The following is a 57,413-nucleotide window of genomic DNA, read 5'->3' as shown; positions in this document are numbered from 1 at the left end:
CGTACTGGTTTATCGTCGGCCGCTTCATTGAAACGACCGACGATGCCTATGTTGGCGGCGACGTCACGGTGATGGCGCCGAAGGTGAACGGCTTTGTCACCGACGTGCTCGTGAAGGACAACCAGTACGTGCACGCGAACCAGGTGCTGATTCGGCTCGATTCGCGCGATTACGATGCGCGCCTTGCCCAGGCTGATGCAGAAGTGGCGAGTGCCCAGGCGGCGGTGACGGAACTGCAGGCCCGCAAATCGTTGCAGCTCGCGACGATCAACGAGCAGTCGGCGGAAGTGAAGGCATCGGGTGCGGAACTGACGCGCAGCGCGGCCGACCAGACGCGTTATCGCGAACTGGTGAAGGACGATGCGGTGTCGAACCAGGTGGTTGAACGCGCCGATGCCGATCTCACGAAAGCGCATGCCGCAGTGGACCGCAGCAACGCAGCGCTACTCGCCGCCCAGCGGCAACTGACGGTACTCGACGCCCAGGTTGGCGACGCGCAGGCACGGGTTGCGACCGCACAGGCCGCACAGCGTGTCGCTGCACTGAACGTCGAATACACGACGATCCGCTCGCCGATCGACGGTTATATCGGCAATCGCACCGCGCGCGTCGGCCTGTTGGCCGACGTTGGCGTATCGCTGCTGACGGTCGTGCCGGCTAGCGGCTTGTGGATCGACGCGAATTTCAAGGAAGACCAGTTGAAGAAGATGCGCGCGGGCGACACAGTCGACGTATCGCTCGATGCATCGAACCGGGAGATCCACGGCACGGTCGAGAGCCTGGCGCCGGCGACGGGCGCGACCTTCAGCGTGCTACCCGCGGAAAACGCCACCGGCAACTTCACGAAGATCGTGCAGCGCGTGCCGGTGCGCATTCACCTCGATGTGCCGCACGACATGCAAGGCGTGCTGCGCCCGGGTCTGTCGGCGACAGTCGAGGTGCACGTCGACAACGCGTCGAACCGTTCGTAACCCATCGGCCCGACGCATCATGAATGCCACCCCCTTTACCGCGCGCGCCCAGAACCACGCTCCCGTTCCTGCGAATCCCGCCGACCAGCCCACCCGCACGAAAGTCTTCGCATTCGCGTTGATGTGCCTGGGCTTCTTCATGGCGACGCTCGATATCCAGATCGTCGCCTCATCGCTGAAGGACATCGGCGGCGGTTTGTCCGCGAGTCAGGACGAACTCTCGTGGGTGCAGACCTCGTATCTGATCGCGGAAATTCTCGTGATCCCGATGTCCGGCTGGCTCACGCGCGTGTTCTCGACCCGCTGGGTGTTCGCGGCGTCCGCACTGGGCTTCACGCTGACCAGCATGCTGTGCGGGATGGCATGGGACATCAATTCGATGATTTTGTTTCGCGGCCTGCAAGGTGCGCTCGGCGCGGCGATGATCCCCACCGTGTTCACCACTGCTTTCGTGCTGTTTCCCGGCAAGCAGCGGCTGATCGCTTCGACGACGATCGGTGCGCTCGCGTCGCTGGCGCCGACCATCGGCCCCGTAATTGGCGGCTGGATCACTTCGCAATGGTCGTGGCAATGGCTGTTCTATCTGAACGTCGTGCCGGGTGTGTTCGTCACATTACTGGTGCCGCGCTTCGTGCACATCGACGAGGTAGACCTGTCGTTGCTGAAGAAAGGCGACTACCTGGGCATCGTGCTGATGTCGGGTTTTCTCGGCTGCCTCGAATACGTGCTCGAAGAAGGCCCGCGCAAAAACTGGTTCGGCGATCACGTCATCCTTTTCTGCACCTGGATTTCGGCAATCTGCTGCTTTCTCTTTCTCGTGCATGCGTTCACCGCGAAAGAACCGATCGTCGATCTACGGGCGCTCGCGGTCCGCAATTTCGGCATCGGCAGCCTGTTGTCGTTTATCACCGGCATTGGTCTGTTCTGCGCGGTGTTTCTCACACCGGTGTTCCTGTCACGCGTGCGCGGCTTCGATTCGCTGCAGATCGGTATCGCGCTGCTATCGGTGGGCTGCTTTCAGTTGATCGCGCTGGTGGCGTATTCGCAGCTGGCGCGCTTCTTCGATATGCGCTGGCTGATGGTGTTCGGCCTCGTGTGCTTCGGTCTCGGCTGCTATCTCTACGTGCCGCTGACGAGCCAATGGGGCTGGCAGCAACTGCTGATTCCCCAGGCGCTGCGCGGTATCGGCCAGCAGTTCGCGGTGCCGCCGATCGTCACGATGGCGCTCGGCTCACTGCCGCCATCGCGGCTCAAATCGGCGAGCGGCCTGTTTAACCTGATGCGTAACCTTGGCGGTGCGATCGGTATTGCGGTGAGCAGCACGATGCTCAACGACAGGTTGAACCTGCACTATCTGCGGCTCGACGAACATGTCACCGCGGGGCGTCCGGTGATCGAGTCGCTATTGCACTCGCAAACCGCGCATTTCGCTGCGGTGGGCGGCGGCGCATTGAATGCCGCGAACGCAGGGCTCGGCACGTTGCATGCGTTGCTGCTGCGCGAGGCGCTGGTGCTGACGTTCTCCGATGCGTTTTTCGCGGTCGCGCTGTGCTTCGTGGTCGGTCTGCTGAGCGTTGTGTTCTCGAAGCCGTTCGGCAACCGGGCACCGCCTCCCGATGCGCATTGAACCTGATGTACCGACACTGAGACGACAGACATGAACCCAATGATGAAGCGCGCGCTGGCCGCCATGATGATCGCGAATCTCGCGGCCTGTGCGGTGCAGCCCGAAAGCCATGCCAATCTGCCGCAGACGGTGCAGACCGTTGCGCCCACAACATGGAGCGTCGATGCGCCGCACGATATGAAGGACGCAGCCGCATGGTGGGCGCAGTTTGGCGACCCGGTCATGCATCGTCTGGTGCAGACGGTGCTCGATAACAACCTCGATGTGAAGGCCGCAGTCGAGCGCGTCAAGCAGGCGCAGGCCGTCGCGACACAGCGCGGCGCGGTTCTTTTGCCGCAACTCGACGCCAACGCGCAAGCGGCCGACGAACGCCAGAACGCACCGCCGCCGCTCGGTTATGTGCGGCAGGCAGGCTTCGGCCTCGCGGCGAGCTGGACCCCGGATGTGTTCGGCGGCGAGCGTCTTGCGCTGCTCGCGGCACAGGCACAGACAAGCGGCCGCGAAGCTGCGCTGAACGAACTGAGGCTCGCGCTCGCAGCGAACGCGGCGTCTGCATATATCGATCTGCGCTGGGCGCAGGCCGATCTGCAGATCCTGCAAGACAACGAGCAGATTCGCAGCCGCGCGCTGAAGTTGACGCAGGAACGCCTGCACTACGGCTTGTCGACGCAGCTCGACGTCGCGCGTGCGCGCAATCAACTCGAAGACGTGCAGGCGCGGATTCCCCGCACGCAATCGACGATCCAGCATCAGTTGAGCCTGATTGCGGTGTATTCGGGCCGTGCGCCGGAAAGCGTCGATGGTCTGCTGGGCGGCGACACACTTGCTGGAGCAGTAGCGATTCCAGTTCCACCCACCGACGTTCCGCAAACTCTGCCTTCCGATGCACTGTTGCGCCGTCCCGATGTGCGTACCGCGTATGCCGGCGTCGAACAACGCGCAGCGGAAGTCGGAGCGGCGAAAGCGCAGCGCTATCCGCAATTCCGGTTGAGTCTGACTGACGGCCTGCTTGCTTCGTCATACCTCGGCTTGCCGACGCTGACGGACAACCTGTTCAGCGCCGCATTGAGCGCAACGAGCCCGATCTTCAACGCTGGGCGTATCACCGCGAACATCGACGAGAACGAAAGCCGCATGCGCGAATCGCAGCTCGGTTTGCAGCAGACCATGCTGCAGGCGCTCAAGGAAATCGAGGATACGCGCAGCGATCTCGTCAGCGGAGCGGTGCAGGTCGAGCGTCTGGGCGGTGCGCTCGATGCGTCGGACCAGGCGCTGCATCTGTCGAGCGCGTTGTACAAGAACGGGGCGTCGAGTTTTCTCGACGTGCTCGACGCACAGGAGGTGTATCTGCGCGACGAACAATCGCTGAACCAGGCGCGCCGCGAACATGCGCTTGCTGCTGTGGCGTTGTACCGGTCGCTCGGTGGCGGTTGGGACCCGGACGCAGCGTCTGCCGATGTGGCGTCGGCGGCGCGCTGACCGGCGAAGGCGCGCAGCACCGTTTCAGTACATTGACGTTTTCGGCATATTGCATTTGTAAATATAAAAATGCAATATGCCGGGAATGCAAACTACCCGTATTCCCACTACAGCGAAGCTGAGCGTCGGCGATGCCTCGTTTCGATTCGTCGATCTCAAGGCATCGTTCGGCGCTGAGCTGTTGCGCCTGCCGGTGGTACTACGGCTGCTGCTGGAAAACGTAGTGCGCAATGTGCAAGGAAGCGAACAGCACGACGCGATCGAAGCAATCTTCGACTGGCTCATAGACGGCACGAGCCAAGCGGAGATCGCGTTTTACCCAGGCCGCGTGCTGATGCACGACACGACCAGCACACCCGCACTGGTCGACATTGCCGCGATGCGCGATGTGCTCGCGGAAGCCGGCGTCGATCCCACCGTGCTGAACCCGGTGCTGCCCGTCGACGTTTCAGTCGATCACTCGCTGGCCGTCGAATACTTCGCGCAACCCGACGCCGCGTCGCTGAACCTGCAACTCGAACTCCACCGCAATGCGGAGCGTTATCGCTTCCTGCGCTGGGCATCCCGCGCGCTCGAAGGCGTGCGCATTCATCCGCCGGGCACGGGGATCATGCACACGATCAACCTGGAGCAGCTTGCGACGGTCGTGTCGATCGAAAGCCGCGAGGGCGAGGACTGGGCCGTGCCCGATACCCTGATCGGAACGGACAGCCATACGCCGATGATCAACGGCATCGGTGTGCTCGGCTGGGGTGTGGGCGGGCTGGAAGCCCAGACGGTGATGTTCGGCATGCCGGTCATGCAGAGGGTGCCCGATGTCGTGGGCGTACGGCTGAGCGGCGCGTTGCGCGCCGGCGTACTCGCTACCGATCTGGCGTTGACCGTCACGCAACGCTTGCGCGAGATCGACGTAACGGGTGCGTTCGTCGAGTTCTTCGGACGAGGCGTGAGCACGCTGAGCGCGGGCGAACGTTGCGTAGTGGCGAACATGGCACCCGAATACGGCGCAACGACGGGCTTTTTCCCGGTCGATCAGCGGACCCTCGATTATCTTCGAGCGACCGGCCGGCCAGCAGACGTCATCGCTCGCGTCGAGGCGTTGATGAAAAGAACCGGCTTGTGGTTCGATCCAGATGCGGTACCGCGCTACACCCGCGTCGTCGACATCGATCTGGCCGCGATCGGCATGCATGTAGCGGGGCCGCGCCGCCCGCAGGATCTGCTCGGCTATGCGGATACAGCACAAGCACTGGCGAAGCTCGCCTTGGCACCCGGCAACGCCCCAGCAAGCCTGCCCGAATACCCGGTCGCGATCGCAGCGATCACCAGTTGCACGAATACCTCGGACCCTGCCTTGCTCATCGCTGCCGGCCTCGTCGCCCGCAACGCGCGCCGCCTCGGGTTGCGCGTACCGGCCTGGGTGAAGACTTCGCTTGCACCGGGTTCGCCGGCGGCGGCGAGCTATCTGCAGCGCGCCGGCTTGATCGACGATCTGTCGGCGCTCGGCTTCGATATCGTCGGTTACGGTTGCACGACCTGCATCGGTAATGCTGGCCCATTAACCGAGCCCGTGCGGGCCGCGCTTGCCGATGGCACGATCCATCCGGTCGCGGTGTTGTCTGGTAACCGCAATTTCCCAGGTCGCATTCATCCCGAGCTGGATCTCGGCTTCATCATGTCGCCGCCGCTCGTGATCGCATTCGCGCTAGCAGGCGATGCGCAGGCGAATCTCGAACGCGATCCGTTGCAAATCGGGGCCGACGGTACAGCGGTTTTTCTCAAGCAGATCTGGCCGACGCGCGAAGAGATTGCCACGCTGGTCGAACGCGCTGCCTCGCCGGACGACTATCCACGTGCATTCGCCGAAGCGTCGCGGAACCCGGTCTGGCATCGGCTCGACGCACCCGATAGCCCACGCTTCCCATGGAACCCGACTTCGACCACGCTGCGCCGTCCTCCTTTTGCGACGCTCGATGAAGGCAGCGTGTTAGGACATTACCGCGCGTACCCGTTGCTCGTGGTCGGCGACGACGTGACGACGGATCACATCTCGCCGGCCAGCGCGATTCCGCAAGACAGTTTCGTCGCCGATTTCCTGGTGGAGCGCGGCGACGATCGTAACGATCTGAACGTGTTTGCATCGCGGCGCGGCAACTGGGAGGTGATGGTACGTGCCGCGTTTTACAACAAGACGCTGATCAACCTGTTGCAACCCAATGCGCCGGTCGCGCACACGCTGCATGTGCCTGACGGTGCAGTGCTACCGATCTTCGAAGCCGCGCGCCGCTACCGTGCAAACGGCGACTCAGTCGTGCTCGTTGCGGGCGAGCGTTACGGGACCGGTTCGTCGCGCGACTGGGCCGCCAAGGGGCAACGTCTGCTCGGTATCCGCGCCGTACTGGCGGTCAGCTTCGAACGGATTCACCGCTCCAACCTGATCGGTATGGGCATCCTGCCGCTGTGCCTGCCACCGGGCGTCAATCCCGCGACGCTGAATCTCCAGCCGCGCGATCAACTGGAGATCGACGCGAACGCCGATGCGTTGGCACCGCGCGGCCCGATCTCCGTGCGAATCCATCGGGCGAACGGCAGTACCGAGGCGTTCGAAGCGCACGCGGCCGTGGAAACGCGGCTCGAAATCGAGCTACTGCGCGTGGGCGGTGTGATTCCGCTGATCCTGCAGAAAACGCTGACAGCTCACCGCACAACGACCGGCCTACCCACCGACACGAGATGACCCCCGACCAATCCATCGCGAGCCAGATTATCGAACTGATCCAGACCGAAGGGATCGAGGTCGGCAGCCATTTGCCCGCGCAGAAGCTGGCCGACCGGCTGCGCGTTTCGCGCTCGCCGGTCAACGAAGCACTCGTGCTGCTGCACGAAAAAGGCCTCCTGACCCGCGAACCGAACCGCGGTTTCTTCCTCGCGAAACCTGTCATCGCGCCGCTTGCGGAAGTCGTCGACGGACTTGGTCTGGCCGCACAGGACGTCGTCACTCGCGTCTACTTCCAGATTGCCGACGACCTGCTGAAAGGCGAGTTACCCGAAACCTCATCCGAACTGATGCTGCGCGAGCGCTACGGGCTCACGCATACCCAGTTGAATGCGGTACTTGGACGGATTGCAGGAGAGGGCTGGGCCGAGCGCAAGCCCGGCTACGGCTGGATCTTCTCGACGATGCTGACCACGCCGGACAGCCTGTTGCAGTCGTATCGTCTGCGGCTCGCGCTGGAACCGGCCGCGTTGCTGGAACCGGGCTTTCGTCTCGAACGCAAGGTACTGGAACGATGCCGTGCCGCGGAGCAGCATCTGCTCGACGGCGGAATCGAAACCGATACCGCGGACCAGTTGCACGATCGCGGCGTGCGGTTTCACGAAGCGCTGGTCGAAGCGTCCGGAAACCCCTTCTTCATCGATACGATCAAGCGCGTGAACCGCGTGCGCAGGCTGCTCTCATACCGCTCGATGCGCGATCGCAAGCGTTACGTCAAACATTGCCGGCAGCATCTGCAGATCCTTGCGTTGCTGGAACAGGAGCGCAACGACGAGGCGTCCGAGGCGCTGCGCGAACATCTGCGTCATACGCTCGACGCGCTATCGAAGATCGCCGGCATCCTGCAACCGTAGCGGGCCGAGCCTCATGTGCTCCCGGAGAGCCGGGCGTGACGATCTAAAAAACAGATCACGATATTTTGGACTGGCTTCCTTGCTGGCAAGGGCGTGCTTACGATCGTCACACATCTCGATGAGTGACTGACACAAGCCTGCATAGCTAAAGTTTTCGTTTATCGTAAGTAAGAAGAAATCGTAACTTTCTTTGTTTTTGCGAATCCACACTACGCATATGACGATTTCCAATAACCCTTCAAGTCTGTCTATGCCCCCTCAAGACCTTCCCGTCGGTGCCGTCTCCCAGGGCGATGCGATGTATGACTACGGCTCGACCACCGTGTTCACGCATCGCAACGATCCGCGCTTCGCTTACACGTTGTACGTGCCGCCCGCTATCCGGCAACCGTCGAACAACGTCGAACTCGTCGTTGCGGTACACGGCACCGACCGCGGCTTCATCAAATACCGCGACGCTTTCGCAGGCTTTGCCCGCTGGAACAACTGCGCGGTGCTGTGCCCGCTGTTTCCGGTCGGCGTGCTCGGCGACAACAACCGCGACGGCTACAAGCATCTGCTGGAAGGCGACATTCGCTACGACCGCGTGCTGCTCGATATGGTCGATGAAGTCGGCGGCCGTTACGGCAAGACCTTCGACACGTTCGCGTTGTTCGGTTTCTCCGGCGGCGGCCAGTTCGTCAACCGCTTTGCCTACCTGCACCCGGAGCGGCTGTGGGCGGCATCGATCGGTGCACCGGGCTCCGTGACGCTGCTCGACGTGAACCGCGACTGGTGGGTCGGGTTGCGTGGGATCGAACAGCGCTTCGGAAAACCGTTCGATCTCGAAGCGTTGCAACGCGTGCCTGTCCAGATGGTGGTCGGCAAGGCCGATCTGGAGACGTGGGAGATCACGCATCGCGAAGGCCGCGGCAGCTACATGCCGGGTGCCAACGACGCCGGTGCTACGCGCCCCGAGCGCCTGCGCACGCTGCGACAAACCTTCGAAACCGCAGGTGTCAAGGTGCAGTTCGACGAGTTGCCGAACATCGCCCATAACTCGTTGCAAACCATCGAGGCCGCGGTGCTCGATTTCTTCGCCACAGTACTGAGTACGCGGCGTTCGCAATAGCGACGGCGCGAGAACAATATCTGGAGACCGCATTTGTGATGCCCCGCTGCCTGCGTGCCTGGCAACATCGGTTGTGCGTGCTTGTCGCGTTGACGGGATGCGTCGTGTGGGCGGCACCGCGTGACGTTGCGGCCGCAACGACAGCGCCGGGAACGACGCACGAAATCCGCCTTGCCGAAAGCATCGATACGCAAACGTCGATGCCCGGCAACGTCGCGCGCAACGTGACCACCGACAACATCATGGCGAACGTCGTCGAGTCGCTGGTGGCGCTGCGCGCGGACCTGAGCGTTGCGCCGATGCTCGCCGACAGCTGGGACATCTCGCCAGACGAGAGAACCTATACGTTCCACCTGCGGCACGGCGTGCTGTTTCACGACGGCAAGCCGGTGACCTCCGCCGAGGTCAAATGGAGCTTCGAGTTTCTGATGAAACCAGGCTCGCAGTTTCAATGCCGGTTTCTCTATAACGGCGATCGCGGAGCGCGCGTGCTTGCGGTCCACACGCCTGATCCATCCACAGTTGTCTTCGAGCTCGACCGGCCCGATACCTTGTTCCTCAAACGCATGGTCGATCCGAGTTGTCCGCTCGCGGTGCTGAGCCCGTCGAGTGTGGACAGCACTGGTGCATGGATCAAGCCGGTTGCCACCGGCCCGTATGTGTTCTCGGAATGGAAGCGCGGCCAGTACGTGCTGCTCAAACCGTTCGCGCAATACCGGCCGCGCAGCGAACCGCCGAGCGGTATGGCGGGTGCCAAGATCGCGCACGACGACGTCCGCTTTGTCGTGATTCCCGATGCGGCTGCACAGAAGTCCGCGCTGGTCGCCGGGCAGATCGACTTGATGGGGATCGACGGCGACGACCTGTTGCCACCCGATCCGCGCTGGCATGTCATCGATGGTCCGAGCGCCGATCCGTCCGCGCTGCTGATGCAGACACGCGACCCACTGCTCGCCGACGTGCGCATGCGCCGCGCGATTGCACTCGCGCTCGATCTGCCTGGCATCGTCAATGCGGTGAGCGACGGACGCGCGCGCTACAACCCGTCGTTCGTCCCCGATGCCAGCGAGCTGTTTTCTTCTGTCGATGCGACCGGCTACACGAAGAACCTGCCCGAAATGAAGCGTCTGCTCGCGCAGGTGGGTTACCACGGCCAGACACTGAAGCTCGAAACCAACCGGCGCTACACGGACATGTACAAGCAGGCGGTGTACATGCAGGCGCTGTTGTCGAAGGCGGGTATCCATACTGAACTAAGCATTGTCGAGTGGGGTACGCAGCTCAGCGATTTTCGCTCGGGTCATTTCCAGATGATGTCGTTCGGCTATTCGGCGCGTATCGATCCCGCGTTGATGTACGGCGAGGTGCTCGGCGACAAGTCGAAGGCGCCGCTATACCAATGGGAGAACCCCACTGCGCGCGCGTTGCTGCGCAGCCTGCAGGGCGTCGCCGACGACAACGTGCGCAAGCGGACCTTCGAGCAACTGCACCGCATGATGATCGCCGACACACCGATGCTGGTGACTTACTACACGCGTGACCTGCTGCTCGTCAGCAGCCGTCTGCAGGGCGTGACCTCCTGGCCGATGCGCCGGATCCGGTTGTTCAACGTGACCAAAGAGTAGCGAACACGATGCTTGCCTACATGATCAAACGGATCGCGATGGCGGTGCCCACGGTCGTCATCGTGACGCTGCTGGTCTTCGGCATGATGCGCGCGATTCCCGGCGACCCCGCAACGTTGATGCTCGGCGATATCAACGACCCGGTGCTGCTCGCGCAATTGCGCCATCAGTTCGGACTCGACCGCTCCGTGCCCGAGCAGTTCGTGGTGTGGGTCACGCACCTGCTGCACGGCGATCTGGGCATGTCGATCGCACGTCATCAACCGGTGGCCGAACTGATCCGCACGACGTTCCCGGTCACTGCGCAGATCGTGCTGGCGGCGACGCTGCTGGCCAGCGTGATTGCGATTCCGGCAGGTCTCTTCGCGGCGTGGTCGCAGAACCGTCGCGCCGATCCCGCGATCGTGTTCGGCAGCATCCTGCTGGTTTCACTGCCGAGTTTCTGGGTCGGCATCCTGCTGATGTGGGTATTCGGTGTGAAGCTGCAATGGCTGCCGACGTTCGGCTACGAGAGCTTCAGCGAGGCGGGGTGGGGCAGTGTGCGATACCTGGTGTTGCCGGTGCTGGCGGTTGCGTTCGGTGAAATAGCGGTACTGACGCGGATGATGCGCGCAAGCAGCCTCGAAGTGCTGCGCCTCGAATACATCTCGCACGCGCGTGCCAAGGGGCTATCCGAACCACGCGTACTGCTGCGTCACGCGTTGCCGAATGCGTTCGGGCCGGCGCTGACCGTGGTCGGTCTGATCCTCGGCCATTTGCTCGCGGGCGGAGCCGTAATCGAAACCGTGTTCACGCTACCGGGCATGGGACGTTTGCTGGTCGACAGTATTTACGCGCGCGACTATCCGGTCGTGCAGGGCTGTCTGCTGCTGATCGCGTTGCTCTATGTCCTCGTCAATCTGCTCGTCGACCTGCTGTACCCGGTCTTCGATCCGCGCATGAAGCTCTAGATGAAACTGTCCTCCTTCAAGCGGTTGAATCTCGCGATCGGTGTCGTGCTGGTCGGATGGCTGCTGCTGATCGCACTGGTCGGCCTTTTCTACACACCCTACGATCCCAGCGACGTCGATCTCGTCACACGCTATGCGGCGCCGAGTTTGCAGCACTGGCTCGGCACCGATGAATTCGGCCGGGACGTGCTGTCGCGCATTATGGCGGGTGCTGGGGTGAGCGTGACCGTTAGCGTCGGCTCGGTGCTGTTTGCGCTCGCGCTGGGGACGACGCTCGGCACTGTGTGCGGCTATGTCGGCGGCTGGCTCGACCGGTTGGCGTTGGTGCTGATCGATGCGTTGATGGCGTTCCCGGGCTTGTTGCTCGCGCTCGGCATCATGACGGTGCTGGGGCCGTCGAAATGGGCGGTGGTCCTTGCGCTCGGACTTGCTTACACGCCCTCGGTGATGCGGCTCGCGCGCGGCGGCACATTGTCGCTGCGTAGCCGCGATTTCGTCGTTGCGTCGCGTGCAATGGGCAATAGCGGCTGGTGGACGCTATGCCGGCACGTGCTGCCGAACTGCGTTGCACCGCTGCTGATCTTCTCGACTTCGCTGTTCGGTTCTGCGCTGCTTGCAGAAAGCGCACTGAGCTTTCTCGGTCTCGGCGTACCGCCGCCTGCGCCGACCTGGGGCGGCATGCTCGCCGATAGCCGTGGCGCAATCGATCGCGCGATCTGGCTGGCGATCTTCCCGGGCATGTCGATCTCGCTCGCGCTGCTTGGCATCAATATGCTCGGCGACGCGGTACGCGATCTGCTCGATCCGCGCATGAAGGGAGTGGCCCGATGATGGTTCAGCAATCCGCACAGGCACCGCTGCTCAGCGTGCGCGATCTCACGCTCGCGTTTCGCGGCGCCGACGGTAGCCCGAAGCCCGTGGTTCAGCAGGTGAGTTTCGATCTCGATGCCGGAAGGTCGCTGGCGGTGGTCGGAGAGTCGGGCAGCGGCAAGACGATGATCGGTAAAGCGCTGCTTGGTTTGCTGCCGGACTCCGCGCAGATACTCGGTGGCAATGCGACCTTCGCGGGCCGCGAGTTGCTCGACCAGACGCCGGCACAATGGCGCGCGCTGCGTGGTGTCGGGGTCGGCATGGTGTTTCAGGAACCGATGGTGTCGCTGAATCCGGCGTTTCGTATCGGCACGCAGTTGACCGAAGCGCTAACGCGGCGACGCGGAATACCGAATGCGCAGGCGTGGGCCCAGGCCGTCGCAATGCTAGAGCGCGTACGGGTGCGCGATCCACAAGGTTGCATGAAACGCTATCCGCACGAGTTCTCCGGCGGTATGCGGCAGCGGATCATGCTCGCCGCGGTGATGCTGCTGCGTCCCAAACTGCTGATCGCCGACGAGCCGACCACCGCGCTCGACTGCGTCGTGCAGAAGGAAGTACTCGACCTGATGACGGCTTTGACGCGCGAAGAGGGCACCGCGTTGATCTTTATCAGCCACAATCTCGCGCTCGTTGCCGCATATACGGAGCAGGTGCTGGTGATGCGTGCCGGGGTTGCCGTTGAAAACGGCGCGGCAGCGCAGGTGTTATCGCGGCCTTCGCATCCGTACACGCTTGCGTTGCTCGACGCGTTACCGCGGCGTGCAGAAACACCATTGGACGCGGTTCCGCCGGCACAGGCCGAGGTGCCTCGCGGCGCTGCAGTTGTGCCGCCGGTCCTCGAAGTGCGCGACGTCGCGATCGATTATCCCGCCGCACGCGGTGGCATCGGCACCTGGCTGCGCGGTGCTGGCAAGGTACGGGCGGTGCACAGCACGTCGTTCAGCGTGCGGGCAGGCGAAACGCTCGCTATTGTCGGAGAGTCGGGTAGCGGCAAGACGAGCTTGACCAAGGCCGTGCTCGGCCTCGTCACGCCCGCGGAAGGAGAGGTTCTGCTGAACGGCCAACTGTTTCTGGACGGCAGCGCGAAGCGTCTACAGCTCGCGCGCCGTGCGATTCAGATTGTCTTTCAGGACCCGTACTCGTCGCTCGATCCGCGCATGCGGGTCGGTGCGCTGGTAGCCGAAGGTTTGCGTGCAGACCACACACTCGATGCCGCACAGCGTGCAGCGCGCGTCAGCGAATCGCTGGCGGATGTCGGTCTTGCCGATCACGCACAACGCTTTGTACACGAGCTGTCGGGTGGCCAACGTCAGCGGGTGGCGATAGCACGTGCGCTTGCGAGTCGTCCGGCTGTGATCATCGCCGACGAGCCGGTATCCGCGCTCGATGTGACCGTGCAGAAGCAGGTGCTCGACATGCTCGTAGCGCTGCAGGCGCGCTACGGCTTTGCCTGTCTGCTGATTTCGCACGACCTGGGCGTGGTCGAGCAGATCGCGCAGCGCGTGCTGGTGATGCTGCGCGGACATATCGTCGAAGAAGGCACACGCGATGCGGTATTCGACGACCCCTGTCATCCGTACACGCGCCGCTTGTTGCAGGCGGTGCCCGAGTTGCGCGGCAACCGGCAGGACGGTTTCAAGGTCGTATCGCGTGAGGTGCCGATGCAGCGTCGTGCTACCGAGACCTATTTCGATCCGGACGACGCAAAACGCGGCACACCGCAGATGATCGATGTGATGCAGGCAGACGCAGGGCATCGCGTTGCGGTATTCGCGAACGCGTAAGCAGCAGACAAAGAAAAGGTGCCGCGAGGCACCCTCTTCAGGCTAGTACGGCGGCGCTAGACGTTAGAACTTGTGCCGGATACCGACCACCACAGCAGTCTGCGAGTTGCTCGACGAACTCGACAGATTGGCGATCGCGGCGACCGCTTTCTTGCCGGTCGAGTCCTCGCCGCTAGCGTGTTCGTAGATGCCGACGAGATAGAGATCGGTGCGTGTGGAGAGCAGATAGTTCGCGCCCAGGTTGATCTGGTTATAAGTCGCGCCGGAGATGCTGCCAACCGAACTGCCGCGCGTATAGGTATAAGCCGCGCCGAGTTGCAGTGCTGGTGTGACGAGGTAGGTGAAGTTCAGCTCGCCGAGATTGAAACTGGCGGTACCGTGCAGATGGCTGGGGTTCAGTCCGGCGCCCGCTTCGCTGCCGAGATTCTGGAACGCGACGTTGCTGTACACCCCGCCGATCGTCGCATTGCCGATCTTGTAGGCGGCGCCCGCGCTGATCACCTGCCATGCGCCTGCCGACGCGAAGCCGCTGTACACCGGGCTCGACATGTTCAGTGCGCTGGTCGATGCCGAGGTATTCGCGTTCGGATTCGTGCCGAACACCGAGTAGTTCGGGTCTTTGGCTTTTTCGTAGGCGACACCGAGTGCGAGCGGGCCGTTGCGGTAACCGGCACCGAAGCCGTACAACTGGTTTTGCGTAACCTCGCCGGCTTTACCGCCAAAGCTGTAGAGGCCGCCGAACGTGAAGCCACCATAGTTCTGGCTCGCGTACTTGACTGCATTGTTGATGCGATAGGAGTTGTCGAGATTGTCCATGTCGCCAGGGTGGGCGCCATAGATGCTGCCCCATTCGGTAGCGGTGACGAGTGTTTCGTCGTTTGCCGATTCGAAGCCGCCGACATAGTCGCCAAGCGGATCGTACTGACGGCCCAGGGTTACCGTGCCGTACGGGCCTGCGAGGCCGACATACGCTTTGCGTCCGAACAGGGCGCCGCCCTGGCCGAGTGTGCCGTTGTCGACGTTGAAGCCGCCTTCGAGACGAAAGATGGCTGTGAGTCCGCCACCGAGATCTTCGGAACCGCGCATGCCCCAGCGGTCGCCTTGCAGGTTGCCGGACGCAGCGGAGTATTGATGCGCGCCTTTCGAGTTCGAGTTGTACTCGAGGCCGGTGTCGATGAGTCCGTAGAGGGTGACGCTACTCTGGGCATGCGCGATGCCTGACAAGGTGGAGAGTGCGGCGAATGCAGTGAGCGTTGGAATGGTCTTTTTCATCATATTATCCTCGGCAAAGCCGGATGCGACTGCGGTATGAAACCTGCGCGAAAGGCGCAAGCTGAATCGAAGGCTAAGCGGTCATTTTTGGTCCAGGAAGTTCGATCCATGGCATCGCGATCGAATGGAAAGATCACAATAGAGACCCGTATTTGCAGCGTGTAGAAGACCTGTTACGCGTGGCGGGGGTCGTTACGGGTCGTCAAGGAAACCTCATGACATTGAGTCAGCTCAGAGCGTTTTGCTCAGTCGTCGAACAGGGCAGTTTTCGCGCGGCCGCGCGTTCACTCGATATCGCGCAGAGTGCGTTGACCCATGCGATCCAGAGTCTCGAAGCGGAACTCGCCGTGACGCTGCTGACGCGTTCGCATCTCGGCATCAGCCTCACGCCGTTCGGCGAGAAGCTGCTCGTCAGGGCCTCGGCGATTCTCAAGGATTGCGAGCGCATCGATCTCGACATGCGTGAACTGGAGGGCGAACCGGTTGGGCGGATTTCGCTCGGCGTGACTTCCGAGCCGCTCGCCGAATTGCTCGTACCGGTGCTGAAAAACTTCATGGCGGCGTTTCCGCGTGTGCTCGTGCATGTATCGAGCGGCTCGGCGCAGATGCTGATGGAACGGATTCGCAACGGCCGGCTCGATTTCGCGCTGTGTCCGCTGTCGCCGCAGGTGGTCGATGCGGATCTGCATATCGACCGGTTGTACCCTTCGGCGCCCGCGGTGCTTGCGCGTGCGGGGCATCCAAAGGCGCACGCGACGTCGATTGCCGAGCTGGCCGATTGCGAATGGGTTGGCTTCAGGCGCGAAGGTATTGTCGGGATTGCAGCGAATCGCCTGGTGGGTATGTTCGCTGCACACGGCATCGAAGGACCCAAGATCGTGATTACCGCTGAGACCCTGCTGGAGTCGCTGTTTCTCGTGTGCGAGACCGACTATCTGACGATGGACCCGGGTGTGCTTGCGAGTTACAAGCTGTTTTCGGGTTCGCTGATCAGGATTCCAATCCGCGAGACTTTCAGTCGGCGCGATGTCAGCTTGATACGACGCAGTACGTCGCCGTTGACTCTGGTCGCGCACGAACTGTCGAGCATGCTGATTTCGTATGCGCGTCTGCAGCACGGTGTGGCGCGAAGTAGCGATGCGTGAGCGGCTATGCGCCGTAGTGATCTGATTCTCCGATCACGATAGCCGCGAGCGCGCTTCCGGCCGTCCAGGCGAGCACCTAACATAGCGGGCATTCATTGCGTTTGCGAGCCCCAGGAAAATGACCCGATATATCGATGTAAGCGATGTCCGCAAGCTGGTCACGTCGATTGGCGCCGAGGCGTTCATCACGACGATGGCCGACTATATTCGCGCGGATTATCTGCGCTGGAACGAGTTCGAGAAGTCGGCGCGAGTCGCCAACCATGTGCCCGGTGGTGTGATCGAACTGATGCCGACGTCCGACCGCACGCTATACGGCTTCAAGTATGTGAACGGGCACCCGAAGAACACCCACGTCAATATGCTGACCGTGATGGCGTTCGGCGTGCTCGCGGAAGTCGATTCGGGGTTTCCGGTGCTGCTCAGCGAATTCACGATCATGACCGCGTTGCGCACAGCCGCGACGTCCGCGCTCGTGGCGAAGGTGCTGGCACGACCGGATGCACGATCGATGGCGTTAATCGGCAACGGCGCGCAAAGCGAGTTCCAGGTGCTCGCGTTTCGCGCGATGCTCGGTATCGACGAGGTTCGCGTGTTCGATATCGATCCCGCCGCCACCGACAAACTGATCCGCAATCTGTCCGGTTTCAAGGGGCTGCGGATCGTCAGGTCGGCAAATGCGGCAGAAGCGGTGCGCGGCGCCGACATCGTGACGACTGTCACCGCCGACAAGGCCAACGCGACGATCCTGACGCCGCAGATGATCGAACCAGGCATGCATATCAACGCCGTTGGCGGCGACTGTCCCGGCAAGACCGAACTGCATGCGGACGTGCTGAAAGGCGCGCGCGTGATCGTGGAGTTCGAACCGCAGACCCGGATCGAAGGCGATATTCAGCAACTGCCGGCGGATTTTCCGGTGGTTGAGTTATGGCGTGTGCTGTCCGGCGAGCTGGCTGGTCGTGAACATGCGGCGCAGGTCACCGTGTTCGATTCGGTTGGCTTCGCGCTCGAAGATTTTTCGGCGCTGCGCTATTTGCGCGATGTCGCCGATGCGCGCGATATCGGTCGACAGATCGATCTGATACCTGAGCCTGCGGACCCGAAAGACCTCTTTCAGTTTGTCGTCGACGATGTCGCCGAAGTTGTCGCTGAGCCGCGATTCGTTCGATTGACGGCATAACGCGCGCTTTATTTTTCCACTCACACCAGGTTTAGAGACCATGTCAGACCCCTCCGCCGATCGCGACTTCAATTCCGATGGCTTGACGCGTGCCCAGCCGTCGGAGGCGGGGGTGGATGCCGACGCGGTGATTGCGTTTCTGAACGACGTCGAGGCTGCGCAGCTCGATCTGCATTCGCTGATGCTGTATCGCAACGGTCATGTTGTGGCCGAGGCCTGGCGCTGGCCGTATCGGGCAGACCGGTTGCGCAACCTGCATTCGGTCGCGAAGAGTTTTACTGCATGTGCAATCGGTCTGGCGCTCGATGAAGGACGATTCCGGCTCGACGACAAGGTCGTATCGTTCTTCCCCGAGATGTTGCCCGACGTGGTGAGCGACGGTCTGGCCGCGATGACGGTCGAAGATCTTCTGACGATGCGCGTCGGCCACGCGAGCGAAACCTCGGGTGCCGCATGGCGCACGCTCGAAACGAGCTGGATTGCGGAGTTTCTGAAGATCCCGGTCGTCGAGCGCCCGGGTGAAGTGTTTCTGTACACGAGCGCGGCCAGCTACATGTTGTCGGCGATCCTGAGCCGCAAGACTGGCGAAACGTTGCACAATTACCTGAAGCCGAGGCTCTTCGAACCGCTCGGGATCGACGGCGAAGCTTGGGATATCGGCACGGACAATATCAATCCCGGTGGCAATGGGCTCAGCACCAAAACGGTCGACCTGCTCAAGCTCGGCATTCTCCATCTGCAGAACGGCATGTGGGAAGGTAGACGTGTGTTGCCGGAAGCGTGGGTGAGCGCGGCCACTCGCGCGCATGACGTGTCGGGGCGATACGGTTACCACTGGTGGATGCACGAGAACCGCATATATAGCGCGATCGGTGTGTTCGTTCAGATGGTGACCGTGTTTCCCGAACAGAATGCGGTACTGGCGGTGACGGGTGCTATCAAGGGAAGCTCGAAGCTGCTGCCGCATATCTGGCGGCACTTTCCTGCAGCATTCGGTGCTGCGTTGCCCGTCGATGCGGCAGGCAGCGCCGCCACTGCCGCCGATGCAAGACTCTCTGCGAAGCTCGCCGAGTGGCAAAGGGAAGACGCTCCGGTGGCATGGAAGCTGCCTTATTTGCATGCGCGCGGCGCGGCGGACGATCACACTGACGAACCATCGAAGGTTGGTACGAGACGGTTCACGATGCAACCGAACGCACAGGGCATTCGCGAGCTGCAACTCGACCTCGGCGCGACGGAGTGCAGATTTAGCCTGACCGATGCGGACGGCGAGCATGTCATCGTGGCGGGCATGGACCGGTGGATCGAGAGCGGCAACCAGATGCCCGGGCAGGATTTACATCACAGCTACCGCCTTGTCGGCAGCCCGGTCGTTGCGCGCGCATGCTGGCTCGACCGCTCGCGCCTGCAGATGACATGGATTTTCGCCGAGACCGCCTTCCGCGATACGGTGATCTGCGAATTTCACGAACGGCAGATCGTGTATCGGCGCGAGGTGAATATCAATAGCGGGGTGTTGCGTCATGACGATGTGATCGGGATGCTTGCATAACCGTAAGCCGACATCGTTGTGCGTCCGGCGCAGCCGTGCGCATCCGCCGATGCAAAACTCCAATCCTTGCTACAGTCACCGTACTCGCGACACACGCAAGGGGCGTCGTGCCGTTGACCGGTCAGATTGGAGGGTAGGGCAATGCGGATTCTCGTAGTGGGAGCGGGGGCAGTCGGCGGTTATTTCGGCGGACGTCTTGTGCAGGCGGGGCGCGATGTGACGTTTCTCGTGCGGCCCGCGCGCGCCGCGCAACTGAAGGATGCGGGTCTTGTGATCCGCAGTCCGCACGGCGATGCGACACTGCGCGACGTGAAGACGGTTCTTGCCGACGGCATTACCGGGCCGTTCGACGTCGTATTGCTTAGCTGCAAGGCGTACCACCTCGATGACGCAATTGCATCGTTTGCACCGGCTGTCGGACCGAACACGGCCATCTTGCCGCTGCTAAACGGCATGCGCCACATCGATGTACTCACGCAAAAATTCGGTGCGGAGCGTGTGCTCGGCGGTCAGTGCGTGATTGCCGCGACGCTGAACGCCGCACGCGAAATCGTGCATCTGAACGACATGCACGCAATGTCATTCGGCGAACTCGCAGGCGGTTCGAGCGAACGCGTGCGCGCGATCGCAGTGCAACTGGAAGGCGCGGGCTTCGATGCGAGGCCCGCAGATAACGTCCTGCAGCAGATGTGGGAAAAGTGGGTATTCCTCGCTTCGCTGGCAGCGAGCACGTGTCTGTATCGAGCGGCGGTGGGCGATATTCTCGCGACACCGGACGGACGCAAGTTGATCGAAGGAATTCTGGCCGAGGCGCGCGCCGTGTCTGCGCACAACGGTCATCCGGTGGGCGACGCGTTCGAAGGCCGGGCCAACACCGTGCTGTTCACCGAAGGTTCGCCGATGACGGCCTCGATGATGCGCGATGTCGAGAATCACGCGCCGACGGAAGCGGATCACATTCTCGGCGATCTGATTGCGCGCGGCGGCGATGCGCAGCACGGCGATGCGTTGTCGCTACTGCGTATTGCATACAGCCATCTGAAAGCCTACGCGGCCCGCGAAGCGCGCGGCGCATAGCAGGCGAATAGGCAGGCGTATAAGCAGTACGCGGCGACAACACCATGCGTGCAGGCCCAACCCTGCACGCACGCCAACCTCACCGTTCGATCTCGCGATTCCAGCGCGTATCCCACTGCGCGCGATGCGCGTTGATCGTGTCCCAGTCCACCACCGTCACCTTGCGCACCAGATCGTCGAGATTGCCGAGACTCTGCTGCATCGGCGCGGGCATCTTCGCGAGGCGGTTGGTCGGGATCTGCTTGCCAGCTTCGGCAGCTTTGGTTTGCGCGGGCGCGGACAGCAGGAACTGCGCGAGCTTCTGTGCGAGCTGCGGGTCCGGGTTGTGGTTGACGACGCACACATCCACCAGCAGCAACACCGGGCCTTCCTTCGGATTCACGTAAGCCACCGGAATGCCTTTGTCCTGCAGGTCGCTGACTGCCGTCGGCGTGAGCGGGAAAAGTCCTGCTTCGCCGGTCTGCACCATCTCCGAAATTTTCGCCGAGTTCGGAATGTACTCGACGACGTTCGGCCCAACCGTCGTCGCCCACTTCGTGAAACCGGGCTCGACATTCTGCTCACTACCGCCGAGCAGACGGTTGATCGCAAGAAAGCCGTGCAAGCCGAACGTGCTACTCGACGCCGATTGAAACACCACCTTGCCCTTGTACTTCGGATCGGCGAAGTCCATCCATGACGTGGGCGGCGCCCAGCCTTTTTCGGCGAACAGTTTCTTGTTGTACGCGATGCCGGTCATGCCGAGCTGAACGCCCGCGCCGACATCGCCCTTCATGCGCGCGAACGGATACAGTTCCTTGAGCACCGGCGCGTCATCGAGCTTCTGGCACACGCCCATGCTGACCGCGCGCGACATCACGCCGTCGTCGAGGAACGCAACGTGGATCTGCGGGCTGTTGCGGTTCGCGAGTAGCTTGGCGAGTACATCGGACGAGGTACCCGGCACCACCACGACCTTCACATTGTTTGCCTTTTCGAAGTCGGGTAAGACCTGACTCGTATAGGCTTTTTCCATCGGGCCGCCGTTCATGCCGATGTAAAGCGTCTTGCTTTGCGACCACGCGGGCGCGGTCACCGTGCACAGACATAACGCGGCAGCGGCCGCGATCGTTGCAGACAGTTTCATGGATGGTCTCCTCTTTAACGATGGACAGACGGGACAGGCTGCGCTGCGATATTCACTACGTCGGGTGATATAGCGGGCGACGCAAAGCGGCCGATCGCAAACGCATCGAGCGGCGTTGCAGTCGTACCGTCGACGATCAGGTCCGCGAGCACTTCACCGACACCCGGCGCAAGCAGAAAGCCGCCGCCGGAAAAACCGAACGCATGCAGCAGACGCGGCACAGTGCGACTTGCACCGATCACCGGGTTGTGATCGGGCGTGCAACCTTCGACACCGCTCCACGTGCGGATCAACAACGCATCGCGAAGCGCGGGCAGCAGCGCGCACGCGTCGCGCATCGCGGCACGCGTCGTTTCGGTGGAAGGCTGACCGTATTCACCATCGCCATGTCCGCGACCACCGCCGATCACGCAGTTGCCGCGCGCAACCTGGCGCGCGTAGATACCGCCGCCGTACACGCCGAGGTTGTGCGTGATGAACGGCGGTAGCGGCTCGGTGACCCACATGTTTGGGTAGATCGGTTGCATCGGCACTGTTTCGCCGAAGCGGTCGGCAATTGTATTCGCCCACGCACCCGCCGAATTGATCAGCCAGTCAGCGCTTGCATGAAGGTTACCGGCACGCAACTGGAAGCGCGTGCCGTCGTGCTCGATGTCGTCTAGCGCAGTGTGTTCGCGTACGTCCGCGCCTGCCGCGCGAGCCGCGCGCGCAAACGCGGGCGATACGAGCCGCGGATTCGCGTGACCGTCGGTGGGGCACAGCGAGCCGCCCAGCGCCGCACGGCCGAGCCATGGGTAGCGCTGGCGAAAGGTATCGCCGGCAATCAGTTGCAGATCGAGACCGTGTTCGCGTGCGAGCGTCGCATACGCTTCGAGCGCGGCGAAATCGGCTTCGCTGCGCGCAAGCCGCAGATGCCCCGACACGACAAATTCTCCATCGATACCGAGCAGCTCCGGCAACCGGTCCCACACGCGCCGTGCGCGCAGCGCGAGCGGCAACTGTTCGGCGGGCCGTCCCTGGCAGCGCACGCCGCCGTAGTTGACGCCGCTTGCCTGCGCACCGCAAAAGCGCCGTTCGAACAACCCGACACGCAGTCCGCGTTGCGCCAATGCCAACGCCGCGGATGCGCCAACCAGTCCACCGCCCGCAATCGCGACGTCGTAGTGCAGCGGTTCATTCATCGCGGGCCTCTTCGGGAATTGCCGTTACGCCTTCCGTGTACAGTGCGGGCGACATCGGAATCGGCTTGATCGGCGCCTGACCGCGCACGCGGCCGATGGCTTCGAGCGGTAACCCGGTTTCCTCGCTGAGCAGCGCGGCGGCAGCTTCACCGCACATGCGTCCCTGGCAGCGGCCCATGCCGACGCGCGTCAATGCTTTCAGACGATTGATCTCGACGGCGTCGCCTGCACGAATGCATTGGCGCAACGTACCTGCGTCGATCTCTTCGCAGCGGCATACGGTCATGCTGTCCGGCCAGCGCGACGTGCAACCTGCGGGCGGTGCGAATGCAGCCTCGATGCCGCTACGAAACACAGCGATGTGTTGCAGCTTGCGTGCGAGTTGCGCAGCATCCGGTTGACCGTCGATGCGCGGATGCGCGATGCCAAGATCGTCGAGCAGGGCGAGCGCCGTGCGACGCCCCGCGGCTTCCGCTGCATCGGCACCGGCGATGCCCGCGCCGTCGCCGGCCAGATAGATGCCGCGCACGGAACTGCGGCCAGTGTCATCGAGTTCGGGCAGCCAGCAGCGATTCAGCGTGTCAAAGTGGAAGCGGCAACCGGCGAGATCGGCAAGCTGTGTCTCGGGTCGCAGGCCGAAACCTATTCCGACCGCGTCGCAAGCCAGCGTTTGTAAAACCGCATCAGGTTCTGCCCGCTGCCGCCACGTAATCCCCGTGACGAAGCGTTCCCCATCAATACCGTCGAGCGTCACGCCGCGTTCGATTCGCACCCCATGCGCCTTGAGCCAACCGACGTAGTAAAGCCCTTTCGCGAAAGTCGATGGCAGACGTGCGAGCCGAGGTGCCGCGGCGACTTGTTGCGACCAGCTGCTCGTGTCGAGCACGGCGGCGATCTGCGCGCCGGCCTTTGCGTACTGATACGCAACGAGGTATAGCAGCGGCCCCGTACCCGCAAGCACGACACGTCGGCCGATCGCGCAGCCTTGCGCTTTTAACGCAACCTGCGCACCGCCGAGCGTATAGACGCCGGGCAGCGTCCAGCCCGGCACCGGCAGCACGCGATCAGTTGCACCGCTCGCGATGATCAGGTGCGAGAACGGCACACGTGCTTCACGGCCCGCGTGCAGCGTATCGAGGTAGCCAGGTTCGCAAGCCCACGCGAGCGTGTCCGGCCGGTAGTCGAGTTGCGGCAGCAGAGCAGCCATCGTCGTATGCAGCGCATCGGCCTTGCGCGCCTCGAAGCCGTACAGCGTAGCTTTTGAGCGGACGAATGCAGCACCTGCAGGTGGCTGACGATAGATCTGGCCGCCCCAGCGCGCGTTCTCGTCGATTACCACCGGCGACAGCCCTGCGGCGACGAGCGTCTGCGCAGCGCGTACCCCAGCCGGACCGGCTCCGACGATCACGATGCGAGCGTCGTCGTGCGTCATTGGTCGGCTCCAGGCAGGCCCGCCAGCGCACGCGTGACGATGCGCATACCGTCGGCAATCTGCGTCGAGCACGCACGGATGCGCGTGCCGTCTTCAGTACGAACCCAGCAGTCCTGACACGCGCCGATCAGGCAAAAGCCCGCGCGCGGTTCGCCGCTGAATTCGCTCGCGCGTACGCTGCGTTGCTGCACGAGGATCGCGGTAAGAACGGTATCGCCGGCAAGCGCCATAGCAGGTTGCCCATCAAGCACGAACGCGAGCGGCGTGCGCTGCGTTTCGGCGAGCCGCACGAACTGTGCATCGGTTGCCTGAGAAAAAAATGAATCAGAAGAAGACATCAATGCTGACCGATCAGAATGCGGTTGAGTCCGTACACGCGATCGAGCAATAGCATCGCGCCTGCGGTAATGAAGATCACGAGCGCCGAGACGGATGCCATCATCGGATCGATCGATTCCGTCGCGTACATGTACATGCGCACCGGCAACGTGACCGTTTGCGGCGACGTGACGAAGATCGACATCGTCAGCTCGTCGAAGCTGTTGATGAACGCGAGCAGCCAGCCGCCGGTGATGCCGGGCAGGATCATCGGTAGCGTGACGCGGCGGAAAGCGGTCCATGCGTCGGCGCCGAGTGACTGCGCAGCGTGTTCGATGCTGCGATCGAGTCCGCTTACCGACGCGAGTACGAGGCGCATCACGAACGGCGTGATGATCACCATGTGTGCGAGCACGAGCCACGCAAACGAGCCGGTTGCGCCAACCAGCGCGAAGAAGCGCAGCAATGCGATACCGAGTACGAGTCCGGGAATAACTAGCGGCGATAACAGCAGACCGTTCAGGAAGCTACGACCTGGAAAGCGCGCACGGCCAATGGCCAGTCCCGCAGGCAACGCAACGATCAGCGATAGCGTGGCCGATGCGAACGCAAGCTTCAGACTGTTGAAGAACGCGCTGACGAAGTCGGGATAATCGAGAATCGCGCGGAACCAGCGCAGCGAAAAGCCGTGCGTGGGCAGCGTCAACGTTTCATCGGGCGTGAACGCAACCAGCACGACGATTGCGAGCGGCGCGAGCACGAACAGGATGACGAGCGTATGGAAGGCGAGGGAGAGTGGACCGTTTTTTCTCATCGTGGGCTCCTAGCCGATACTCCGCGCATAGCGGCGTTCGAGCACGCGGTAGTACGTCAGCATCACGACGAGATTCGCGGCGAGCAGCAACAGCGCGATCGTCGCGCCGAGCGGCCAGTTCAGCGAGCTGAGGAATTCGTCGTAGACGGCGGTCGCCGCAACCTTCAAGCGGCGCCCGCCGAGCAGACCCGGAATTGCAAACGCACTGGCCGACAGACCGAACACCATCAGGCTGCCCGACAGGATGCCGGGCATCAGTTGCGGCAGCACGATGCGGCGCAACGTCGTAGCGGGCGACGCCATCAGCGAGAGCGCGGCGTTCTCGGTCTGCGGATCGAGCTTTTGCAGCGCGGTCCACACGGGGATCACCATGAACGGCAACATCACATGCACGAGCGCGATGACAATCGCGAACGTCGTGTATTCGAGTTTGTACGGGCCAAGACCGAACGCGCCGAGCGCATGATTGACGAGCCCGTCGGTGTTGAGCAGCATGCTCCAGCCGAACGCGCGCACCACCACCGACACCAGCAGCGGCGCGAGAATCACCAGCAGAAACAGTGAACGCCATGGGTCCCGCATGCGCGACAGCACGTACGCTTCGGGCGTGCCGATCGCGATGCACAGCGCGGTGGTCAACACGGCGATGCCGAAGGTCCGCGCGAAGATCGTGTGGAAATACGACGACGTCAGCACTTCCGCATAGTTGCCGAACTGGAATGCGGCGATCGGGCCGCTGGCCGGATCGAAGCGATAGAACGTGAGGACGAACGTCATCGCGAGCGGCACGAGTACGAGCACCGCAAACAACGCGAAGGCGGGCGCGCACATCAGCCACAGCGGCAGGTACGCATGCCACGGTGCGCGCGCGGGCGCAGCGCGGCTGGCCACGGGCAGTGCGCTAGCCATGATGCGCATCCCGCTGAATAAAACGGATCGCTTCGCTGTTCCAGTCGACACCGACCGGTGCGCCCTCGGCGAGCGGTTCGGTGCCTTCGTTCTGACAACACACGAGCACCTCGCCCAGTTTGCTGTCGACGCGATACAACCACTGGCTGCCGAGAAAAAAGCGGCTCGTCACGGTGGCCGACAGCCTGCCGGTGCCCGGTGCACATAGCCGCAGTTTCTCCGGGCGGATGCACAGCGTGACGGCATCGCCGACATCAACCTCGCGTTCACGCAGCGGCAGTTGCGCGGTGCGTCCGGTCTCGGCGAGATCGTGACCAAGGTCGATACGGATCGCTTCGCCATCGCGGCTCACCACCTTGCCCGGCAACATGTTGGCCTTGCCGATGAACTGCGACACGAACAGATTTTCGGGGCGCTCGTATGCGTGATACGGCGTATCGATCTGCGTGATGCGGCCCGCTTCCATCACGACGACGCGATCGCTGATCGACAGCGCTTCGGACTGATCGTGCGTGACCATGATCGTCGTCGTGCCGACCTTGCGCTGGATCGCGCGCAGTTCGAACTGCATGTCCTCGCGCAGCTTCGCGTCGAGATTCGACATCGGTTCGTCGAGTAGCAGCACGGGTGGTGCGATCACGATTGCGCGGGCAATCGCTACGCGTTGCCGCTGGCCGCCGGACAACTCACGCGGAAAGCGATGCGCGAGCGTATCGAGCCGCACGAGCGCGAGCGTCTCGCGAATCCGCTCCTCACGTTCGGCCTTGTCGATGCCGCGCATCTCAAGTCCGAAGCCGACGTTTTCCGCGACGCTCATGTGCGGAAACAACGCGTAGCTCTGGAACACGACGCCAAGGCCGCGCCGGTTCGGCTTCATCTGCGTGATGTCGCGGCCGTCGAGCGTGATGCGGCCGCGCGTCACGTCGACGAAGCCGGCGATCATCTGCAGCGTCGTGGTCTTGCCGCAGCCCGATGGCCCGAGCAGCGACACGAACTCGCCTTTTTCGACCGACAGGTTCACGTCGGCGACCGCATGCAGGTCGCCGAACGATTTCGTCAGGTCCGTGAGTGTGAGGAACGACATGGCGTGGCCTTTGGGTGAGCGCGCACCCGATGAGTCCGTGATGGCTCGGATGAAGCCGACTCTAGCCAGCCAAATTATGCAGCGTCAATTCGATATTCCATTAAATGATATGAAAACGAAAATAATTCCGTTTAATGGAATATATTTGACAGAGGGCATCAAATTGATTCCATTCAAAGATGTGCGAGTAATCCCTGATACTTCCGAACTCAAGCCAGAACGAAGGCGCACGCAGGTATTCTGATATCGAATCGAACCCGTGATAATCTTCCGCTGAATGGAATCAATTTGAAGGAAAGCCGATGGCAACCACCACCCATCACGACGATCCAGCGCCGGCTTCCATCGGCGCGCCGGGCACCGGCATGCTGGCGCGGGCGTTCGCGGTGCTGCGCGCACTCGCGGGCATGCAGCAGGATGGCGCGCGCGTCACGCGGCTTGCGAAGACGGTCGGCCTCACGCAGGGCACCGTGCATCGCATCCTGCAGACACTGATCGTCGAAGGGATGGTCGAACAGGACGAGCAATCGAAGCTGTACCGCCTGAGCGTCGACTTCTTCGCGCTCGCGGCGCAGGCCGGCAACCCGAACGGCCTGCGTACGCTCTGCCGGCCCGCGCTGCTGCGTCTGTGCGCGAGTCTCGGCGACACGATCTTCCTGCTCGCGAAGAACGGTTTCGATGCGGTGTGCGTCGATCTGTGCGAAGGGCCGTTCCCGATCCGCTCGTTCACCGGCGACATTGGCGGACGGGTTGCGCTCGGTGTCGGCCAGGGCAGCCTCGCGATCCTCGCGTTTCTGCCGGAAGCGGAACGCGAAGAAATCATTCGCTTCAATGTCCCGCGCATTCGCGGCTATGGCGTGCTGGACGAGGTCTATCTGCGCACGGAGATCGAGCGTGTGCGGCAGCTTGGCTACGCGGGCCGCAGCAGCGGTGTGCTCGACGGGATGGCGGGGGTAGCGGTACCGGTGCTCGACCGCAACGGTATCGCGGTGGCGGCGCTCAGCGTCGGCACGCTCGCGTCGCGGCTCGGTGACGACCGCTTGCCGATGGTCGTCGAACTGCTGCGGCGTCAGGCCGAGACGATCGGCCCGCAAACCAATCCGTTCGATGCCGCGCTACGCCGCCCGATGCAGGCGCTCGCGGCGGTGGCCGTCAGCGAACGGATCGGCTGACGGCCACCGGTTGCAGGTGCAGCGTACGACCTAGAACACCTTGACCGGCACATTCACCACCAGCCGGTATTCCATGTTGTTGCTGTCCGAGTAGTGCGCCTGCGAGACGTGCCACATCGCGATGAAGGTGATCTTCGTATCCTTGAAGCGACCGCTTTGCAGCGTATAGCTCGGAATAAAACCGATCTCGTGATGACGGCCGTGCACCGGTTCGCCGTTCTTCCAGTACAGATCGCGGAACGGACTCGACAGCGATGCGTTCGCCGCCGCTTCCGCCGAAGCATCCGCGCCCCAACCGGTCAGCCCCCACAGCATCGCCTTGAAGCCCGGCAAGCCGAGATACTTGCCGTCCACCGAATAACGCAACTGCAACGATTTCTCGTGCGGCGCGTTGTAGTCGACGTCCATCGAGTTGGTCAGATAGATGCCATTGGTTTCGTTCACATAGTCGAAGAACTGGTCGCCGAGCACCTGCTGGTAGCCGAGCAGCAGCGAATGCGCGCCGTGCTGCGCGGACAGCGCGAGGCTGTACGCGTTGCTGTTGATGTGGCCTTCCAGCGCGTTGCCGGTGTCGTGCGTCGAGTAGATGTTGGCGAGGCCGGTCCACTTCACCGTCGATGGATCGCCGATCGAGTGCGTGACCGAAGCGAAGTACTGGCGCCATACGTTATCGGCCTGATCCGCGTACAGCGACAGCGTGCCGTTCGGCGAGTAGTTCCAGTTGCCGCCCACATAGCTCAGCCGGTCGAACTTCACGCCACCGTATGAGGTGCTCAGCGAGGTCAGACGCGTTTGCCCGCGCGCATCGGTTTTCGTGAAGCTACCGGCTTCGAGCGACATGTCCTTGACGTCTTTGCTGACGAGCGACACGCCGAGGAAGGTCGGCGGCAACGCGCGGTTGTCGTGCGGCTCGAGGAACGGATTCGACACGGTCTGCAGACCGTACTTGACGACGGTTTCCGAAATGCGTCCCTTGATGTCGTACATGCCCGGATAAGCCCACGCAAGCTGGTTCGAGCCGCCGCCAGGCGCGACGTGCACCATGTTGCCAGCGCCCTGGCCGCCGTCGAGTTTCAGCGCACCGAATAGCGACGCATCGACGCCGAAGCCGATCAGCCCCTGCGTGTAACCCGACTGGTAGTTCGCCTGCGCACCCTGTACCCATGAGTGGCGACGCGGACCGCCCTTGACCTCCAGATAGTCGGAGTAATTGCGGAATTGCAGGTCGAGATGGCTATCGGCGATAAAGCCGTTGCTTTTCGCCTGGCTCGATAGCGGTGTGGGCGGTAGCTGGATCTGGTCGGCTTCCGCGTTGACGATGACGTTCTCGGTCGGCGTGGGACCGACGGGTGACGTTTGTGCGAGTGTGATGGCCGCTGCCGTTCGCGCGGCAACGCCAGTAACTGCTGGCATCGCGTCGTCTGCGTATGCGCTGGCTGTCGCTGCGAGCGCAGTCAGTGCGGGCAGGCCGAGCATCAGCCAGGTGTTTCTTGATGTTTCGGGTCGAGAAAGGGTGCTTTTCATCTAGATCTCTTTTTTATGGTGTTGAACCTTCGACTGACGGTCGGCCAGTCCACGCGTTTGCCCGTTCTGCGGTAGCAGGACGAGCGTCTCCAGCGACAGGGCGGGTCAGCCCTGTCGGGAAAGGATTACTTCAGGGTTGGGGATGCGCGTCTAGTCGGCGCCGACGCGAATGCACGCGATGCGTGCCGTGCCGGTGCCGCGCGTGAGCGGTAACGGCGTTTCGCTTGCACAGGCATCGATGGCTTCGGGGCAGCGGTTGCGGAATGCGCAGCCCGACGGTGGCGAGAGCGGCGACGGAATTTCGCCGCGCAGGAGCAGATGCTTGCGTGCCTTTTCGATCGCCGGATCGGGTACCGGTACCGCAGACAGCAGCGCGCGCGTGTACGGATGGCGCGGCGTCTTGTACACGTCCTGACGGTCGCCGAACTCCATCACGCGGCCCAGGTACATCACGAGCACGCGCTGGCTGATAGCCTTGACCACGGCGAGATCGTGGGCGACGAACAGCATCGAGAGTTGCAGTTCGCGCTGCAGATCGCGCAGCAGGTTGACGATCTGCGCCTGGATCGACACGTCGAGTGCCGACACGGGTTCGTCGCAGATCACCAGTTGCGGCTCGCCGATCAGCGCGCGTGCGATACCTACACGCTGGCACTGACCGCCGGAAAACTCATGCGGATAGCGCCGCAGATGTTGCGAATTCAACCCGACACGTTCGAGCATCGCGAGCACACGGCGGCGCACGTCTTCTCGGCCGACGCCGGGGCGATGCGTGGTGAGCGGTTCGGCGACGATCTGTTCGATCGTCATGCGCGGATCGAGTGAAGCCAGCGGGTCCTGGAAAATCATTTGCACGTCGCGGCGCAGTTGCGTCGTGTCGCGTCGTGTCGCGTGGCCTGCCGGATGTACGGTTTCCGCGCCGAGCCATTGCACGCTGCCGGCACTGACCGGTACGAGACCGACGATCGCGCGCGCGAGCGTCGACTTGCCGCAGCCCGACTCGCCGACGAGTCCGACCGTTTCGCCGCGGCGCACATCGAACGTCACGCCGTCGACTGCGCGCAAGGTCGCTTTGCCCGACCACGGCAAGCCGCCGCGCGAGACGCGGAAATGTACCTTCAGGTCGCTGACCGAGAGCACGGTCGAGGTATCGAGGTTCACAGCCGGCGTGGTCATGGCAGCGCCTCCACAATTTCATTGACGGGACGATGGCACGCGCGGCGCGCGGTGCCCGGCGCTTTGCCTGGACCGACCGGTGGAGTCGCCGTCGAGGCGAGCGTCGGCGGCGTCGTGCGGCACACATCGAGCGCGAACGCGCAGCGCGGCGCGAACGCACAGCCCGCGCCGAGGTGACCCGGCATCGGCGGATTGCCGGGGATCGTGCGCAGCGGTGCGTCGCGGTCGTAGTCGAGCGCGTCGTCGTCGGTGAGGCGCGGCAGTGCGTTGAGCAGGCCGATCGTGTACGGATGCGTCGGCGCGGCGAACAGCGTTGCGGCGCTCGCCTGTTCGACGGTCTGGCCGGCGTACATCACCATCACGTCGTCGCACAGACCGGCGACCACACCCATGTCGTGCGTGATCAATACGATCGCCGTGCCGCGCTCGCGGTTCAGCTCGCGCAGCAGCTCGATGATCTGCGCCTGGACGGTGACGTCGAGCGCGGTGGTCGGCTCGTCGGCGATCAGGATCTCCGGTTCGAGCAGCAGCGTCATCGCGATCATCACGCGCTGGCGCATGCCGCCGGAGAACTCGTGCGGGTACATGCCGATGCGTCGTGCGGCGTCGGGAATGCGCACCGTTTCGAGCGTTTCGATCGCGCGGCGGCGTGCCTCACGGCGCGAGACGCCGCGATGCAGCTGCAGCGTCTCGGTCATCTGCCGTTCGATTGTCAGGAACGGATTGAGCGACGTCATCGGGTCCTGGAACACCATACCGATGCGGTCGCCGCGAATCTTGTTCAGCGCGCCTTCTTTCATCGCCAGCAGGTTTTCGCCGCGATAATTCGCTTCGCCCGATACATGGCCGTTCGAGGCCAGCAAGCCGAGCAGCGCCATCACGGTCTGGCTCTTGCCCGAGCCCGATTCGCCGACGATGCCGAGCGTCTGGCCCGCGTCGAGCGAGAACGACACGCGCTGCACCGCATCGACGGGCGGGCGGTCGCGGCGCGTGAAGCGCACGCTCAGGTCTTTCACTTCCAGCAGGGCCATCTCAACGCTCCTTCGGGTCGAGCGCGTCGCGCAGACCGTCGCCGACGAAACTCACGCAATAGAGCGTCGCGCACAGCATCACAGCGGGACACAGCAGCAGCCATGGCATCGATTCGAGCTTCTGTGCGCCGTCCTGGATCAGCACGCCCCAGCTCGTCATCGGTTCCTGCACACCGAGACCGAGGAACGACAGCACCGATTCGGTCAGCACGATGTTGGGCACCGTAACGGTCGCATACACGACCACAACGCCGATCAGGTTCGGCACGATGTGACGCGTGATGATCGGACGCGAGCCGATGCCGATCGCGCGTGCGGCGTCGACGAATTCGCGCGTGCGCAGCGACAGCGTCTGGCCGCGCACCACGCGCGCCATGTCGAGCCACGAAAACGCGCTGATGGTCAGCACGACCAGATAAAACGCGCGGCCGAACAGCGTCATCATCAGGATGGCGATCAGCATGTAGGGGATCGCGTACATCATGTCGACGATACGCATCATCCCCGAATCGATGCGTCCGCCGAGGTAGCCCGCCGTCGCGCCCCACGCGACGCCGAACAGACCCGATACCAGCGTGCCGAGCAGGCCGACTTCGAGCGATACGCGACCGCCGACCAGCGTACGCACGAGCAGGTCGCGACCGAGTTCGTCGGTGCCGAACCAGTGCGCGTTCTGCCAGGTCGGCGGCAGGCTGATCGACCCCCAGTCGCTGTTGATCGGATCGTTAGGTAGCAGCCACGGGCCGACGAAGCACGCGATCACGATCAGCAACAGGATGACGAGCCCGGCCATTCCCGCGCGATTGCGCAGGAAGCGCGCACAGGCGGTGGCGAACGGGCTGCGCGAGCGCGGCGGCGCAACCGCGGCCGACGGTGCGTCGAGAGCAGGAGAGAGGCGGCTCATGGGATCAGTAGCGGATGCGCGGGTCGAGCCATGCATACGCGAGGTCGACCAGCAGGTTGAACAGGACGGCCACGGCGGTGGTCAGTACGACGAGACCAAGCACCAGCGTGTAGTCGCGGTTGATCGCGCCGTTCACGACGAGCTGCCCGAGCCCGGGCAGCGCGAACACCGACTCGGTGACGACTGCGGCGGTGATCGACGAAATGCAGATCGAACCGAGCAGCGAGACGACCGGCATCAGCGCCGGTTTCATCGCGTGACGCATGATGATCGTGCGGCCCGGCAAGCCCTTCGCGCGAGCCGTGCGGATGAAGTTGCCGGACAGCACTTCGATCATGCTGCCGCGCATGACGCGCGCAATCGCGGCGACGTTGATGATGGTGAGCAGCACGATCGGCAGCACGCGGTAGCGCCATTCGCCGTTGCCCCAGCCGCCGGCGGGCAGCAGCCCGTCGCCAGCGGAGGTTTTCAGCAGGATCGCGAAGACCCATACGAGCACCGGGCCGAGCACGAACGGCGGGATTACGTTGCCGATATTGCCGAGCACCATCACGATGTGATCGATGATGCTGTCGCGCCGGACCGCGGCGAACGTGCCGAGCAGCACGCCGATCGCGAGCGCAATCGGCACCGACACGCCGCCTACGCCGAGGCTCACCGGCAGTGCATGCCACACCAGATCGTTGACCGACCAGTCGACATAGCGGAACGACGGCCCGAGGTCGCCGTGCAGCAGCGAGTTCAGATACAGCAGGTACTGCCGCCAGAGCGGCAGATCGAGGTGGTACTTCGCATTGAGGTTGGCCATCACGGCGGCCGACAGATGCTTGTCGGTGTCGAACGGCCCGCCGGGAGTCAGATGCAGCAGCAGGTAGCACGCGGTGATCACGGCGAGGATCGTCGGGATCGCCCATAGCGTGCGTCTGAGGGTGTACGCCAGCATGACGGGACTCCGGTGCTCAGTGCTTGATCACGTACAGGTCCTGCGACGAGCGCATGTCGATGTAGTTGGTCGGCAGATAGCCGCCCAGATACGACTTCACGAGCCGGTCCGCCGAGTACTGGAACAGCGGGATCAGCGGGTAGTCGTTCATGGCGAGAGCGTGCGCCTGGGTGAGCAGCGCGGTGCGCTTTGCGTCGTCGGTCTGCTGGTTGCCCTGGGCGATCAGTGCGTCGACCTTCGGGTTGCAATAGTGCTGGTCGTTCTGCACGCTGCCGCAGCGGATCAGATCGAAGAACGACATGGCGTCGTTGTAGTCGACGAACCAGCCGTCGCGCGATGCTTGTACCTTGCCGTCGTGGCGCTCCTTGAGCAGCACCTTGTACTCGACGTTTTCGAGCTTGGCGGTGACGCCGAGCTTGGTACGCCATTCGGAGGTGACGAAGAGGGCGACCTTCTTGTGCAGGTCGTTGGTGTCATACGTCAGCGTGAACGTGAGCGGCTTGGCGTCCGAATAGCCGGCCTGCTTCAGCAGGTTGCGCGCGTAGTCGATGCGCTTGGCCATCGGCCACGAGGCCCAGTCGGGGGTGAAGACGCCCGCGCCCTTGGTGCCCTTCACGATCAGGCCGTACATCGGCTCTTCGCCGGCTTGCGTGAGCTTCGAAGTGAGCAGGTCGCGGTCCAGAACCATCGACAGTGCCTGACGCACGCGCACGTCCTTGAACGCCGGGTTGCTGTTGTCGAGGCTGTAGTAGTAGGTCGCGATCTGCAGGCCGGTGCGCAGCTCGCCGCCGAACTGCTTCGAAACCTGCGCATAGATACCCGACGGAATCGAGTACGTGTAATCCATCTGACCGGCCTGATACATGCGCATGGCCGTTTCGTTGTCTTCGATCGGCAGGTACGTCACCTTCGAGATCACCACCTTCGGCGCGTTCCAGTAGTGCGTGTTCTTCACCATCACGATGCGGTTGTTCGGCTGCCAGTCGGTCAACGCATAGGCGCCGTTGCCTACCAGGTTGCCGGGGCGCGTCCATGCGTCGCCAAATTTCGTCACCGTCGCGCGATCGACCGGTGCCATCGTCGCCATGGCCGTAAGTTCGGGGAAGAACGCGGCCGGCACTTCGGTGGTGACTTCGAGCGTGTAGGGATCAGCCGCGCGCACGGCGAGGCTAGACGGCGGCATCTTGCCGGCAATCACGGCCTTCGCGTTTTTCACGAATTCAACGAGGATCGTGTACTTCGAGCCGGTTTTCGGATCGACGACGCGCTGCCACGCATAGACGAAGTCCGCTGCCGTGACCGGCTGGCCGTTGCTCCACTTTGCGTCATGACGCAGCTTGAATACCCATGTGTCCGGCCCGGTGCGCGTCCACGACTGCGCCACACCCGGTACCACCGCGCCGCTCGCGTCGATGCGCGTCAGGCCCTCGAACAGGTCCAGGCCGACCGTATTGCCGTTCCACGACTCGATGTGCGCGGGGTCAAGCGACTCGACCTCGCCGCGCACCTGGCGGGTGATTTCCTGGCTGGGAGAGAGCGCGACGCCTGCGGGGACCGTAATGGCACCGGCGGGGAGAGTAAGTGCGAGGGTAGACGCGAAGGTGAGCGCGGTCAGCGCCGTCGCGAGGGCGGACGTTTTTTTCATAGGTAAGGTGGCAGAAAGGGTGATGGGAACACTGCTGGCGTGCGCGGCCACGCGCCCGGTGATTAGCCTGGGCGGGGCCGGGGCGGCCCCTGTTGTCTGTCCAGCATCGAGGAATCCTTACAATTCGTAACGCAGGCATGCGATTCGATGCGTCGGACCCGGCCGATCTGAAATGCCTGCGATCTAAAACAGTCTCGGCGTACCCACCCAGACGACAGTCGATTCCGCACGGGCCGTATTCGCCCAGCTATGCGGCACCGTCGATTCATAATGCGCGCTGTCACCCGCGTGCAGGACGAACGTCTTGCCTTCCAGTGTCAACGATACCTCGCCGGCGATCACGTACAAAAACTCTTCGCCCGCGTGCGTCGTGACTTCCGAACGCTTCTGCCCGGGCGGCATCTTGACGAGAATCGCCTCCAGCTGGCGACCCCCGGACAGATTGGTCATCCGGGCAAACAGGTTGGCCGAGTCGGCAAACCCGAAAAACTTCAGCTGATCCCCGCGGCACACCGAGCGTTCTTCGCTGGGTGTGTCCACGAAGTACTGCACTTTCACGCCAAGCGCATGGGCAATGCCCGCCAGCGACGTGATGGACGGCGACGCCAGGCCTCGCTCGACCTGCGACAGGAACGGCTTTGAAATGCCGGCCGCGCTTGCCGTGTCGTCGAGGGTGCGCTTCAGGCGTTGCCGCAGTGCGCGTATCTTGCTACCCAGCGCAAGCGCCGGATCCTTCTTTTCGAGTGTCGAGACCATAGCAGGACGAAATCACCCCGTCAAAATTTGTTTGATGTAAGTAAATCTTGTTTGATAGCCTGCGCGCACTGGGCAAGGGGTTGTGCACCGTGGCGCATGACCTCGGAAACATGCAGGGAAAACGCACTATGTTGCCAGAAGCCTCACGTCTGACCGCAGAACGACGTGAAAGATGCTGTAGAACCCGCACCGTCCCCGCTGAAATCTGCGCCAGTCAGGAGATTAAGGGATTCGACTCGATCCGCATAACGTCTTCCTTACGCAGTGGGCAAGGAAGGCGTAACGGTCGCCCCGCAAAGCAAGACGGGCGGCGGCGATGCGCTTTGATATCAGTGCATTCCCGGAGTGACGCGTTGAGCGTTCGTCGGGAGAATCGCGAGCGCTCGCCGGCCGGCACAACTTTTCGGTCTGCTTGCGACACTCAATCCCGTGCGCAGCGATCCTGCAACGGCTGCAAGTCGGACCGATTCCACCCGGATCGCCCGCGTATGACCGAAATGGACCACAATTTCTACTCTGAGCTTTCCCGTCTGCCTGACGCAGGGCCGTTGCCCGCACAGCGCAGCAACGTCTACCGCCGGCCAGCCTGCCTTGCCGGCACCGCGGCACGGTTTTCCCGTCATGCATTATCATTGCGCCCGTTCCGCAAACCGGAGCCGCGGCGCCATGTTACGCGATTCATTGCGTGCCGGGCTGCCCTCCTATTCCCTGGTTTTTCCGTTTCGACGTGCAGATGAACGTGCTCGACAGATGCGTTCGTGCGCACGATCCGGCGCTGCATTACGCACGCCGGCATCCGACGATCTCCAGACTGGTTTTCCTGCGACGCGCGCGGCCTGTGCGCGTCGGCGTTAGTGTATGAACACGAGGTACATGATGAATTCACCCGTCTCCCAGACCCGATCGTTCTCGACGGTCTTCCTGATCGAAATGTGGGAGCGTTTCGGCTACTACGGTATGGCCGCGCTGCTCGTGCTGTTCATGGTCAACCGGCTCGGCTTCTCGGACAGCCACGCCACGCTCACGTGGGGCGCGTTCACGGCGCTGGTGTATGCGGCGCCGTCGGTTGGCGGCTGGATCGGCGACAAGATTCTCGGCACGCGTCGTACGATGATCTGCGGGGCACTCGTGCTGGCCGCCGGCTATCTGATGCTGGCAATGCCCACTGATGCGCTGGGCCACATGTACGCATCGCTCGGCGTGATCGTGGTCGGCAACGGGCTCTTCAAGGCGAACGCGGCGAACCTCGTGCGGCGCATTTACGAAGGCGACGATGCGCGGATCGACAGCGCGTTCACGATCTACTACATGGCGGTCAACATCGGCTCGACCTGCTCGATGCTTGCCACGCCGTGGATTAAAGATCACTGGGGCTGGCACGCGGCTTTCGGCGTGTGCTGTGCGGGCATGCTGCTCGGTGTGCTGAATTTCCTCGTTCTGTACCGCTCGCTCGCGCATATCGGCTCCGCGCCGGATGCCGAACCGGTCCGCTGGAAAGCCGTCGGCGTACTGGTGCTGGGCGCGATTGCGCTTGCCGTCGCGACGACCTACGTGCTGCAGCACAAGAGCATCGCCGTGGCCTGCGTGTATGCGGCCGGCGTCGCGATTCTCGGCATCTTCGGATACATGCTGACGCGCTGCGAACGCTCGGAACGCGCAGGCCTCATTGCCGCGCTGATCCTGACGTTGCAGGTCATTCTGTTCTTCGTGTTCTATCAGCAGATGTCGACATCGCTCACGCTGTTCGCGCTGCGTAACGTCGACCCGCGGTTCTCGCTGTTCGGCGTGTCGCTGTTCTCGTGGAGCGCCGCGCAATTCCAGGCGCTCAATCCAATCTGGATCATGGTGCTGAGTCCGATCCTCGCGCTGCTGTACACGCGGCTCGCGCGTAGCGGCAAGGACGTGCCGGTTGCCGTGAAATATGCGCTGGGCTTTGCGGTGGTGTCGGCGGGGTTCTTCGTCTATGCGCTGAGCGGCCGCTACGCGGTGGACGGTCGCGTGTCGTCGTGGTTCATGGTCGGCGGCTATGGGCTGTACTCGCTCGGCGAACTACTGGTGAGTGGTCTCGGCCTCGCGATGATCGCGCGCTACGTGCCGGTCCGCATGAGCGGTTTCATGATGGGTGCGTACTTCGTCGCGACCGGTGTGTCGCAGTATCTTGGCAGCGTGGTCGCGAATTTTGCGCAGATGCCTTCCGGCGATCTCACGGCGGTGCAGTCGCTGCCGCTGTACACGAAGCTCTTCACCGGGCTTGGCTGGCTTGCCGCGGCGGGCGTGGTGGTGGCCGTGCTGTTGCTGCCGCTGATGCGTCGCCTGTCGCGCGAACATCAGCGTTGCACCGACGAAGCACGCGAAAATGCGCAGCGCGATTCGGGTACGTTGGCCGCTGCGGCGCAATGACGGTCATTCAGGTGTTGCCGTATTGATCGATGGGTTTCACGTGTGCGAAAGCGCCCACTAGCGCACGCACAAACGCACTAAAACAAACGGCCCCGGCAGAGAGACGATGCCGGGGCCGTTTGTCACTACGAGATGCGTTCGCGCTGAGCTGCGCGTTTCCCGCCTAGCCGCGCGGAATCACGAGCCGCTGCCCGACCAGGATCAGGTTGGGGTTCGGCAGGTTGTTGCGTCGCTGGATCTCGACGTAGCGCGCGGAACTGCCCAACTGGCTCGATGCGATCAGGTTCAACGTATCGCCCGACTTCACGATGTAGGTCTTCTCGTTGCCCTGTGCGGCGGTCGTCGCGATCTGGTTGCTGATGAAGTATTTGCGGAGCAGATCGAGATACTCGGGCGATTGCCTGACCTTGGCGATCGCCGAATTCAGGTACACCAGCAGGTCGTTATCGCTCTTGCGCACGCCGATCTTGTACGCGAGGTTCGAACCTTCCAGTTTGCTGACCGCGAAAGTCAGGTCGGTGCCTTCAATTTCCGCGACACCGAACGGGTAGTCGTAGACGATCGCGTCGACTTGTCCGTTGTTCAGGAAGTGCGCCATCCACGAACGCTCGCCGTTGATGCTGGCATCGGACAACTCGACCACCTGGTTGCTCGGGAACGCCTTCGTCACGAACGCCTTGACGTCGGGGTCGCCCTGCAGGATGCCGATCTTCTTGCCGGCCAGATCGGCTGTCGAATGAATCGACGAACCCTTGCGTACGATCAACGCGTAACCGAAGTCATCGATGTAAGGCACCGTGTAGACCACGCCGTTGGGCGTGTCGTCGGAGAACGTCAGACCGTCCATCGCAATGTCGACGGTGGCGTTGCCGTCCTTGTCGGTCTGCGTGAGCTGCGCGGGAACGGCCGGGTAGGTGTCCACGCCGTGGCCGGTATCGACCTTGATCGTGCTGTGGTCTCCCGAAGTGAATTCCTTCTGCGCGAACAGCAGCTTCGCGAAATCGACGTTAAAGCCCTGCGGTTTGCCGCCGTCTTCCGAGTAGAACGGGCGCGACGGATTCTCCACGCTGATGCGGACTACGCCGTTTGTCACAATCGATTTCAGCGTGTTCTTGTTCGGCACGAACCCGTCCACGGCGACCGATTGCACGACGTTCGTGCTGGCGTTGTTGCTGCTACTGCCGTTGCTGTTGCTATTGCCGTTGCCGCTGGAATTCGAGCTGTCGCTGGAACCGGTCTGCGTCGACGATGACGAAGAGGGCGACGCCAGGCGTTGCACCAGACCACCCTGATAGATCAGCCATCCCGCAACGAGAATGACCAGAAAGATTGCCGAGCCTAGTATTTTTTTCATTGTGTCTGTTCGGTAGTTGGACGTGTCGAGAGTGCTGTTTCGCTGCTTACTGTTTCGAAGCGATCTGCGGCGATGCGAGCGGCGTGGATGACGCCCCCGATCCCGCTGTCAGAAGGCTTGCGTTCGCCGCCTGCTGGGCCTGCTGAACTTCCGGGTTATCCATCAGCGAGGTTTCCATTTCCGAGAAAGCCTTGTTCACCGAATTGGTCACCGCGTCGATGGCGGCATCCGTCTTGATCTGCTCGAAGGTATTGCTGGTTTGCATGCCGGCAATCTTGTTCATGCGCTGCGCCGATTGCGACATGTCCCACAGCGCCTTCGCGCGGTCGATCGCGTTCGAAAAATTCTGCAGTTCCGACTGAACCTGCTTATAGCGTTGCTCGCGGAAGGTCAGCAGCTTGTTCATCGTGGCCAGTTGCGCTTCGAAGCGCTCGGCGTCGTCGGGATACTGCTTCTTGAACTGCGCGGTCTTGGTCGCGAAGTTCGCGACTTCCGTGCGGAAGCCGGTAATGCTGTCCTTGAACTTCTGCGCGGCCTGTTCCTTTTCCGCCAGTTGGTTATAGAGCGTCTCGATCGGGTTGGTGCCCGCCTCGTTGACCATCATCTTGACCTTCTGGTTCGCGAACTTCATCGCGATGACCGGCGCGAAGTTGATCGCCGCGAGCCCGATGACCGCGGCCGCGATGAGGCCGACCAGCCCCTTGATCAGCAGAACCACGAGCGGGGCGACGACAATGATGCCGAGGCCGATGATCCCCCACTTGATGAGCTTGACCTTGCTCTGATTCGTGCCTGAATTGCCGGTCGTCATATCTTTGGACATACGAGCTACCCCTGTGACGTTTATACGAACTGAATGGTGAAGCTTGAATCAATCGTTAAAAGAGGCAAAGCAAAAAAGAAAACGGTGTAACGGTTTGAACCCATGACTTAATCGATGGTGCTGGCATGCTGCCTCCGAAACATTTCCAGGCGCGCGTCGCCGTGCGCCATATTAAGACGCTTTTCCTGACATTTTTTCGATTGTTGTGTGCCCGGGTGCGCAGCGGCATCCATACGGGCTCGCAGCAGCAGGCCGGATGGTCTGCCGCGGTGCGCCACGTTGAAAAGCGCGGTCGCGGCGCACGGTTCACTTTTAAAGCGTTCGAATGCGGTAACCCGTATTAACTCCGACGGCTCGATGAAGCTCTGCACGGCGGTGTCGCGGTCTTCTGCTTCGATCATGATTTAACGTTTTCGCGCATAAAGGCACCGAAAATATTACACCTGTCCGCCTGTATGGGCGGCATTTTCGGTGGAGCGGGGTAGCGAAGAGGGAAATCGCCGGATAGGGCGAGGTGGCGCGAGCCGGGGATGGCGCTGCGAGGGGAGTGGTTCTAACGAGACATTCAGAGGAAAAAGCGGGCGGCGACCGCGCAGGCGGCGCGGTCGCTATCGCCCTGGCTGGTTGCCGCCCGCGCCCGAAGTGCGCTGCAGGGCGGCACCGGCACCCGCTCAGGCCGGCATCATGCGGAACGACACGGCGATCCGGTTCCAGCCGTTGATCGCGATGATCAGCATCGTGAGGTCGGTGATTTCCTGGTCGGTGAAGTGCGGCTTGACCGCCTCCCAGGCCGCGTCGGGTACGTGCGTCTGCGCGATGAGCGTGAGCGCTTCGGTCCATTCCAGCGCGGCGCGCTCGCGGTCGGTGAAGAACGGCGTTTCGCGCCATACCGTCACGGTGGCGAGGCGGCGTTCGGTTTCGCCGCCCTTGCGCGCGTCGGCGGTATGCATGTCGACGCAGAAGGCGCAGCCGTTTATCTGCGATGCGCGCAGCCGCACCAGTTCGGCGAGCGGTTTTTCGATGCTGCTTTTGCTGACCTGTTCTTCCAGCGCAAGCATGGCCTTGGTGCCGTTCGGGCTGGCTTTATAGAAGTCGAGACGTGATTGCATGGTTTGCTCCAGTTGAATGCGCCCGCGATTGGGGCCATGGATCAAGCTTAAATCTCATTGTGGTCGTGCAAAATAGCCATTTCCGGAATATCTCAGGTAACCACTTCCGATGGACATCCACATTGCAGTCGAGGGTCGGCACGACCTGGCGGGGCAGATCTACCGGCAACTGAGGGAAGGGATTATCGAAGGGCGGCTGGCCGGCGGCACGCGTTTGCCGTCGACCCGCGATCTCGCCACCCGGCTCGGCGTGTCGCGCAAGACGACGCTCGATGTATTCGAGCGGCTGCTCGCCGAAGGCTATCTGAGTGCGCGCGCGGGCTCCGGCACCTTCGTTGCCGAGGGGTTGCAGCGACTGCCCGCCGGACGCTCCGCGCAGATCCGCGAGGTCGAAGCCGCCCGCGCGCGGACGAAGGCGCGCGTGCGGGCCCGACCTGTCTGGGAGCAACTGCGCGATGCATCGATGCTGCCGCGACCGATCGTCGGATCGCCGTACGACTTTGTCGGCGGTATGACGGACAAGGCGCTGTTTCCGTTCGACGTCTGGCGTCGCTGCGTGAACCACGCGCTGCGAGTCCAGGCGCGCGGCCGCGGGATGTATCGCGAATCTGCCGGCGAACAGGACCTGCGGCTCGCGGTGTCGCGTTATCTGGCCTTCAGCCGCGCGGTGAACAGCAACTGGGAAGACGTGTTCGTCACCCAGGGCGCACAGCATGCGCTCGATCTGCTGGCGCGCATCACATTGCGTCCCGGCGATGTGGCCGTTGTCGAGGATCCCGGTTACCCGCCGGCACGCGAATGTTTCGCGGCGCTCGGTGCGAAGGTCGTACCGGTCCCCGTCGACGCGGAAGGACTGATCGTCGCGAAGCTGCCGAAAAACGCACGGCTCGTCTATGTGACGCCGTCGCACCAGTTTCCGCTCGGCATGCCGATGTCGCTCGAGCGGCGCGTCGCATTGCTCGAATGGGCGGAACAGCGCGATGCGCTAATCATCGAGGATGACTACGACTGCGAATTCCGCTTCGACGGCCGCGCAATCGAACCGCTGAAAACGCTCGATCGCGCCGGTCTCGTCGCCTACGTCGGCACCTTCTCGAAGACGCTTTTCCCCGAGCTGCGGGTCGGTTATGTGGTGCCGCCGGCATCGCTCGGCGGACCGTTGCGCAAGGCGCGCCAACTTGGCGACTGGCATGGCTGCACGCTTACGCAGACCGCGCTCGCGGCGTTCATGCTCAATGGCGATTTCGCGAAGCATCTGCGCCGCATGCACAAGATCTACGTGACGCGCCGCATGCGTCTGCTGTCGCATCTGCGCGGTCCGCTCGGCGCATGGTTCGAGCCGACCGCGCCGATTGCCGGGATTCACCTTGCCGCGCATCTGAAGGTGCCGCTTTCCGAAGCAACGCTGATTGCCGCGGCACGCGATGCATCGATCGGCCTGTACGGACTCGCGCCGTTCTATGTACGGGCCCGGCCGCAGCCGGGATTGATCTTCGGTTACGGTGGCATTGGCGCCGATCACATCGACGAGGCGCTGACGAAGCTCGCGCGGCTGATGCCGAAGCTGGTGCGTTGAGCCGGTTGCGTGTCGACTATGGCGGAATATTGCGGGGAATTACGGCACAGGTCGCGTGGCCAGCGACGTGCCGCTGGTCGCCATAACTGCGGTTTCGATGCCGGGAAGGGGGTACGGGTAGTCTAAAAACACGATACGAGTTCATGCGTGGTGCACGTGTGATCCATGCGAAGTTCACGCGAGACTCACGTTTACCCCTTGAAACAAGCCTCAAAATGCACCCGAGAGTCAGCGCCACGCAACAAACCCCGCCTGTGACGCACAAAAGATTCGCGCGAAACGCTATAGCGCTTGTAGAATCCGGCGTTGAAGTGCACGCATACCGTGTGCACTTCGTGCATTCACTGACCACAACAGGTAGGAGAAACATGCCGACTTCCGCAAAAAAGGTGGCCAAGAAGGCCGCACCGGCAGCTGCCAAAAAGGTTGCTGCGAAGAAAGTGCCTGCGCAAAAAGCTGCAGCTAAGAAGGTCGCCGTGAAGGCGTCCGGCGCTCCGTCGCCGATCAAGGACACCTTCACGAAGGCCTCGCTGGCTGCTCATGTCGCAGAACGTGCTGGTGTTGAACCGAAGGCTGCCAAGGCTGTTCTGGCTGCACTCGAAGACACGATCCTCGGCTCGGTGCACAAGAAGGGTGCTGGCGAATTCACGTTGTCGGGTCTGCTGAAGATCGTCGCGCAGCAAGTGCCGGCGAAGAAGAAGCGCTTCGGCAAGGATCCGTTCACGGGTGAAGAGCGCTGGTTCCCGGCCAAGCCGGCAAGCGTGCGCATCAAGGCACGTGCGCTGAAGAAGCTGAAGGACGCAGCAGCGAGCTGATCTTGCGCGAGACGTCGATGCCTTTCGGGGCAACGGCGTTTTCCGCAGACAGGCAGTACACGATCCCCACGGGCTCACGTCCGTGGGGATTTTTCATGGGCGCTCCATGTTTGGGTGGCGCGTAGGTGACATCGATGACGTCGATGAACCAGGGCGTCAAGACGTGCCCGATTTCGTGACGAACGGGGTTGCGCCGCGGAGTATTACAATAGCGGGTCTTTTTCTAGCGGATCTATCCATGACTTACTGTGTCGCGATGTGCGTCGACGACGGTCTCGTGTTCCTGTCGGACACCCGGACCAATGCGGGCGTCGATCACATCAGCACCGCGCGCAAGATGTCGGTATTCGAGCAACCCGGCGAACGGGTGCTCGTGTTGCTGGGCGCGGGCAATCTGTCGCTGACGCAGGCCGTGCTGCACGTGCTGAGCGAGCCGTCGGACGACGGCCGCCCCACGTTGTGGACGGTCGGGACGATGGCGGACGCGGCGCGGGTCGTCGGCGATGCGGTGCGTGCGGTGCATCAGCGTGAAGCGCCGGCGCTGCAGGAATTCGGTGTCGACTTCAATTGCAGCTTTATTCTGGGTGGACAGATCGGTATCGATGGCAAGCCGCAGACGCCGCGACTTTTCATGATTTACGCGGCGGGCAATTTCATCGAGGCATCGACGGTATGTCCGTACTTTCAGATCGGCGAGTCGAAGTACGGCAAGCCGATCATCGACCGCGTGCTGACGCCTGCCACGCCGCTCGACGAAGCAGCAAAGTGCGCGCTGATTTCGATGGATTCGACGCTGCGCTCGAATCTCTCCGTGGGTCTGCCGCTCGATCTGCTGGTGTACGAAACCGATGCGCTGCATGTGACGCGCTTCGTGTCGATCGATCAGGACAACACGTACTACCAGATGATCCACCGCACCTGGGGCGAGCGGCTGCGTCAGGTGTTCAGTGAAATTCCCGATCCGGACTGGCTCGAGACCGCCAACGTGCCGCTGGCGCAGCGCGAGCGTGCCTCGGTGACCTATCGCGGTCCGGCGGCTGCCAATGCCACCGACGCGATGCCTGAGCAGACCCTCGCGCAGGCAGCAAAAGAGAAAGCGCGGGGCTGAAGTAGTACGGCGCCGTGGCCGCTGCCTGAGTCCTCACGCGGCCACTACAACGCCATCCAGCGCGATCGCCCCCAACGAGCCAACACCACACAACCGCCTCAACGCAACCGCCCCAACGCAACCGCCCCAACGCAACCGCCCCAACGCAACCGCCCCAAACCCCAGCCAATAAAAAAGCCAGCCTTCGGCTTGGCGCCTCAGGCTGGCTCATGACAGCTGGAACTTCAGCTGCGCATCACGTCATGCTTAGAACTTGTGACGGATACCGATCGTGAAGATTTCCTGCGCCGTCGAGTCCGACGGGTAGTCGTAGTCGGCCACGGTTGCCGTTGCACCCGTACCGCTTGCACGTTGATACGCGCCAAGCGCGTAGACGTCCGTACGCTTCGACAGGTTGTAGTCCGCGCCCAGCGAGATCTGGTTATACGACGCCGACGGGCCGTTGCCCGAAGCGTGCGTAAAGGTGTAGCCCAGACCGAGCAGCGCTGCCGGCGTCAACTGGTAGTTCACGAAACCTGCACCGACGTTGTAACGCTCCGTCGCACCGAACGAGGACAGCGAGTCCGGCTTGTACTGTGCGTTGCTGTAGCGGATGCCGGCTGTGATCGGCCCGATGACATACTGACCAGCGATCGACGCGATACCGATCGACTTGGCCGATGCGAACGGCACGTTGATCGAGTTGAACGTAGCGTCCGACGTCGCATTCCAGCTACCGGCACGGGCTGCTGCCGTGTTGGCGTTGGTCATGCGGATGTAGCCTGCTGCCAGGCTGAACGGACCCGTTGCGTAGCTGACCGCGCCGGACCACGTCTGGCCTGCGCTGATCGCGCCTGCGACGCCGCCGAATGCGTACATGCCTTCGAACTGGAGGCCACCGAACACCGGCGACGTGTACTTGACAGCACTGTTCGTACGCGAGCTGTTGTCGTTGTTGTCGACGTCGCTAGGCGTGGTGAACGTGGAGCCCCAGTAGTTGTCTGCCGTGATCGGCTGGACCAGGTCGACGACCGGGTCGTACTGACGGCCGAGGGTGACCGTACCGTACTGGTCGCTCGTCAGGCCGACGTAGGCCTGACGTCCGAATTCCTTGCCGCCTTGACCAAGCTTGCCGGTATTCGGATCAAAACCGTTTTCCAACTGGAAGATGGCCTTCAGACCGCCGCCGAGATCTTCGGTGCCTTTCAGGCCCCAGCGATTGCCCTGCATGTTGCCGCCGACCAGGCCGACGAAGCTCTTGTTATCTGTATTGGCGTTGTGCACGTACTGGAACGCGTCGTCCAGCACACCGTACAGGGTCACGCTGCTTTGAGCGTGGGCTGCGCCGGCGGCACCCAGAAGGGCCAGCGAGAGGGTAGATAGTGCGATTCGTTTCATCCATTTCTCCACGCAGATGATTAGTTTCGTTGTTGCGGAAAGGAGAATAGCGCAGTGTGTCTATGTGTAAGAACTGAAAAAAAATCACTGTCTCCAAAATGTGACATATCGCTCAAAGCCTTGTATATAAAGCCTTTCGACGACTGTTCCAAATTTGACAATATTATCTCTCTGATATTGCATTATTGTTGTTTTGTTGAGAGTGCGTGTGGAGCTATTTACAATTCGGACATCGTTTTGAAGGCTATACGTAATAAATCCGGTATGTCGATTGGTGTTCGTCAGGTGATTGTTAGCATCTTTTTTATGCGATTTGCGCGCTAACCGGCAGACAAAGATGGACAGATCTTCGCGATGAGACTAAGCGCGCAATGCGCTGCGCGGCGGGATCAACGGTCGTCGTTGGCTGCGGCCGGAGGCTCGCTGTCGCCGTTGCGGCGACCCGCCAACGCGGTCACGACCAGCGCGGCGCCCGCGGCCAGCAGCAGCGAGCCCCACGGATGCCGCTTCACGTAGCGATCGGCGGCGACAGCGCCACGGCCGGCCTGCACCAGCGTCGCGGCGGCTGCCCGTGTAGCCTGGTTTTCGACGCGAACCACCGTGCGGCCGAAGCGCACCGCACCGTTTGTCGCGGGCGTTTCGGGTGGCGCGTCCGCGTCCGTATCGACGGCTTGAGGAAGCGACAAGGCGGACGCAGGATCGGCCGCCAGCGAATCCTGCAGGTCGCGTCGGCGTTGCGCTCCGGCGGCAACCGTCGAAGCCGCGATCACCGACGCCAGCTTGGCGCGACTGCCTGGCGGCGGTTCGCTATCCTGCATGCCCCATGCGCCGCGCGGATCGTGCAGCCGGCCGCGGGCCGCGGAGAATTCGGCGCCAAGCAACAGCACGGCCGCCGAGAAATACAGCCACATCAGCAGCACGGCCAGCGAGCCCGCTGCGCCGAACGAATTCGCCATGCCCGCATGCGCGAGGTACAGCGCGAACAGCTTCTTGCCGGCGGAGAACAGCACGGCGGCGACGAGCCCGCCCACCATCGCGTCCTGCCAGCGCACCACGGCATCGGGCAAAAACTTGAGCAGCGCGGCAAAGGCGAACGCGAGGACGAGCAGGCCGACGATCAACTGCAGCACGTTGCCGATCACTACATACGGCGAATTGCCCCACAGCCACTGACCGACGAACGTGATCGCGGTGTCGAGCACCAGCGACACGATCAGCAGGAATGCGACGCCGAGCACGAGACTGAACGAGATCAGACGCACACGCACGAGCGCGACCACGCTCGACGAGCGCGTCCCCACCGGCGGCCACACCATATTGAGCGCGCTGTTGAGCGACGAGAACGTTGCCGACGCACCGATCGCGAGCGCCGCGAACGAGATGATCGCGGCGATGCCACCTGCATTGCCGCTGCGGTGCGCGTTCTCGACGATCGTCGTGATGCCGGCGGCCGCTTCGTTGCCGAGCACGCCATGTACTTCGCGGAACAGCTCGCCGCGCGCGGCCTCGGCACCGAAGAACCAGCCGGCGATCGCGATCACCATCACGAGCGTCGGCGCCAGCGAGAACGCTGCATAGAACGCGATGCCCGCGGCCATCGCCGCACAGCGGTTGGCCGAGAATTGCCTGAGTGCGCCGATGGCCCACGACGCCTGCTTGCGGGCCACTGTCTGCAGTTTTTCTGAAGAGAGCGTGTCCATGGTGGTCCTTGTGGTCGGGAGCGTGACGACCGTGACGCCAGTGCGGCGGCGAGTCAGCCTGTCTGAAGGTAAGCAATCGCAAGCACCATGCCTGTCGAACTATAGCAAGCGTCTCAAGCGTCCGGCCCGCCGAACACCTCGGCGCACAGCGACCGGCCCGCCTCGCTCAGCCGAGCGGTGCCCGTGCCTTCCTCGGTGAAGGTCGTCTCGACGATGTCGCTATCGACGAGCGCCGTCAGTTGGCGGCGCAAGCCGCTCATCGGCAGGCCGGCCTGCTTGGCCAGTTTCGCCAGCGACCATGCGTGGCCCGGCGTTTCCTGTTCCGCCCGCCATAACTGCGCGAGCACCGCGACGAGGGCGGGGTCGATGGCATCGTTCATAGCGTGTCTCCTCGTCAGACCATGCTCGCGGCGAGTTCGCCGAGCGTCTTGAGCGCGTGCTCGGTCTGCGCGTTCCATGGGTAGCTGTAGTTCAGCCGGATGAAGTGGCTGAAGTCGTTGCGTGTCGAAAACATATAGCCGGGACCGATCGTGATGCTGCGCGCGAGCGCCGCCTGATAGAGCCGCATCGAATCGACGCGCGGCGGCAGTTCGACCCACAGCACATAGCCGCCTTGCGGCGACGAGGTGCGCGTGCCGGCGGGGAAAAACCGCTGCACCATCGCGATCATGAGCCGCGCCTGCTGACGATAGAACTTGCGCACCTGCCGCAGGTGCCGGTCGTAACCGTCCTGGCGCAGATAATCCGCTACCGCGATCTGCGGTACCGACGGCGTGGTCAGCGTATTGAGGAATTTGAGTTTCTCGACCTGGGCGCGATAGCGGCCCGGCATCGCCCAGCCGATCCGGTACGACGCGGTGAGGCTCTTCGAAAACGACGCGCAATGCAGTACGAGACCGCGTGTGTCGAAACTCTTCAGCGTCGAGGGGCGTGTGTCGCCGAAATACAGTTCCTGGTAGACGTCGTTTTCGATGGCCGGGATGTCGTGTGCGGCGAGCAGATCGACGAGTTGCTGCTTGCGTTCGTCGGGCATCCGGAAGCCGAGCGGGTTCTGGAAATTGGGCATCACCATGCACGCGGCGATCTTCTGCTTACCGACGATCTGTGCAAGCACGTCGATATCGATGCCGTGCGCGGGATGAGTCGGCACCTCGATTGCGCGCATGCCGAGACGTTCGATCGCGTGCAGCATCGCGTAGTAGGTCGGCGATTCAACGGCGACCGTGTCGCCGGGTTTGGCGACCGCTTGCAGGCTCAGGTTGATTGCTTCGGTGGCGCCGACCGTGATGATGATCTCGTCGGGATCGATCGCAATGCCGTTTTCGGCGTAACGCCGCGCGATCTGGCGGATCAGCTCGGGGTTGCCCGGCGGTAGATCGTCGATCAGATTCCAGCTCGCATGACGTCGCGCGATCGCGTTCGCATACTGGTTGATGCGCCGCCACGGGAACAGCGACGGGTCCGGATACGGCGAGCCGAGCGGCATCGCGTCTTCGCTGCGGATACTGCGCAGTGTGGACAGCACGAGCCGGCTCACGTCGACTTCCGCGGCGACGACTTGTGTTTGCGTTGCACGGCCGGGCGCGGTGCGGGCTCGTACGGCTGTATCGCGCACGAAGTAGCCCGACTGCGGTCGCGTCTCGACGACGCCACGGCTTTCGAGCAACCCATACGCGTGCAGCACCGTCTTGATGCTCACGCCGTGCTGCTGGCTGGCTTGCCGCACCGACGGAATCCGTTCACCGGCCGCGAACACGCCGCGCCGCACAGCGGCCTCGATTTCATCGGCGAGTTGTTCGTAGAGCGTCACGGTGGCGGGCGATGAGGGCAACGACGCGAGTGTAGGCCAGATTCGCGTAACTGTATCCCTCAGGTTTCGTGTTTTCTGTGTGCTACGACAGTTTTGGAACACAGTACGCTGGATACATCGGCGCAGTGCGCCTTCGTCAATTTGCCGCTCATTGGTCCTTTAACGGCCATCCGATCATGAAGAAACCCGAAGCCCGCATCGAACCGTACACGCACCCCGCCGCAGGCTGGGGCGCGCTGAAGTACGTCGCCATCAACCTGATCAAGGAAAAGGTCGCGGGCGGCAACTACCGCACGCTGCTGGCGCAGAACCAGCCGAACGGCTTCGACTGTCCGGGCTGCGCGTGGCCGGACCGCGAACATGCGTCGACCTTCGAGTTCTGCGAGAACGGCGTCAAGGCGGTGGCCGCCGAGGCGACCGGCAAGCGCGTGACGCCTGCGTTTTTCGAAGCACACACGGTCGCGGAGTTGATGACGCAGTCCGACTTCGAACTCGAGCAGCACGGCCGGCTCACGGACCCGCTTGTCTACGACGCCGCGCGCGATCGCTACGTCCCGATCAGTTGGGACGATGCGTTTGCGCTGATTGCACAGCATCTGAACGGCCTCGACGATCCCGATCGCGCGGCTTTCTATACGTCGGGACGCGCGAGCAACGAAGCTGCGTTTCTATATCAGCTGTTCGTGCGGATGTACGGCACCAACAATTTCCCCGACTGCTCGAACATGTGTCACGAAGCGACGAGCCGCGGCTTGCCGCACACGGTCGGTGTCGGCAAGGGCACAGTGACGCTCGACGACTTCGAACACGCCGACACGCTGCTGCTGTTCGGCCAGAACCCGGCGACCAACCATCCGCGCATGCTCGGCGAGCTGCGCGAGTGCGCGAAGCGCGGCGCGACGATCGTGTCGATCAATCCGTTGAAGGAGCGCGGCCTCGAACGCTTTGCGAGCCCGCAGCATCCGGTGGAAATGCTCACGCTCGGCAGCACGAAGATCAGTTCGGTGTTTATCCGGCCGAAAGTCGGCGGCGACTTTGCGTTGATCAAGGGCGTTGCGAAGCGTGTCGTCGAACTCGACGATGAAGCGCTCATGTCCGGTCTCGCGCGCGTGCTCGACGTCGATTTCATCGCAGCGCATACGGTCGGCTTCGACACATTCGCCGACGATCTGCGCGCCGAAAGCTGGGACACGATCGTCGCGGAATCGGGTGTGCCGTTCGATGACGTGCTTAAGCTCGCCGATATCTACGCGAAGGGCCGCGCGGTGATCTCGACGTGGGGCATGGGCCTCACGCAGCACAAGAACTCGGTGCCAACTGTGCAGTTGCTGTCCAACCTGATGATGATGCGCGGCAATATCGGCCGGCGCGGTGCCGGGCTGTGCCCGGTGCGCGGCCACTCGAACGTGCAGGGCGATCGCACCGTCGGCATCGAGGAACAGCCGACGCAAGCGTTTCTCGACCGGCTTGGCGCCGTGTACCGTTTCGAGCCGCCGCGCGAACATGGCCTCGATGTCGTCAGCACGATTCAGGCGATGCTCGAGCGCAAGGTGAAAGTGTTCATCGGGCTCGGCGGCAATTTCTCGATCGCGACGCCCGATACGCCGCGCACGTGGGACGCGATGCGCTCATGCGACCTGACCGTGCACATCACGACCAAGCTGAACCGCAGCCATCTGATACATGGCCGCGACGCGCTGATCCTGCCGACGCTCGGCCGCACTGAGATCGATCTGCAGAACGGTATCGCGCAGGGTGTGAGCGTCGAGGATTCGATGAGCATGGTGCACATCTCGTACGGGATGAACCGGCCGGCTTCGCCGAACCTGCTGTCGGAGATCGCGATCGTAGCGCGGATGGCGCACGCGACGCTCGGTAGCGCGAAGGTCGACTGGCTTGCGCACGCGAACGATTACGCGCTAATTCGCGATGGCATCGCGCAGGTGATCGACGGTTTCGAGAACTACAACGAACGGCTCAAGCACCCGGGCGGCTTTCATCTCGGTGTGGCGTCGCGCGAGCGGATCTGGAAAACGCCGAGCGGCAAGGCGCAGTTTCTCGTACACGCAATCGCAGTCGACACGCCGATTCACCGCGCACGCGAACGTCACGGCGAGCGTCTGATGACGCTGATGACGACGCGTTCACACGATCAGTACAACACGACGATCTACGGTCTCGACGATCGCTATCGCGGCGTATTTGGTCAACGACGCGTGCTGTTCGCGAACCGCGACGATCTCGCGATGCTCGGTTTTGTCGCCGGGCAGCGCGTCGATATCACGAGCGTGTGGGACGACGGTGTGGAGCGGCGTGTCGACGGTTTCCTGCTCGTCGAATACGACATCCCGCGCGGCTGCCTCGGCGCCTATTACCCGGAGACGAATCCGCTCGTGCCGCTCGAATCGGTGGCCGACGGCGCCGGCACGCCGACGTCGAAATCGATTCCCGTGCTGCTGTCTGCCGCCGTCGAGGCGGTCGCAGCCTGATATCGAAAGTAAGCTTGCTGGAGGAAACGAAAGGCCGCCGTGAGGCGGCCTTGTTGTATCTAGCCTGGCCGCAGGCCATACAGGACGGGGAAAGCACGCGTTGCCAACGAGGGTATCTCGTTTTTCTACATAGTAATAATTCTCATTTGCGTTATAATCGTCGGTCTTATACAAGATTCCCGTTCGCGTTCTGTAATGCTCAGACGTGACGAGCGAATCACAGAAACATGCCGCCCAGATTCCGAGCACGCCCTGGGACGGAAACCCGGACCACTACGCTTTTTCCATTCATGTCTGCTTCCCGCCTTTCCCTTGCGCCGGTCCAGCCGGCGAAGCTTCTTGCTGGTCGTCTCGCCATCAGTACCGCAATCTCCATGGCTTTTGGCGCTGCCGCGCCTGCCTTTGCGCAGTCGGCGGGGGGCGATGCTGCGCCCGGCTCGGTGTTGCCCGCTGTCAAGGTTGAGGCCTCGGTGCCGGTGCTGCCCGGCGATCTTTCGCCGACCTACGCCGGCGGCCAGGTTGCACGCGGTGCCGACTTCGGCGTGCTCGGCAAGCAGAAGATGATCGATGTGCCGTTTAGCATGACGACGTATACGGCGAAGCTGATCGCGGACCAGCAGGCGTTGACGCTCGGTGACGTGCTCGATAACGATCCGGCGGTTCGTGTGAGTTCCGGGTTCGGCAATTTCTCGCAGGTCTTCGTGATCCGCGGTTTTCCGCTCAATGGCGATGACATCTCGTTGAACGGCCTCTATGGCGTGACGCCGCGGCAGCTCGTGTCGACCAGCGCGCTCGAACGCGTCGACGTGTTCAAGGGCGCCAATGCGTTTCTGAACGGCGCGTCGCCAGGCGGCACGGCAATTGGCGGCGGTGTGAACCTGCAGCTCAAGCGCGCCGACGACAAACCGCTCACCCGCGTCACGCTCGAAACCAGCGGCTCCGGCGAATTCGGCGAACAGATCGACGTCGGCCGACGCTTCGGCAGCGAAGGACAGTTCGGTATTCGCGTGAACCAGATGAATCGCGGCGGCGAAACCAGCATCGACGGCGAACATCGTCTCAACAACACGACGGCTGTCTCGCTCGACTGGCGCGGCGACAAGCTGCGTCTGTACGGCGATTTCGTGTATCAGCGGCAAAAGATCGACGACGGCCGTCCCATCGTCTACGTGAACGGCAGCCAGATTCCGGAGCCCCCGTCGGCGACCCATAACTATGCGCAGCCGTGGTCGTTCAGCAATCTTGAAGACACGGTTGGCATCGTGCGTGCCGAGTACGATTTCCTGCCGGCGTGGACCGCGTACGTCGCCGGCGGCGCGCGTCATACGAACGAGCACGGCGATTACGCGTCGCCGACCTACAACGGTGCGACGGGCGTGACGACGACCTCGCGACTCGGTGTGCCGCACAAGGAAGACACGTTGTCCGGCGAAGCCGGCGTGCGCGGCCATTTCACGACCGGGCCGGTCACGCACATGGTGACGGCAAGTGGATCGGTGGTACGTATCGACGGCCAGTCGGCTTATACGTTGTCGGGTACGGTGCCGACCAGTCTGTACGACACCCCCGTACTGCCGCGCCCCGCCGACAAATTCACCGGCGGCGATCTGGCCGATCCGGGTACGACGGCGCTTACGCTGATGCGCAGCGTCGCGGTGTCGGACACGCTTGGCTTCCTGAACGATCGTGTGCTGTTCACGATCGGTGCGCGCCATCAGTCGATCCATTCGAACGGCTTTAACTACAAGGGCGTGCAGACCAACAACTACGATCAGAGTTTGACGACGCCGCTGTTCGGGCTCGTCGTCAAGCCGTGGGAAAACGTCGCGTTCTTTGCGAACCGTAGCGAAGCGCTTGCTCAAGGCGGTCAGGCGCCGAATACCGCGGTCAACTTCGGCCAGCTCCTCGCACCGTATCGTACGAAGCAGTACGAGGTGGGCGTGAAATACGATACCCAGCGGCTGGGTGCATCGCTTGCGGCTTATCAGATCGAGCAACCGTCCGCTTACACCGACAGCACGACGAGAATCTACGGAACGAACGGCACGCAGCGGCACCGTGGGCTCGAAGCAGAAGTGCACGGCGAGCCGTACAAGGGCGTGCGGTTGCTGGCCGGCATGTCGCTGATCAACGCGAAGCTGCTCGACACCAACGGCGGCACGACCGATGGCAACCGGCCGATCGGCGTGCCGAGCTACCTGTTCAATCTTGGTGCCGAGTACGACGTGCCGATGGTGAGCGGCCTTACGTTGACTGCGCGCTGGATTCACACCGGCTCGCAGTATCTGGACGCCGCGAATACGGCGTCGATTCCGTCGTGGGATCGCTTCGACCTTGGTGCGCGCTATGCGACGTCGATATTCGGCCGGCCGACGACATTCCGTGCCACCGTGCGCAATGTCGCGAACAAGGCGTACTGGTCGTCGACGATGGGCACGTATCTGACGCAGGGTGAGCCGCGTACGTTCCTGCTGTCGATGACGACGGACTTCTGAACCTTGCCGGCCCATTCGGGCCGTCCGGGTTGTCTCGCATGAGGACTGTATCGCCAGGTCGATCAGCACATAGTGAGTTAGAAACGCACGCGCAGCCCCGCCGTCACCGCGATCTGCTCGTTCGAGTTCGACATCGACAGCCCGTTGATGACCGCGTGGATTCCGCTGTTACCGGTGTCGCTCACGTGTTGATAGACACCTTGCAGATAGAGGTCCGTGCGCTTGGACAACGCATAGTCGGTCTGCAGCGTGAACTGGTTCCACTTCGGAGAGACGCCGTCGATCTGGCTGTCCGTGAACGTATAGGCGCCTGCGATCGAGACAGCCGGCGTGATCTGATACCGCGCGTTCAGCTCGTAGTTCGTGAAGCGCGCGCTATTCGCTCCGAGGGAAAGACCGCTTGACGTACCCGATGCGGAAGCGCCGATGCCGGTCAGATTGCCCAGCACCGTCTGCGTGAAGACGAGGCCAACCGTCGCACCGGCAAACGAGTAGTTCGCACCGGCGCCCCACGTGCGTTGCGTGCTGGCGGTGAAGGTTGCGTCGTTGGTCACCGCGCCGCCGGAGTTCAGATCGGTGCCGCTGTTGTTCAACTGCAGGTAGCCGGCCGCTGCGTTGAACGGCCCGTAGCTATACGACGTGCCCACGCTGTACGCGCGGTTCGTGGCGAAGGCACCTGCGCTGTTGGAGAAGCCGTACAGGCCGCCGAACTTCAGGCCGCCATAGGCGACGCTTGAGTACTTGATCGAATTGTTGATACGGAACGAGTTGTCGAGGTTGTCGTTGTCAAACGGATGGGCCGCTCCCGTACCGCCATAACCTGTTCCAGTAAGCGCAAGCGGTGCAAGATAATCGACGACGGAGTCGTATTGCCGGCCGAGTGTGACAGCACCATATTGCAGGCTCGATAGACCTACAAAAGCCTGCCGACCAAACTCCAGACCGTTCTGTCCGAGCTTGCCGTTCGCGATGTTGAAGCCGTTTTCAAGGGTGAAGATCGCCCTGAGTCCGCCGCCCAGATCTTCCGTGCCGCGCAGACCGAAGCGGCTGCCGTTTACCGATCCGCTCGTTTCCTGAAAGTTGCTGCTGCCGCCCTGATTGTTCGTGTAGGTGAGGCCAGCATCGATGAGCCCGTAGAGTGTGACGCTGCTTTGCGCGTGAGCGGTGGCTGCGAACGCGAGTGCACTGGTTGCGCCCAGTGCGATCAACGACTTTTTCATCCGAATCTCCAATACGCCGAAAATAAATGGGGCGTGCGGGCAAGCGCATATCGACATTCGACCCATGCCCAACTTCGCCCTGATGCAACGGCTTCTCATATCTGTCTGCCGTTGGAGAGCGATTAGAAACGATCGGATCGCAACTGCTGTGGTGCTGCGACAACGTCGAATTTACGGATTGTTTCGGCCCATCCTCTTTTGAAATATCGACGGGACAACCGATGCAGGGCGTGACAGCTCCCAACGCTTTACTGTCGGGGGAGAGGCGATGATTTCGTTAGCCGACAGGTGCAAGTAAGTACCGGCACGGTGTTATGCAAGTTAAGACCGTGAAAGGCTTTTGCGCGCGCAGAGGGATCGGATGAAGATCAGGAGGAACTCAGTTCCACAAGAAACTTGTGCTGGCAGTGACGGGTGGTTGCGCGGCAAGTGCGCGAGTCAGGCGCTCGATACTCTCCGCAGGCAACGCGTATGCGATCCAGCCAGCACCGCTATGTCGCAGCATGAGCACCGGTCCGAGCGTCGGAGAAAAATCGACGTGCCAGCAAGGATCCATTTCAAGCGGATAGTCGTTCGAGACCGCTGGTTGAAGTTCGTGCGGTGGCTGCATCTGCGAACGCAGCATAATCAGGCGACGAATGAGCGAGTCGATGTCGTCTGTCTTCAGCACGGAAGTTCGCTCCGCGATTCGAAAACGCAGCGCGGCCTCGTCTTCTTTCTCTACTACATCCAATGTCAATACGTCGTACACGGTCGATCCTGATCAACTTCGCCAGCCATCCAGCCTGAACGAGCATGAGCGGTTATTCATCGGTCTGCTCTCGCGTGGGCGCATTCGTCGCC

At 62.5% G+C, this 57,413-nt stretch carries 48 protein-coding genes (2 of these 48 only partly in view); 22 read left to right on the top strand and 26 right to left on the bottom strand.

Annotated elements, in window-relative coordinates; translation table 11 throughout:
- The 10 genes from M0D65_RS14485 to M0D65_RS14440 all read left to right on the top strand — a co-directional run.
- Positions 1-971 carry the 3' portion of an HlyD family secretion protein gene (locus M0D65_RS14485; protein ID WP_266253287.1) on the top strand. It extends 115 nt beyond the left edge of the window, so 971 of the gene's 1,086 nt are visible here — the last part of the coding sequence; its start codon lies off the left edge, out of view; it ends in the stop codon at positions 969-971.
- 19 nt (positions 972-990) lie between these two features.
- Positions 991-2,598, top strand: coding sequence for a DHA2 family efflux MFS transporter permease subunit (locus M0D65_RS14480; RefSeq protein WP_091008355.1), 1,608 nt, complete (start codon positions 991-993; stop codon positions 2,596-2,598).
- A gap of 30 nt (positions 2,599-2,628) precedes the next feature.
- Positions 2,629-4,077, top strand: coding sequence for an efflux transporter outer membrane subunit (locus M0D65_RS14475; protein WP_266253286.1), 1,449 nt, complete (start codon positions 2,629-2,631; stop codon positions 4,075-4,077).
- A gap of 85 nt (positions 4,078-4,162) precedes the next feature.
- Positions 4,163-6,814: an aconitate hydratase AcnA gene (gene acnA / locus M0D65_RS14470; RefSeq protein ID WP_266253285.1), complete on the top strand. Its 2,652-nt coding sequence runs from the start codon at positions 4,163-4,165 to the stop codon at positions 6,812-6,814.
- Positions 6,811-7,707 carry a GntR family transcriptional regulator gene (locus M0D65_RS14465; protein ID WP_266253284.1) on the top strand — a complete coding sequence of 299 codons (897 nt, stop codon included), beginning with the start codon at positions 6,811-6,813 and terminating at the stop codon, positions 7,705-7,707. The genes acnA and M0D65_RS14465 overlap by 4 nt, the downstream gene beginning before the upstream one ends.
- A 250-nt stretch (positions 7,708-7,957) precedes the next feature.
- Complete coding sequence (locus tag M0D65_RS14460; RefSeq protein ID WP_266253283.1) at positions 7,958-8,818, top strand: alpha/beta hydrolase; 861 nt, start codon at positions 7,958-7,960, stop codon at positions 8,816-8,818.
- Between the two features lie 38 nt (positions 8,819-8,856).
- On the top strand, positions 8,857-10,443 hold the full coding sequence (locus M0D65_RS14455; protein ID WP_266253409.1) for an ABC transporter substrate-binding protein: 1,587 nt from the start codon (positions 8,857-8,859) through the stop codon (positions 10,441-10,443).
- A gap of 8 nt (positions 10,444-10,451) precedes the next feature.
- Positions 10,452-11,393, top strand: a complete 942-nt coding sequence (locus tag M0D65_RS14450; RefSeq protein WP_091008337.1) for an ABC transporter permease — start codon at positions 10,452-10,454, stop codon at positions 11,391-11,393.
- Complete coding sequence (locus M0D65_RS14445) at positions 11,394-12,224, top strand: ABC transporter permease (RefSeq protein ID WP_266253282.1); 831 nt, start codon at positions 11,394-11,396, stop codon at positions 12,222-12,224. It begins immediately after the preceding gene.
- Complete coding sequence (locus M0D65_RS14440; RefSeq protein WP_266253281.1) at positions 12,221-14,050, top strand: ABC transporter ATP-binding protein; 1,830 nt, start codon at positions 12,221-12,223, stop codon at positions 14,048-14,050. The genes M0D65_RS14445 and M0D65_RS14440 overlap by 4 nt, the downstream gene beginning before the upstream one ends.
- A 63-nt stretch (positions 14,051-14,113) precedes the next feature.
- Here the strand turns inward: M0D65_RS14440 and M0D65_RS14435 are convergent, their stop codons facing one another.
- Entirely contained in the window at positions 14,114-15,322 is a 1,209-nt protein-coding gene (locus M0D65_RS14435; protein ID WP_266253280.1) for a porin, read from the bottom strand.
- A 215-nt stretch (positions 15,323-15,537) separates the two neighbouring features.
- Here M0D65_RS14435 and M0D65_RS14430 point away from each other — a divergent pair, with 215 nt between their 5' ends.
- From M0D65_RS14430 to panE, 4 genes are all read left to right on the top strand, one after another.
- A complete protein-coding gene (locus M0D65_RS14430; RefSeq protein WP_091008325.1) occupies positions 15,538-16,467 on the top strand; it encodes a LysR substrate-binding domain-containing protein in 930 nt (309 codons plus the stop codon).
- 118 nt (positions 16,468-16,585) lie between these two features.
- Complete coding sequence (locus tag M0D65_RS14425) at positions 16,586-17,650, top strand: ornithine cyclodeaminase (RefSeq protein WP_266253279.1); 1,065 nt, start codon at positions 16,586-16,588, stop codon at positions 17,648-17,650.
- Between the two features lie 40 nt (positions 17,651-17,690).
- The gene (locus M0D65_RS14420; RefSeq protein ID WP_266253278.1) at positions 17,691-19,202 is read left to right on the top strand and encodes a serine hydrolase; all 1,512 of its coding nucleotides are present in this window, start codon (positions 17,691-17,693) and stop codon (positions 19,200-19,202) included.
- Positions 19,203-19,343: 141 nt separating this feature from the next.
- Complete coding sequence (gene panE, locus M0D65_RS14415; protein WP_266253277.1) at positions 19,344-20,279, top strand: 2-dehydropantoate 2-reductase; 936 nt, start codon at positions 19,344-19,346, stop codon at positions 20,277-20,279.
- A gap of 79 nt (positions 20,280-20,358) precedes the next feature.
- Here panE and M0D65_RS14410 read toward each other — a convergent pair whose 3' ends face one another.
- From M0D65_RS14410 to M0D65_RS14380, 7 genes are read right to left on the bottom strand one after another with little or no spacing between them, the layout of a single operon-like run.
- Positions 20,359-21,405 carry an ABC transporter substrate-binding protein gene (locus tag M0D65_RS14410; protein WP_266253276.1) on the bottom strand — a complete coding sequence of 349 codons (1,047 nt, stop codon included), beginning with the start codon at positions 21,403-21,405 and terminating at the stop codon, positions 20,359-20,361.
- 14 nt (positions 21,406-21,419) lie between these two features.
- Complete coding sequence (locus M0D65_RS14405) at positions 21,420-22,586, bottom strand: FAD-binding oxidoreductase (RefSeq protein WP_266253275.1); 1,167 nt, start codon at positions 22,584-22,586, stop codon at positions 21,420-21,422.
- Positions 22,579-24,018 carry an NAD(P)/FAD-dependent oxidoreductase gene (locus tag M0D65_RS14400; RefSeq protein ID WP_266253274.1) on the bottom strand — a complete coding sequence of 480 codons (1,440 nt, stop codon included), beginning with the start codon at positions 24,016-24,018 and terminating at the stop codon, positions 22,579-22,581. Before M0D65_RS14400 ends, M0D65_RS14405 begins: the two co-directional genes overlap by 8 nt.
- On the bottom strand, positions 24,015-24,356 hold the full coding sequence (locus M0D65_RS14395; protein ID WP_266253273.1) for a (2Fe-2S)-binding protein: 342 nt from the start codon (positions 24,354-24,356) through the stop codon (positions 24,015-24,017). The genes M0D65_RS14400 and M0D65_RS14395 overlap by 4 nt, the downstream gene beginning before the upstream one ends.
- The gene (locus tag M0D65_RS14390; protein WP_266253272.1) at positions 24,356-25,150 is read right to left on the bottom strand and encodes an ABC transporter permease; all 795 of its coding nucleotides are present in this window, start codon (positions 25,148-25,150) and stop codon (positions 24,356-24,358) included. The genes M0D65_RS14395 and M0D65_RS14390 overlap by 1 nt, the downstream gene beginning before the upstream one ends.
- Before the next feature lie 9 nt (positions 25,151-25,159).
- Positions 25,160-26,059 (bottom strand): ABC transporter permease, encoded by a 900-nt coding sequence (locus M0D65_RS14385; protein ID WP_266253271.1) that lies wholly within the window; start codon positions 26,057-26,059, stop codon positions 25,160-25,162.
- A complete protein-coding gene (locus M0D65_RS14380; protein WP_266253270.1) occupies positions 26,052-27,143 on the bottom strand; it encodes an ABC transporter ATP-binding protein in 1,092 nt (363 codons plus the stop codon). Before M0D65_RS14380 ends, M0D65_RS14385 begins: the two co-directional genes overlap by 8 nt.
- Here M0D65_RS14380 and M0D65_RS14375 point away from each other — a divergent pair.
- Positions 27,142-27,387, top strand: a complete 246-nt coding sequence (locus tag M0D65_RS14375; RefSeq protein WP_266253269.1) for a hypothetical protein — start codon at positions 27,142-27,144, stop codon at positions 27,385-27,387. The two genes, M0D65_RS14380 and M0D65_RS14375, sit on opposite strands and share 2 nt — an antisense overlap.
- A 58-nt stretch (positions 27,388-27,445) precedes the next feature.
- Positions 27,446-28,315, top strand: coding sequence for an IclR family transcriptional regulator (locus M0D65_RS14370; RefSeq protein ID WP_266253268.1), 870 nt, complete (start codon positions 27,446-27,448; stop codon positions 28,313-28,315).
- Positions 28,316-28,345: 30 nt separating this feature from the next.
- Here the strand turns inward: M0D65_RS14370 and M0D65_RS14365 are convergent, their stop codons facing one another.
- From M0D65_RS14365 to M0D65_RS14335, 7 genes are all read right to left on the bottom strand, one after another.
- Positions 28,346-29,791: an OprD family outer membrane porin gene (locus M0D65_RS14365; RefSeq protein WP_266253408.1), complete on the bottom strand. Its 1,446-nt coding sequence runs from the start codon at positions 29,789-29,791 to the stop codon at positions 28,346-28,348.
- Positions 29,792-29,989: 198 nt separating this feature from the next.
- Positions 29,990-31,015 (bottom strand): ABC transporter ATP-binding protein, encoded by a 1,026-nt coding sequence (locus M0D65_RS14360; protein WP_266253267.1) that lies wholly within the window; start codon positions 31,013-31,015, stop codon positions 29,990-29,992.
- Positions 31,012-32,046 carry an ABC transporter ATP-binding protein gene (locus tag M0D65_RS14355; protein ID WP_266253266.1) on the bottom strand — a complete coding sequence of 345 codons (1,035 nt, stop codon included), beginning with the start codon at positions 32,044-32,046 and terminating at the stop codon, positions 31,012-31,014. The genes M0D65_RS14360 and M0D65_RS14355 overlap by 4 nt, the downstream gene beginning before the upstream one ends.
- Position 32,047: 1 nt before the next feature.
- Positions 32,048-32,950 (bottom strand): ABC transporter permease, encoded by a 903-nt coding sequence (locus tag M0D65_RS14350; RefSeq protein WP_266253265.1) that lies wholly within the window; start codon positions 32,948-32,950, stop codon positions 32,048-32,050.
- Between the two features lie 4 nt (positions 32,951-32,954).
- Positions 32,955-33,893 (bottom strand): ABC transporter permease subunit, encoded by a 939-nt coding sequence (locus M0D65_RS14345; protein ID WP_266253264.1) that lies wholly within the window; start codon positions 33,891-33,893, stop codon positions 32,955-32,957.
- 16 nt (positions 33,894-33,909) lie between these two features.
- Positions 33,910-35,538 carry a peptide ABC transporter substrate-binding protein gene (locus tag M0D65_RS14340; protein ID WP_266253263.1) on the bottom strand — a complete coding sequence of 543 codons (1,629 nt, stop codon included), beginning with the start codon at positions 35,536-35,538 and terminating at the stop codon, positions 33,910-33,912.
- Between the two features lie 183 nt (positions 35,539-35,721).
- The gene (locus M0D65_RS14335) at positions 35,722-36,294 is read right to left on the bottom strand and encodes a cupin domain-containing protein (protein ID WP_091008268.1); all 573 of its coding nucleotides are present in this window, start codon (positions 36,292-36,294) and stop codon (positions 35,722-35,724) included.
- Positions 36,295-37,167: 873 nt separating this feature from the next.
- On the opposite strand from M0D65_RS14335, the gene M0D65_RS14330 reads away from it, so the two are divergent.
- Entirely contained in the window at positions 37,168-38,694 is a 1,527-nt protein-coding gene (locus M0D65_RS14330; RefSeq protein WP_266253262.1) for a peptide MFS transporter, read from the top strand.
- A 163-nt stretch (positions 38,695-38,857) separates the two neighbouring features.
- Here the strand turns inward: M0D65_RS14330 and M0D65_RS14325 are convergent, their stop codons facing one another.
- From M0D65_RS14325 to M0D65_RS14310, 4 genes are all read right to left on the bottom strand, one after another.
- Positions 38,858-40,048, bottom strand: coding sequence for a transporter substrate-binding domain-containing protein (locus M0D65_RS14325; RefSeq protein WP_266253261.1), 1,191 nt, complete (start codon positions 40,046-40,048; stop codon positions 38,858-38,860).
- Between the two features lie 46 nt (positions 40,049-40,094).
- On the bottom strand, positions 40,095-40,871 hold the full coding sequence (locus tag M0D65_RS14320; protein WP_177228244.1) for a hypothetical protein: 777 nt from the start codon (positions 40,869-40,871) through the stop codon (positions 40,095-40,097).
- A gap of 107 nt (positions 40,872-40,978) precedes the next feature.
- Positions 40,979-41,272 carry a hypothetical protein gene (locus M0D65_RS14315; protein ID WP_266253260.1) on the bottom strand — a complete coding sequence of 98 codons (294 nt, stop codon included), beginning with the start codon at positions 41,270-41,272 and terminating at the stop codon, positions 40,979-40,981.
- Positions 41,273-41,542: 270 nt separating this feature from the next.
- Complete coding sequence (locus M0D65_RS14310; protein ID WP_091008258.1) at positions 41,543-41,980, bottom strand: carboxymuconolactone decarboxylase family protein; 438 nt, start codon at positions 41,978-41,980, stop codon at positions 41,543-41,545.
- Between the two features lie 109 nt (positions 41,981-42,089).
- Here M0D65_RS14310 and M0D65_RS14305 point away from each other — a divergent pair, with 109 nt between their 5' ends.
- From M0D65_RS14305 to M0D65_RS14295, 3 genes are all read left to right on the top strand, one after another.
- Positions 42,090-43,556, top strand: coding sequence for a PLP-dependent aminotransferase family protein (locus tag M0D65_RS14305; protein WP_266253259.1), 1,467 nt, complete (start codon positions 42,090-42,092; stop codon positions 43,554-43,556).
- A 368-nt stretch (positions 43,557-43,924) separates the two neighbouring features.
- The gene (locus M0D65_RS14300; RefSeq protein WP_091008254.1) at positions 43,925-44,371 is read left to right on the top strand and encodes an HU family DNA-binding protein; all 447 of its coding nucleotides are present in this window, start codon (positions 43,925-43,927) and stop codon (positions 44,369-44,371) included.
- Positions 44,372-44,609: 238 nt separating this feature from the next.
- The gene (locus tag M0D65_RS14295; RefSeq protein WP_266253258.1) at positions 44,610-45,479 is read left to right on the top strand and encodes a proteasome-type protease; all 870 of its coding nucleotides are present in this window, start codon (positions 44,610-44,612) and stop codon (positions 45,477-45,479) included.
- A 246-nt stretch (positions 45,480-45,725) separates the two neighbouring features.
- Here M0D65_RS14295 and M0D65_RS14290 read toward each other — a convergent pair whose 3' ends face one another.
- The 4 genes from M0D65_RS14290 to M0D65_RS14275 form a co-directional block, all read right to left on the bottom strand.
- Positions 45,726-46,856: a porin gene (locus M0D65_RS14290; RefSeq protein WP_266253257.1), complete on the bottom strand. Its 1,131-nt coding sequence runs from the start codon at positions 46,854-46,856 to the stop codon at positions 45,726-45,728.
- Positions 46,857-47,245: 389 nt separating this feature from the next.
- The gene (locus M0D65_RS14285) at positions 47,246-48,556 is read right to left on the bottom strand and encodes a YihY/virulence factor BrkB family protein (protein WP_266253256.1); all 1,311 of its coding nucleotides are present in this window, start codon (positions 48,554-48,556) and stop codon (positions 47,246-47,248) included.
- Positions 48,557-48,669: 113 nt separating this feature from the next.
- Entirely contained in the window at positions 48,670-48,936 is a 267-nt protein-coding gene (locus M0D65_RS14280; protein ID WP_266253254.1) for an ArsR family transcriptional regulator, read from the bottom strand.
- 14 nt (positions 48,937-48,950) lie between these two features.
- The gene (locus tag M0D65_RS14275) at positions 48,951-50,366 is read right to left on the bottom strand and encodes a PLP-dependent aminotransferase family protein (RefSeq protein ID WP_266253253.1); all 1,416 of its coding nucleotides are present in this window, start codon (positions 50,364-50,366) and stop codon (positions 48,951-48,953) included.
- A 176-nt stretch (positions 50,367-50,542) separates the two neighbouring features.
- Here M0D65_RS14275 and M0D65_RS14270 point away from each other — a divergent pair, with 176 nt between their 5' ends.
- Positions 50,543-52,855, top strand: a complete 2,313-nt coding sequence (locus tag M0D65_RS14270; RefSeq protein ID WP_266253252.1) for an FdhF/YdeP family oxidoreductase — start codon at positions 50,543-50,545, stop codon at positions 52,853-52,855.
- A 374-nt stretch (positions 52,856-53,229) separates the two neighbouring features.
- Entirely contained in the window at positions 53,230-55,350 is a 2,121-nt protein-coding gene (locus tag M0D65_RS14265; protein ID WP_266253251.1) for a TonB-dependent siderophore receptor, read from the top strand.
- Positions 55,351-55,427: 77 nt separating this feature from the next.
- Here M0D65_RS14265 and M0D65_RS14260 read toward each other — a convergent pair whose 3' ends face one another.
- The 3 genes from M0D65_RS14260 to M0D65_RS14250 all read right to left on the bottom strand — a co-directional run.
- Complete coding sequence (locus tag M0D65_RS14260) at positions 55,428-56,570, bottom strand: porin (RefSeq protein WP_266253250.1); 1,143 nt, start codon at positions 56,568-56,570, stop codon at positions 55,428-55,430.
- Between the two features lie 379 nt (positions 56,571-56,949).
- Positions 56,950-57,321, bottom strand: coding sequence for a hypothetical protein (locus tag M0D65_RS14255; RefSeq protein ID WP_266253249.1), 372 nt, complete (start codon positions 57,319-57,321; stop codon positions 56,950-56,952).
- Positions 57,322-57,373: 52 nt separating this feature from the next.
- Positions 57,374-57,413, bottom strand: the 3' end of a protein-coding gene (locus tag M0D65_RS14250; RefSeq protein ID WP_266253248.1) for a PepSY domain-containing protein. The gene runs 1,673 nt beyond the window's last position; 40 of the gene's 1,713 nt are visible here — the last part of the coding sequence; the start codon falls outside the window, past its right edge; it ends in the stop codon at positions 57,374-57,376.

The organism is Paraburkholderia sp. CHISQ3 (assembly GCF_030464945.1).
Taxonomy (GTDB): domain Bacteria; phylum Pseudomonadota; class Gammaproteobacteria; order Burkholderiales; family Burkholderiaceae; genus Paraburkholderia; species Paraburkholderia megapolitana.
The sequence above is the reverse complement of the archived record's forward strand: the minus strand, read 5'-3'. Positions and strand labels throughout refer to the sequence as shown.

What these genes read in the sequence shown, in the direction of transcription:
- M0D65_RS14305 (WP_266253259.1), top strand. Translation starts at nt 42,090, where the DNA reads ATGGACATCCACATTGCAGTCGAGGGTCGGCACGACCTGGCGGGGCAG.
- M0D65_RS14325 (WP_266253261.1), bottom strand. Translation starts at nt 40,048, where the DNA reads ATGAAAAAAATACTAGGCTCGGCAATCTTTCTGGTCATTCTCGTTGCG.
- M0D65_RS14265 (WP_266253251.1), top strand. Translation starts at nt 53,230, where the DNA reads ATGGCTTTTGGCGCTGCCGCGCCTGCCTTTGCGCAGTCGGCGGGGGGC.
- acnA (WP_266253285.1), top strand. Translation starts at nt 4,163, where the DNA reads ATGCAAACTACCCGTATTCCCACTACAGCGAAGCTGAGCGTCGGCGAT.
- M0D65_RS14420 (WP_266253278.1), top strand. Translation starts at nt 17,691, where the DNA reads ATGTCAGACCCCTCCGCCGATCGCGACTTCAATTCCGATGGCTTGACG.
- M0D65_RS14480 (WP_091008355.1), top strand. Translation starts at nt 991, where the DNA reads ATGAATGCCACCCCCTTTACCGCGCGCGCCCAGAACCACGCTCCCGTT.
- M0D65_RS14320 (WP_177228244.1), bottom strand. Translation starts at nt 40,871, where the DNA reads ATGTCCAAAGATATGACGACCGGCAATTCAGGCACGAATCAGAGCAAG.
- M0D65_RS14260 (WP_266253250.1), bottom strand. Translation starts at nt 56,570, where the DNA reads ATGAAAAAGTCGTTGATCGCACTGGGCGCAACCAGTGCACTCGCGTTC.
- M0D65_RS14345 (WP_266253264.1), bottom strand. Translation starts at nt 33,893, where the DNA reads ATGCTGGCGTACACCCTCAGACGCACGCTATGGGCGATCCCGACGATC.
- M0D65_RS14465 (WP_266253284.1), top strand. Translation starts at nt 6,811, where the DNA reads ATGACCCCCGACCAATCCATCGCGAGCCAGATTATCGAACTGATCCAG.
- M0D65_RS14355 (WP_266253266.1), bottom strand. Translation starts at nt 32,046, where the DNA reads ATGGCCCTGCTGGAAGTGAAAGACCTGAGCGTGCGCTTCACGCGCCGC.
- M0D65_RS14450 (WP_091008337.1), top strand. Translation starts at nt 10,452, where the DNA reads ATGCTTGCCTACATGATCAAACGGATCGCGATGGCGGTGCCCACGGTC.
- M0D65_RS14310 (WP_091008258.1), bottom strand. Translation starts at nt 41,980, where the DNA reads ATGCAATCACGTCTCGACTTCTATAAAGCCAGCCCGAACGGCACCAAG.
- M0D65_RS14455 (WP_266253409.1), top strand. Translation starts at nt 8,857, where the DNA reads ATGCCCCGCTGCCTGCGTGCCTGGCAACATCGGTTGTGCGTGCTTGTC.
- M0D65_RS14270 (WP_266253252.1), top strand. Translation starts at nt 50,543, where the DNA reads ATGAAGAAACCCGAAGCCCGCATCGAACCGTACACGCACCCCGCCGCA.
- M0D65_RS14290 (WP_266253257.1), bottom strand. Translation starts at nt 46,856, where the DNA reads ATGAAACGAATCGCACTATCTACCCTCTCGCTGGCCCTTCTGGGTGCC.
- M0D65_RS14440 (WP_266253281.1), top strand. Translation starts at nt 12,221, where the DNA reads ATGATGGTTCAGCAATCCGCACAGGCACCGCTGCTCAGCGTGCGCGAT.
- M0D65_RS14360 (WP_266253267.1), bottom strand. Translation starts at nt 31,015, where the DNA reads ATGACCACGCCGGCTGTGAACCTCGATACCTCGACCGTGCTCTCGGTC.
- M0D65_RS14330 (WP_266253262.1), top strand. Translation starts at nt 37,168, where the DNA reads ATGATGAATTCACCCGTCTCCCAGACCCGATCGTTCTCGACGGTCTTC.
- M0D65_RS14280 (WP_266253254.1), bottom strand. Translation starts at nt 48,936, where the DNA reads ATGAACGATGCCATCGACCCCGCCCTCGTCGCGGTGCTCGCGCAGTTA.
- M0D65_RS14445 (WP_266253282.1), top strand. Translation starts at nt 11,394, where the DNA reads ATGAAACTGTCCTCCTTCAAGCGGTTGAATCTCGCGATCGGTGTCGTG.
- M0D65_RS14400 (WP_266253274.1), bottom strand. Translation starts at nt 24,018, where the DNA reads ATGACGCACGACGACGCTCGCATCGTGATCGTCGGAGCCGGTCCGGCT.
- panE (WP_266253277.1), top strand. Translation starts at nt 19,344, where the DNA reads ATGCGGATTCTCGTAGTGGGAGCGGGGGCAGTCGGCGGTTATTTCGGC.
- M0D65_RS14335 (WP_091008268.1), bottom strand. Translation starts at nt 36,294, where the DNA reads ATGGTCTCGACACTCGAAAAGAAGGATCCGGCGCTTGCGCTGGGTAGC.
- M0D65_RS14395 (WP_266253273.1), bottom strand. Translation starts at nt 24,356, where the DNA reads ATGTCTTCTTCTGATTCATTTTTTTCTCAGGCAACCGATGCACAGTTC.
- M0D65_RS14475 (WP_266253286.1), top strand. Translation starts at nt 2,629, where the DNA reads ATGAACCCAATGATGAAGCGCGCGCTGGCCGCCATGATGATCGCGAAT.
- M0D65_RS14405 (WP_266253275.1), bottom strand. Translation starts at nt 22,586, where the DNA reads ATGAATGAACCGCTGCACTACGACGTCGCGATTGCGGGCGGTGGACTG.
- M0D65_RS14340 (WP_266253263.1), bottom strand. Translation starts at nt 35,538, where the DNA reads ATGAAAAAAACGTCCGCCCTCGCGACGGCGCTGACCGCGCTCACCTTC.
- M0D65_RS14375 (WP_266253269.1), top strand. Translation starts at nt 27,142, where the DNA reads ATGGCGTGGCCTTTGGGTGAGCGCGCACCCGATGAGTCCGTGATGGCT.
- M0D65_RS14410 (WP_266253276.1), bottom strand. Translation starts at nt 21,405, where the DNA reads ATGAAACTGTCTGCAACGATCGCGGCCGCTGCCGCGTTATGTCTGTGC.
- M0D65_RS14350 (WP_266253265.1), bottom strand. Translation starts at nt 32,950, where the DNA reads ATGAGCCGCCTCTCTCCTGCTCTCGACGCACCGTCGGCCGCGGTTGCG.
- M0D65_RS14295 (WP_266253258.1), top strand. Translation starts at nt 44,610, where the DNA reads ATGACTTACTGTGTCGCGATGTGCGTCGACGACGGTCTCGTGTTCCTG.
- M0D65_RS14380 (WP_266253270.1), bottom strand. Translation starts at nt 27,143, where the DNA reads ATGTCGTTCCTCACACTCACGGACCTGACGAAATCGTTCGGCGACCTG.
- M0D65_RS14365 (WP_266253408.1), bottom strand. Translation starts at nt 29,791, where the DNA reads ATGCTCGGCCTGCCCGCACTGACTGCGCTCGCAGCGACAGCCAGCGCA.
- M0D65_RS14430 (WP_091008325.1), top strand. Translation starts at nt 15,538, where the DNA reads ATGACATTGAGTCAGCTCAGAGCGTTTTGCTCAGTCGTCGAACAGGGC.
- M0D65_RS14460 (WP_266253283.1), top strand. Translation starts at nt 7,958, where the DNA reads ATGCCCCCTCAAGACCTTCCCGTCGGTGCCGTCTCCCAGGGCGATGCG.
- M0D65_RS14285 (WP_266253256.1), bottom strand. Translation starts at nt 48,556, where the DNA reads ATGGACACGCTCTCTTCAGAAAAACTGCAGACAGTGGCCCGCAAGCAG.
- M0D65_RS14300 (WP_091008254.1), top strand. Translation starts at nt 43,925, where the DNA reads ATGCCGACTTCCGCAAAAAAGGTGGCCAAGAAGGCCGCACCGGCAGCT.
- M0D65_RS14435 (WP_266253280.1), bottom strand. Translation starts at nt 15,322, where the DNA reads ATGAAAAAGACCATTCCAACGCTCACTGCATTCGCCGCACTCTCCACC.
- M0D65_RS14315 (WP_266253260.1), bottom strand. Translation starts at nt 41,272, where the DNA reads ATGATCGAAGCAGAAGACCGCGACACCGCCGTGCAGAGCTTCATCGAG.
- M0D65_RS14385 (WP_266253271.1), bottom strand. Translation starts at nt 26,059, where the DNA reads ATGGCTAGCGCACTGCCCGTGGCCAGCCGCGCTGCGCCCGCGCGCGCA.
- M0D65_RS14370 (WP_266253268.1), top strand. Translation starts at nt 27,446, where the DNA reads ATGGCAACCACCACCCATCACGACGATCCAGCGCCGGCTTCCATCGGC.
- M0D65_RS14425 (WP_266253279.1), top strand. Translation starts at nt 16,586, where the DNA reads ATGACCCGATATATCGATGTAAGCGATGTCCGCAAGCTGGTCACGTCG.
- M0D65_RS14390 (WP_266253272.1), bottom strand. Translation starts at nt 25,150, where the DNA reads ATGAGAAAAAACGGTCCACTCTCCCTCGCCTTCCATACGCTCGTCATC.